A 52,094-nucleotide genomic window follows, 5' to 3' on the forward strand; every position below is an offset into this window, starting at 1 on the left:
TGAAGGCGCAGGGAAACAGCAAAATGCCGGACCAGCCGATAAAGACAAAGCGATCGCGCTTGAGCCAGTCGTCGAGAATGTCAAACCATCCTCGCTGGGCTGGCGCGCGTCCCATTGCTATGGTCATACGCGGATCTCCGTAATTATTTGACAACAAGGTATATACACGGAAGATGATGGCTCTAGCTCTAAACCGACAAGCCGCTAACCGACTAAACGTCAAGCCAACGACGGGCCGATTATGAGTAGTGTTTACTATTCTTTACCGTAGTTATCATTATAGGGGGTATTTTTAGGGAGGTTAGCCCTAAAACCCAGATCATCTTTAGGTTTCAGCGATTTTATTGAGCATTTTTACTCATACCAAGCGACGAATATGCCTAGACAGTTTAGCCCAACTAATCGATTGGGCCGGTTTTCCCAAAGCTGCTAGCAGGTGACATGCCCTACATGTAATAGCCACCCAGGGGGTGCGATCGCGACCGCTTACACTCTATATATATAAGAGCGTGCTTTGCCAAAGCCGCCAGTTCCTCAACCTTACTGGGTAATATTCGACTATGTTCACGATTGAGTTGACCTTAAAGCACACGGCCATGCCCCTCTCGGTGCAGAAAAAAGAGCAGAGCGACGCAGAGGCCACCTATAACTCCGTTGTAGAGGCAATACGCAGCGGCAGCAGTCAACTCGTTGATCTCACCTGTGACCAGCAACCCAACAAGCGCGTCAGCGTTTTAGGTAGTGAACTGGCAGCAGTGCAAATCTTTGAGAAGAGTGGTACTGCTACAGCTTCGGGGCGTCCGCCAGGGTTCTTTGCCCTCAGCAGCGATCAGTAGGTGATGTGATGAGGAGTCAAGATTAGTGCCTGGCGACGCGGCTGCGTTTAACGATTCTGGGGCTATTCAAGTCAGCAACTTGCGGTTTGAATGGCCTTCTGGGCAAACGGTTTTAGAGGACTGCTCGTTGACAGTGCAGTCGGGTGAGTTTTGCATGCTGCTGGGCAACAACGGCAGTGGTAAGTCGACCTTGTTGAAGATTTTAGGGGGTTTACTAAAGCCTCAGCGCGGCAAATGGTCTATTGAACGACCCGTGGGGTTCGTCTTTCAGAATCCCGACCATCAGCTGGTGATGCCCACGGTGGGCGCCGATGTGGCTTTTGGTCTAGTAGATGAACACCTACCCCTAGCGGACATTCGCAACCGGGTCGATGATGCCCTAGCAGCCATTAACCTGCTGGGGCTGAAGCGCCGCCCTATCTACGCCCTCAGCGGTGGACAAAAGCAGCGGGTAGCAATTGCCGGGGCGATCGCCCGCCACTGCAATGTGCTGCTGCTGGATGAGCCAACGGCCCTACTTGACCCCGATAGCCAGATTGACCTAGTCAAACGGGTGAGAGATTTAGTCAAGCTGAGAGGGCTAACCGCGCTATGGGTGACCCATCGTTTGGTGGAGCTGGACTACTGCGATCGCGCTTTTTTGCTGGAGTCAGGTAAAGTTCTAGATGAAGGCGACCCCCATCGCCTTAAGCATCGATTACAAAGTCAGCCCTAGCCCTGGCTCTGCTAACAGCTAGACCACGGTAGCGGCAACAATTGGGTTGGCCACCAGAAACATTGATAGAATGGGGGCCAGACGTTAATTTGTTGAGGTTGTTTATGGCTAAGCGCTCCCCTTTTGACAGTACTCAGGTTATGCGCAGAACTGAAGATTTGATTCGAGCCGCCTCAAACCGATATCGAATTACCGTGCAAGTCGCCAATCGAGCCCAGCGCCGACGGTTCGAAGATTTTGAAAACTACGAAGACCCGAAGATGAAGCCTGTGCTGCGAGCCATCATCGAAATGTCTGATGAGCTCACTCAGCCTGAGATTATCGGCGAGTAATCCATAGGTAACCCAGTCCCAATCCCAACCCTATTGAAGGGGCACTCTGTCTATGGGTGAGAGATTAACTAAAGAAGGTCATGGATGGCGGCTAGGTTGGGACGCCACCGCCCCCCATTATCAAGGGTTATTGGCTGGCAAAGCTTGGGCCATTGAGCTCACGCAAGTAGAATTTCTCACGTTTCGCCGATTAGTGGTGGAGATTAGTGAGACTATGGATGCGATCGCAGCAGACCTGATGGATACAGAACGCATTACCTGCGAGGCCGAGGCTGACTGTCTTTGGTTAGAAGCAGAAGGGTTTCCTGATGCTTACAGTCTGCGATTTATACTCACAACCGGCCGCTGCTGCCAAGGTGAGTGGGATGCCGACGCCACTCAGAAGATAATTCAGGCCATTAGCCACGAAACGGGCTTTTAGCGACCTCTACAGCAAAACCGAGGTTTTTGGAGGGTTTATATAGCTGCATGTATGGAGTATGCTAGGCTGGTTAAGCAAAGTTCAAATGAACGGGGCGTAGCGCAGCTTGGTAGCGCACCACTTTGGGGTAGTGGGGGTCGTGGGTTCAAATCCCGCCGCTCCGATAGACTGAAACCTCGCCATTTGGCGGGGTTTTGGCGTTTCTGGGTACAGGCCCTGATACCCAAATGGGTACAGGAGCTTGCCAGAATTCAACGAAAGAATTAGGCTTTTGGCTATTCGATGGGTACAAATTGGGTACTTAAATCATGGCCAGCACTCCTAAAGGTGACGTTTCAATCGAGAACGTTGATGGCTGGATTCGACTTCGTTGGCGGTACAAAGGCCAGCGAAAGACAATGAGCCTGGGTCTACGCCATGACCCAGTGGGCGATAATACCCTCGGTTTCTCTGCCCTATCCACCTATGTTGAACTACGTGCGATCGCGCCTGCTGCCCTACCTGCGCCATCAGGTTCTCCCTTCTAAACCCGCCCAGCTGCTGATTCAAACCTGGCTCAAGTGGGATCGCGACAACTGCCCTGGCATGGCAGCGGCCCTGTCGTACTATGCCTTGTTCTCGCTGTTTCCGCTGTTGTTGGTGGTGCTTAGCGTGGTCGGTGTGCTGGTTGGCCCCGACAGCGATGCCTTTGCAGCGCTTCAAGGTGTGATTGTGCGCTATCTACCGGCCGAGGTGCACGACTTGATCAAAGAAACGCTGATTGCCCTGAACCAAAACAGCGTCGGGGCAGGTCTGGTGGGGTTTGGCATTCTGCTATTTGCAGCCAGCACCATCTTTGCCATTCTCAAACGATCGGTAAATAAAATCTGGGAGTCGCCCAGCCAGGTGAGCGAAGCGGGGTCGCCGGTCAAAATGGCCACCTTTTTTATTATCAATAAACTATCGGCGTTTTTGCTGGTGCTAGGTACCGCGTTGCTGCTGTTGGTATCGCTGGTCTCGAATATTGTAATTAGGGTGATTCTGGCGCTAGTCGAGACCTTTCAGGAAACCTTCGCATTTTTGAACATTGATCAGGAGGTGCTCAGTCGAGGGCTACAGGCGGGCTGGTCAGTGTTGGCTCTGGGTCTGGCGATCGCCGGATTGTTTAGAATTTTGCCCACGGTCAAACTTTCCTGGCGCGACATCTGGCCGGGGGCCTTGCTCACCACCCTACTGCTAGCGGGGTTACAATGGCTGGTCAGCAACAGCGTGATCACGCTGGGCAGCCGCTTTGTCTCCTACGGGGTGATCGGCAGCGTGATGATTTTGATGCTGTGGATTTTTCTGGCCTGCCAGATTTTCTTTGCGGGCTGCGAGTTTTCGTTTGTGTATGCCCATCTGTTTGGCACCAAGCGGCGGGCAGCACGATTTGGGCAATGAGGTATGGTAGCCTCGCACAGGGGTAGGCTACTTTAGCCCTGATGGACTAGCGCCAGTGGCATCAATGGTTGAGAGACAGGCGGTGCATACATTTTGGACCCAGGGGGAGTCAGCGTTCAATGGCAAAGCTTAGAGTACTTGCGGTGAGTCTGATGGTGGGGATGCTGTCGGCCTGTGCCCTGCAGACCCCGGCCACGAGCCCTGCCCCGGTACAGTCTGCGGTTCAGCGGTTCAGCGATCGCCCCGGCATCACCGTTCTGTCGGCTACCCCAGATAACCCGGTGCAGGGGCAGACGGTTTATGTGCCGGTTTATTCCGAGATTTTTGACTCTGAGGCCGGTCGGGGCTTTCAGCTCACGGTTACCCTCAGCCTGCGCAACACCGATCGCGACCGGCCCATCGTGATTGACAGGCTAGACTACTACAACTCGGGGGGCGATCGCGTCCAGAGCTACCTCGATCAGCCCATTCAGCTGGGGCCCCTGGCCTCCACCGAAATTGTCGTCGATCGCACCAACGTGACCGGGGGGGCCGGAGCCAACTTCATTGTCGAGTGGCGGGCCGCCACCGCCGTCAGCGACCCGGTGATCAAAGCGGTGATGATCAGCACCACATCCCAGCAGGGCGTGTCTTTTGTGAGCCCAGGGCATGTGATCGACGAGCTACCTTCACCATGAGCTTCAGTGTTGTTATCACCCTGATCGGTGTGCTGCTGCTGGCGGGGGTCTTGGCCAGTAAGGTGGCGGCAAAATTTGGTTTGCCGGCCCTGGTGCTGTTTCTGGTGGTGGGCATGCTGGCGGGTTCTGAAGGACCCGGCGGCATCTACTTCAACAACCCTGAGCTGACCGGCGCCGTCGGCGACAGCGCGCTGATTTTGATTTTGTTTGCGGGGGGCCTCGATACCGAGTGGCGGCGGGTACGCCCGGTGCTCGGTATTGGCCTCACCCTATCTACCCTGGGGGTAGCGCTAACGGCGCTCTTGGTGGGCACCTTTGCCTGGCTCATGCTGGGCACCTTTGCCAATTTTGACCTGGGCACCAAGGGCATAACCTGGATTGAGGGCCTACTGGTGGGCACCATTGTGTCGTCCACCGATGCGGCGGCGGTATTCTCGATTCTGCGCTCGAGTGGCCTCAAGCTGCGGGGGGAGCTTCAGCCGCTACTGGAGTTTGAGTCGGGCAGCAACGATCCGATGGCCGTGTTACTCACCACCAACGTGGTGCAGATCTTGACCACAGACCATTTTTCGGTGGCGGCCCTGATGGGGTCGCTGGTACAACAGCTTTTAGTCGGCGGATTGGTGGGCTACGGGGCCGGGCGGGCAATGGTGTGGGTGGTCAACCACATTCGCTTGAAGGTACCCAGTCTCTACCCCATTACCACCTTTGCCCTGCTGCTGATTACCTATGGCCTGACCGACCGGTTGGGGGGCAACGGCTTTTTAGCGGTTTACCTCGCGGGTATGGTGGTGGGCAATCTACCCATCGTCCAGCGAGAGCTAATCCTGAGCTTCCACGATGGTCTCAACTGGCTGATGTCGATCGCGATGTTTTTGGTGCTGGGGCTGCTGGTGTTTCCGTCGCAGCTGCCGAGTATTGCGGCGGTAGGGCTGGCGATCGCGCTATTTCTGATGTTCGTTGCCCGCCCGATCAGCGTGTTTATCTGCCTGGCACCGTTTGCCATGCCCTGGGCCGAAAAGAGTTTTCTGGCCTGGGTGGGGTTGCGGGGGGCGGTGCCCATCGTGCTGGCGACGGTGCCCCTATCGGCGGGCATTGACGGCGGGCAGCAGATCTTTAACGTCGTGTTTTTTACGGTGCTGGTGTCGGTGCTGGTGCAGGGGCTATCGCTGGCCTGGACGGCAACGCGGTTAGGGCTGACGGAAACTGGGGCCTAGGAGACTGCCTAGGTTTGCTGCAGCCAGGGAAGGCTTTTCCTAAGGGCAAACCGCTGCTCCAGCAGCGTTAGCGACTGTAATGTGATTTGAAGGTCAACCAGGTCTTGCGGTGCTATTCCTCCAGGGTGAAATCACGTACTAGGTAGAGGGGCAGGTCGGGCTGGCTGAGAATGTCTATATAGGTCTGATTGAGATAGGGACGGTAGCCCTCGACCTCGGCCAGATAGGTTTTGAAGAAAGCGACGCCCGTGGCTTTGACATACTGCTGGGCCGCCGCTGGATCGGGGCCAATGGCCTGGGGAGGCACCGGCAGAGCCTCTGTATCGGCTTGGGGGTCAAAAATAGTCGAAAAGTGGGTGCCGTTTTCCATCAGCATCAGATAGCGCTCGGGCGCTTCGAGCCAGGTGACCGGTCGAATTTGCTCTGCCAGCGCGGGCGTTACGGAATCGGCGCTGCCGGAGACGACCATGGTCGGGACGGTAATATTCGCCATGCCCGCCGGACCAAACACGGCGCTATCGAGAGGGTTGATGGCGATCGCAGCTTTGACCCGGCTATCTTGCAGCGTCGGCAGCGGCTGGGGCAGCGTCAGCACCGAGCACTGCAGCAGCATCGACAGATTGAGCTGGCTAGAAATCTGCGGCGGACAGTTTTGCTCTAGAGACGCCGGGTCGACGGTGGCTCCGGCTAGGGCCAGGGTGGTATACCCGCCGAGGGATTGCCCCAATACGCCAACGCGATCTAGGTTGATCCGGCTGCCGAGGGCCGGATCTTGGGCGACGGTTTCTAACTGGTCTAGCAGTGTCTGAATCGACGTGGCCCGGCGAATCATCTCGTCGGGCTCAATCGCTTCATCGGTTTGGTCCGTTAGCAGCGCCTCAATCTGGGCCGAGCTGCTGCCCGGGTGCTCTACCACCGCCACCGCCAGGCCGTGGGAGGCTAGATGCTCAGCTAGGTAGGCAAAGGTGGTGCGATCGCCCCCCAACCCGTGGGAGATCACCACCAAGGGCGCATTCTGCCCCGCTGGCAAATAGAGGTCGGTGGGCAGCGTGAGCTGGTTGAGTACCTGCTTTTGCCAGCGGAAAGACCCTAGCTCGGCGGGGTCATCCACAATAGAGACGGCGCCGCTGTCTGGCTCTGCACCAGCAATAGCCTGCTGACGCACCTGAGCCACGGCCTGCTGGGTCTGATTAATTTCGCCCAGTACGGCTCTGGCCACCACCGAGAGTCGTTGCACATCGACCTGCGCTCCCTCGGTGGGAAAATGTTGGAGAATATTGAGCAAATTGAAGCCACCATCGCTGTCTGCAGCCGCCAAGATCAACGCGGCTCGTATGGCGCGATCGCCATTGATCCGACCCGCCGTTTGCACCACTTCGCCCAAACTCTCTAGGATGGCTTCTCCCTGGGGCGTGTAGAGAAACTGGGACACCGTGACCACATCGACATCGGCGCTGAGGGTGAGCCCGTCGCGAAACTGCTGTAGCTGCTGGGGGCTAAGGTAGCGGCCCAAATCTTTTAGCTCGTTGTTGAGCTTGCCTGTGCGGGCGTAGGTTTCCAGGTCTTCGACGGCGATCGACCGCCCCAGGGGGCCAAAGTTAATTAAAATCCGCTCGGTGGCCAAACCCGGTAGCCCCAGCCAAAGCGATGGCAGTAGAGCAGTCCCAACCAAAATGGCCAGGTATTGCAATCGACGGCTGGTCCAAGATTTAATTGTCATCGCGACACCTGAGGCTGACTTACACAGTATGGAGCTTGGCGGGCACGGGAGTCTGCTAGGGGCTGTGATCAATTGACGGTTGATGGCCTGAGCATCAGCGGCTACAGCCCTAGCCTGTTTTTGGGGTCAGCGTAGCAACGCTGATGGAATTAGGATTGGGGCCAGAATTGATGACACGCCCTAGGAGACCGAAGGCTATTGGGCGCTTTCTACCAGTTCAGGCTGCTTCGAAAGGCGGCCGTCTTCCATATAAACAATGCGATCGGCAATGTCGAGAATGCGGTTGTCGTGGGTGACCAGCAGAATGGTACAGCCCTGCTGCTTGGCCAGGTCGTGCATGATGTCGACCACATCGCGGCCCGACTTTTTGTCGAGGGCGGCGGTAGGCTCATCGGCCAGCACAATTTTGGGGCGGCTGACCAGGGCGCGGGCGATCGCCACCCGCTGTTTCTGCCCCCCGGATAGATCGGCCGGATAGTAATTCACCCGATCTTCTAACCCGACCTGGGTCAACATTGCGTTGGCCATGCGATGGCGCTCCGGCTTAGATAAATTGCCATGCACCTCTAGGCCCATCTGCACGTTTTCTAGGGCGGTGAGGCTGCCGTGGAGGTTATGGGCCTGAAAAATATAACCATTGTTGCGCCGAGCGTTGACCAAGTCGTTTTCGCTAGCGCCGGTAATCTCATGGCCGACAACCTTTAGGCTGCCGGTCTGGGCCGATCGCAGGCCGCCAATCAGGGTTAGCAGGGTAGTTTTGCCCGAGCCCGACGGGCCGGTCATGATCACAATCTCCCCGGCAGAAATCTCCAAATTGATATCGAACAGCACCTGCTTTTTGAGGTTGCCTGAACCGAAGTGGTGGTCGAGTTGATGAACCACGATGGAAGGGGAGTGAACCATAGATCAATCGGTTAGAAAGTGGGGGTTAGAAAATGGATAGATGGCGATCGCATCTGTCAGACCGCGCGTTGTGAAGCGAAGCCAATCACTGGCTTTGGTGTTGCCCCAGCCCTAGGCATGGGAGACAAAATACTGCTCTAGCGTCGTCCGCAAAAATTTCAGTTGAAATAGGTTCGCTCTCAGACCCAGGTACGCATCAGGCCGAACCAGATAGGCCGCCACGTCACCTGAGCTGAATTGGGCAAACGGTCTTGCACCACAGCGGAGGAAATGCGCCTGGGATTGCGGTGTGACCAGGTGAACTTTCAGGCAAAATGCCTGCTCTAGCTCATCGGTGAGGGCAGCAATCTCAGCCATTGCAGGGTTTGCGCAAAATAGAAACAAATGATGATAGGCATAGTCGAGGAGCCCATAGCTGGTGAGCGCTTTGCCGGCTTGGTCAAAGGTGAGGTAGGGCCAGCGCTCACCAGGTGCAGGCGCATCTTTGGGCAAATTCTCGGTTTGCCCTTGAATAAAGTAGCCGTCCTCATAGCGAATGCCGGTCTGGGCGACGATCGGAAAGAAGCGCTGCTTCACCCCCGGCAGGTGGGTTATGAGAATAACTAAGGGCGCAAACAGATGGGCTCGGAAGAAACTGGCCCACGGCGTTTGTTCGCTCACCGCTTGAAAGATCCGATCGGTGGTGCTCAGCAGCCTTTGGGCTACTGGATGCCGTTCAGCATGATAAGAGTCGAGGACTGATGCCGGTAGCTCTCCCTTAAGTACGGCCGCCAGCTTCCAGGCTAGGTTATGGGCATCTTGAAGGCCGGTATTCATGCCCTGACCGCCCACTGGGGTATGTACATGGGCTGCATCACCAACGAAAAAGACTCGCCCGACCTTAAACTGCTCCACGCTGCGACTGTGGATACGGTAAGGCGTAAACCAAGCCGGATCGGTGACCTCTAAGCCGACAGGGAAATTTTCCTGGAGTAAGACCTTAAAGTCCTCAACGGTTGGGTCTTCCTGTGCCGAATTCGACGGCAGGGTGCTGATGATCCGAAAGCGATCGCGGGGAGGCAGTGGAAAAAGGGCAATATCGCCGCTGGCATTAAAGTTAAGGGCAATGGTTTCGTTTTGAAAGCCCTGCTCAACGGTGGCGTCCATCACCATGAATCGCTGCTCAACGGTGTTTCCGGTAAAGGCCACCCCGAGGTGCTTACGCACGGTGCTGCTGGCACCATCCGCAGCAATCAGGTAGCTGAACTGCACGACCTCTATGGTTCCATCAGACTGACCTAACGTCGCTTGAAAACCCGCTTCTGTGGGCTCGACCTTCAATAGTTCACAGTTCCACTCAAGCTGATGCCCTCGACTCTGTAGGTGCTGATAGAGCAGCTTTTCCGTATTGCTCTGCTCAAGCATGAGGCCATAGCTATAGCGGGTTTGATCGTGTCCAGCGCTGTAAATATCGATATCGAAGTTGCCGATGGTCGTATAAAGCGTTCCGCCGCGAACCTGACGCCCCTGGGCTAAAAAAGCCTCGACAATACCGATCTGCTCAAAAAGTTCGAGGGAACGGGGCTGAATTACCAGCGCCCTGGAATTTTCTGAGAAGGTCTCTTTTTTATCAATAATGCGAAATGTGATGCCGTGGGCAGCCAGCAAAACAGCCGCCATGAGTCCAGAAGGTCCGCCGCCTACAATTAAGACATCGGTAGTCGTAGTCATCGGGTTCTCCTTGTACAGGTCAGAACAGCAGGGCATTCATAGAGGTTGACAAGCTCGCCCCCGTTTTGAAGCTAGAAAATATCAGCCGGGTCAGCGGCCTGGAGGCGGCGGGTGGCGATCGCCCCCGAGGCTCCACACATGACAAAGGTCAACGCCAGCACCGTAATGGCTCGGCTGGCAGGCATAGCTAGCGGTAGAGCGGTGGCTGCCGCCGTCAGCTGATAGGCCCCCAGGGCAATCACCAAACCGGGCACAAACCCCAGCACTGAGAGAATGATGGCCTCTTCTACCACAATGCCGAGCAGGTAACTATTGCGATAGCCCATGGCCCTGAAGGTGGCGTACTCGCCCAGGTGGCTATTCACATCGGTAGACAATACCTGATAGACAATCACCACACCGACGATGAACCCCATGACCGAACCCAGGCCAAACACAAAGCCAACCGGTGACTCGGACTGAATGTCGTTGAGTTCAAACTCGACATAGCCCTGCTTGGTCAACACCTGCACATCGTCGGGCAGGCGCGCCGCCAAATCGATTCTGGCCTGCTCAGGGTCGGTTCCCGGCTCCAGATTAATGAGCCCCATAGTGACAGCTCCGGCCTCTTGCCTGGGAAATAGCCGTAAAAAACTCTGATCGCTGGTAATCAACGCGCCATCATCGGCAAACGATGCGCCCACAGTGAATAGGCCGGTCACGGTCACGGTGCGCCGGCCTATTTCTGTGGTCACAGTTTCCCCGGCCTTGATCTGGTCGATCATTTCCTGGTAGGTGCCCCGAGAGGCCTGATCAAATAAAACGGTATTGGGCAAGCGAATAGCGTCTAACTGCTGGTTAACTTCAGGTAGGTCAAGGGCAGGGCGATTGGGATTTTGGCCAATGACCAGCATGGAGGTCTTTTGGCGGGTTTCGGGGTTGCGCCACTGTACAGACCCCAGGTAGAGCGGTTCGGCAGAGGCGACACCGGGAATATCTTGGGCCTGCCAGAGCCGTCGCCGGGGAAAGGTGCGCAGCTGGTTGAAGTTTTTTGCCTGGGTGCTCAGGATAACCAGGTCAGCCTGAATGGCGCGGGAATACTGAGTGTTGCTTTTATAGAGGGCATCGGCAAACCCCAGCTGCATGAAGATCAAGATGTCGGCAAAGGTGATACCAGCGATCGCGGTTAGCAGGCGCATGGGGTCATGCTTGAGCTGCTTCAGACCAAGGGGGGTGCGATCGCCCAGATTTTTGAACGTTTTGATCAGGCCAAGCATGGGAGTAGCTCCTGAACTGGTTTTAGATTGGCGATTTTGATTTTTTTTGGGTGGGTGGGTGAGTGAGTTTTAGCAGGCTTGGGGATCAGTTCCACCGGCGGAGGACGTATCTGCAAGAGAAACGCTGAACCTGACCAGAGAGATTACTCAAGTTGAATGGTGGCCGTCACCTGGAGGTCGGTGAGTCCGGCCACGGTTTTACTGGTCGCATCGTCCAGAGCAATGAATACTTCAATCACCTTGGCGTCGATATTGGCGGCGGGGTCTTCGTTGATCACCTGCTGTTGCTGCACTTGGAGGCCAATGCGTTCGACGGTGCCCGTCAGGGTTTGGGCAAACACTGTGGAGGCAATCTCGACCGACTGCCCCAAGGCGATCGCGCCGATGTCGTCTTGGTAGACTTCGGCGACCACCTGCATCTGCTGGGTTTGGCCCAGGGTGGCAATGCCCTCGTCGCCGATTTTTTCGCCAGGGCGAGTGTGAATCTTGAGAATTTGTCCGGCCTGGGGCGATCGCACGGTTGCCTGGGCGAGATTGGCCTCGGCTTCGGCCACGGCGGCGATCGCCGCCTCGACCTCAGCCTCTGACGCCGCCACATCCACGGGCCGCACCTCGGCAATTTGATCGAGTCTGGCCCGGGCCTGATCGATCTGCTGGCGGCTGGTGGTCTGAATCCGCCCCAGGGAGGCCTGGGCTTCCTGGAGCTGCCGTTGGGCGGTGGTGTAGGTAAGCTCACGGGCATCACGCTCCGAGGCCGATACGCCACCGCGCTGATAGAGCGATTCGTAGCGCTCGTACTCGACGCGGGCATTTTCAACTTCGGCCTCCAGACGTGCAACCGTCGCCTGTTGGCTACTCACATCCCCGACTTGGGCCGCTTCTAAGCGCGCGATTTCAGCTTGCTGGGCGGCGATTTCTCCCGATTGAGCCCCCGCGTTGACCCGGGCCAGCTGGGTGCGAGCAATCTGCACCTGCTGTTCGGCCTGCTGGAGGGCGGCTTGGAGGCGATCGCGGTTATCCAAAATTGCAATGATTTGACCGGCCTCAACGCGATCGCCCTCCTGCACCAAGAGCTGCTCTACCCGGTTCTCTTGGGTAGCCGTCGGCGCGATCAGGTTGATCGCCTCGCCCTGGGGCTCCAGCCGTCCCAGGGCGGTCACCGTCGAAACTGCTGGGTCTACCGCCTCAACCTGAGCCTCCTGGATCACGGGAGCCTGCCAGATCTGCCAAACGGCAAACCTGGCTAGCCCCAAAACCACTAAGCCCACCAACATTAGCCATCGACCCGACAATTTGGCTAATGCCACCCGATGATTTGTAATACCTGATGCCATTGGCTACCTCCAGGGAAATTGAAGCACCTCACCTGCAATCATACTAAACCGTCCAGTATTGTCAACTAAACGGTTTAGTAAAGAAAGAATGCACAGAGTCGGATCCCTTGTTATGCTGACAGTTAGCCATTTCAGGACTCCTACCGTGAACGCTTCAAATCGGCCCAAGTCCTTTGCTCTATCCCCTGGCGATATGACACAAAAAGCTGGGGTGATCTTGGCGGGTGCCCTGGAGGTATTCACCACCTATGGCTATACCGCAGCCAGCATGGATCGCATTGCCGCCGGGGCAGGGGTGTCTAAATCAACTCTGTACAGCTACTTTCACGACAAAGAAAGGTTGTTCGTTTCACTGATCCAGTGGCTCACCCAAAACACCAACCAGATCATCTTCGGCCTGCGCACAGATCTTGACCCAGAAACGCCGCCAGATCAGGTTCTTCGCCAAATGGCCAATGCGGTGCTAGCAGAATTTTCTGCCAATCAATCGCTCTTGACGCTGATGCGATTGATGATTGGTGAGTCTGAGCGCTTTCCAGACTTGGCTAAAACCTTCGTTCGCACTGTGCAAAAGCCCCTGCTAGATCATCTCGCGCTCTATTTTGCCTCTCAGCCTCAGTTCAAGTCGCTTGATCCTGCTGTCTCAGCTCGGATCTTTGCTGGCTCATTAGTGCACTATTTGATCATTCAAAATATCCTCCACGGCCGCGATATTGTCCCCCTTGACCCAGACCGCATGATTGATGGGCTCATCTATACGATCATGGCGGCTGGCCAGTCATCACTCGAGGCATAATCGCTAAAGCAATGGCCTACTCTATCTACCAGCCCTCTAAGTGCCTATGGTGACCATCCACCCCTCTGTAGACTTTCGCTCCGACACCGTGACCTGGCCCACCCCAGCCATGGTTGAAGCCATGGCCACCGCCGAGCTCGGGGATGATGTCTATGGTGAAGACCCCACCGTCAATGAGCTAGAAGCCCTGGCCGCTCAAATCTTGGGCAAAGAGGCGGGTCTGTTTGTCACCAGTGGCACCCAGGGCAACCTGATTGCCGCCCTTACCCACGCCCAGCGTGGCGATGAGGCCATTTTGGGGGAAGACGCCCACACCTTTTGCTGGGAGGCTGGCGGCATCGCGGTACTGGGCGGCATTACCCCGCGACCGCTGCCCACCGATAGTCGGGGCCGCATGGCCATCGATCACATCAAAGCGGCGATTCGCGGCAACAACCCCCACCTGCCCCACAGCCGCCTGATTTTGCTGGAGAACAGTTCTGGCGGTAATCATGGGGCCGCGATTGAGCCTGAGTACTTTGCCGCGATCGCCGCGCTGGCCCAGGCTCACGATCTACGTGTCCACCTCGATGGGGCCCGACTGTTTAACGCCACCACTGCCCTGGGGGTTGATCCGACTGCGATCACCACCCATGTCGATTCGGTCAGCGTGTGCCTCAGCAAGGGGTTGTGCGCCCCGGTCGGCTCGGTGCTGGTGGGCAGTGCCGAGTTCATTCATCAGGCCCGTCGCCATCGCAAGCTGCTCGGCGGCGGCATGCGCCAGGCCGGGGTATTGGCGGCGGCGGGCATCATTGCACTTAAGACCATGAGCCAGCGATTGCAGGCCGACCATGCCCATGCCCAGACCTTGGCCCAGGGGTTAGCGACTATTCCAGGCATTGAGATCGACCCTGCGGTGGTTGAAACCAACATGGTATTTTTCAATCTGGCTGTGGGACTACCTGTTTCTCCAGAATTGCTGATTAAAACCCTGAAAGTTGAACATGGTCTATATATTGGCGGCTACGGCGATCGCACCCTCCGGGCCGTCACCCACTACTGGATCGACCAATCCCAGTGCGATCGCCTGGTCGACGCCATTCGCACTATCCTCGCAGGGTGAAAGGAAATGGGGCATGACAGTCTTCTCCCCTTGCTCACCTCCCCCACTCGCCTCATCTTCTCTCTCTACCCATTGCGCTGCACCCCAGACCTGGCTACACTTAGCCCAGCAATCTAACCTCCACATTTCCTATCTCTATGGAATGGCATGTAACCGATGCCGAGAGCCTACGCGTAATTGATTCCGAAATTAGCGATCACAGCTTTTCGCCTTCGGAGTACGAAATTGTGCGTCGGGTCATCTATGCCACCGCCGACTTCGAGTTTAAAGACCATATCTATTTTTCTGACCAAGCCCTACAGTCGGGGGCGGCGGCTCTGGCGGCTCGCACCACCATTATTGTAGATATGCCTATGGTGCAGGTGGGCATTACGCCAGTCATTCAAAACACCTTTGCTAACCCGGTCTACTGCAGCATGGATGCCCTGACTCGGCCCCAGAAGGGCAAAAGCCAGGCGGCCTGGGGGATAGAAACCCTGGCCCAACGCTACCCCGAAGGCATCTTTGTGATCGGCTCTTCTGAAACGGCGCTGGCTACCTTGGTAGATCTGATCGACGCCGATAAGGTGCGGCCGGCGCTGGTAGTGGCGACTCCGGCTGGCTTCATCGACACGGCGATGATTAAAGAGCGGCTGCAAGATACCCTGGTGCCCCACGTACGCATCAATGGCCGCAAGGGTAGCGCTGTAGTGGCGGCGGCCATTGTCAATGGTCTGGTCGATTTATCGTGGCAGGCCTACGGTAAAGAGAAGCCCTAACAGTCGCGATTTTCAATCGCTCCGTCGGGCATGGTGGTGTTGCAGAACCTCACCATGCTGCGGTTTACGCCGCGCAGATTGGCCCCCTTGAGGTTGGCTCCGCTGAGATTGGCGGCGCCCAGGGTCACGCTGAGCATAATTGCTCCGCTCAGGTTGGCGTCAGTGAGGTCGGCGTCTTCCAGGTTGGCCTGGGTCATCTCGACATTGCTCAGGTCGGCCCCGGTGAGATTAGCCCGGATCAGATACGCGCCATTCATTTGGGCATCGGTCAGGGTGGCTCCGCTCAGGTTGATGTTGGTCATATCGGAGAGTACCAGATTGGCTCCACTCAGGTCGGCCCCGGTCAAGTCGGCCCCGGTGAGTACCGCAATCTTGAGGTTGGCGCTGTGCAGGTCGGCATGGTTGAGATAGGCGTCGTTGAGAATGCACACGGGGCACTCATTGGTATCGAGCAGTTTTTGCACATCGTCGGGAATCGCAGCAGCAGCGGGAGCAAGGCCCAGGTTCCACATCAGCAGGGCGATCACCAGCATAGCCAAGAGACGTTTCATAGTCTGCAAAGATCCTGTCTTGAGAAGGTTAGTCTTGGCTATTCTCCCATTCAATGGGGTAGGCCGAATAGTGAAACCCAGCCGACTAGAGCCAGTCTGGCTGGGGCAATTGGTGCCGCCAAAATAGCTCCGGTTGGGGGTGCCGACGACAGGGTGGCCAGTAGCGTAGCGACTCTGCCGTGGCGGTGGCGACGGGCAGCGGCAGATCTTGAGCCAGACACAGGTAGGCGATCGCCCGGCTAAATTTATCGTCGTGGCCGCTAGACCCGGCTACCCCGTGGGCCAGTTCATGGGCCACCAGGGCGGGCCAATCGGCCGGCAAGATTCGGCTGGGGTCAACCATCAAAATAGTTGGTGTGACCCGATGATTGCAGAAACCATCGATGCCGATTGTAGGATCTAGCGGGGCCGCCAAAATCTCTACCCTGGGTCGTTGGCTGGTCTCAAAGCAGGCGAGCAGGTCATTGAGGATGGCATCTAGCCGCTGGTTAAGCCGATGAATGTGCTGCCCTAGGTCAGTTAAGAGCGCCCCTGGGGGGTCGGCAACATGGGTGAGGGTAATCCAACTGGGCTGCACGGCCAGGTCGCGCAGCACACCAAGATACTGGATGGCTCGCCGATTTAGATCGGTCTCCGGCGACGGGGCAATCTGCCAATGTTTAGCCTGGTGGAGAGCATTCTGAGAATATGAAAAGGCGAAGTCAACGCGATCGCAGTCCATAGGCCAGCCCTTGCACTAGGCAAAATCTTCCCACAGGATCTCGACAATTGGTGAGCGACGAACACTTTATTGCGATCGTTTTCGATAGGGTAAATGAGTCAGTAAGCGCGTGGTGAAGACGTTTTGGGTACTCAGACTGTGATTATTTGGTCAGTCTAAACACCCCAGATCGGGGCAGATTATGACCTCAGTAAGCCTTTCCTTGTAGCCCTGTTAGTCGCTGATGCACAGATTTTCATTCAGTAAACCGATGAAAGCTATATATTTAATAAAGAACATTTAACAAAGCACAGAACTCTATCTCAAGATTCATGGTTGCCACTCCCAGTCTCAGCTCCATTAGCCAGCGTCCCTGCACCGGGGATGCCGAAGCGCTGAGGAAAATTTTTACTGGTCTAGATGCAACCAGCTGCCCTCATACCTATAACTTTCACATGCATACGGCTTGCTCCGATGGCAAGCTTGTGCCCTCAGCCCTGATGGAGCAGGTCGTTGATATTGGCCTACAGGCCTTTGCCATTACCGACCACCACACCGTTAAGGGCTATCGTCAGGCCAAGGCCTGGCTTGAAGATTGGCAATGGCGCAACCCCACATCCCTCCGCCGTCGGGGCAAGGGCGGTAGTGCCGCCCCGCGTCTCTTTACCGGGGTAGAAGTTACCGCCATTTTGGCTGACACCGAGGTGCACCTTTTAGGCTACGGTTTCTCCCCTAGCCACGATGCGATGGAGCCCTATCTGAGAGGCTATGCGCCTCGAGGCGAGGACAAACTGGCGACGGCTGTGATTCCGGCGATTCAGGCGGCTGGCGGCATCGCCGTGCTAGCCCACCCGGCCCGCTACCGGGTCTCGGCCAATACCCTCATTCCCGCGGCGGCAGCCCTCGGCATTGACGGTGTCGAAACCTACTACGCCTACGCCAATCCCGAAGACTGGGCTCCTTGCCCCCGTCACACGCCTACAGTAGAGCAGCTGGCTCGAGACCACAGATTGCTGACCACCTGCGGTACCGACACCCATGGTGCCAGCTTGCTGCGACGGCTATAGTCCTTAAATCAGCCCTGACTCTCGCTCCGCTGGGTGCCTTTCCCATTGCGCCCCCACCCTAGCGTGGGGTTGAGCCTTGCCCAGGATATTGACTGGCTACCACATCAAGCTGTTGGCGGCGGCAACCATGCTGGTTGACCACATTGGTGCGGTGTTCTTTCCTGGCGCGATGGGCTTTCGTATCATTGGGCGCATGAGCTTTCCGCTATTTGTCTGGCTGCTGGTGCAGGGAGAAGCGCACACTCGCGATGTCTGGCGCTACGGTCTCAGACTGGCGGTATTGGGGGTGGTATCTCAGCCGTTCTATCAACTCACCTTCGGCATTGCACAGCTCAACATCTTGTTTCAGCTGCTGTTGGGCCTGGTGTGTTTGCGGCTAGCCCGCAATTTTTCGAGGCTTCAGGTGCCAATTTGGCTATGCGGGGGGCTGCTGTCTCACTTGCTAGACCTGAGCTATGGCAGCTACGGCGTAGGTCTGATTGTGTTGATTCGCTATATTCACCGCAGCCTGCCCCTGGGGCTGGCCTGGGGAGGGTTTCACCTGATCTGGACGAGGTTGGCGGGGTTGTTTCAGCTGCCTGCGATCGCAGTACCACTGCTATTTTGGCTCACCAATGGCCAGCGAGGCCCCCAGGCCCGCTGGTTCTACGGCTTTTATCCTGGGCATCTGGCGTTATTGTGGCTGGCTCAGCACCTGATCGTGCCTTGAGTATCTCGCTAAACCAAATCCAAGTCCAGCAGTGGAGTTTCGCCAGTGGCAAAACTCTAGATCCCGAGCTGGACTTGGTATAAGAGGGAAAAAAGCTATAATCCACATTACTCCGACCGGAAAACCGGAGATTAAAGCTGTAGCAAAACCTGAGCGACTTTGATCCTTTTTTTATCGGTCGCAACTACGCTGGTAAAACCATTGTGAATGCCGGGGTGGCCCCGAGTCGGGTGACGTCTGCGGCATCGCTGTTTAACCCTTCTGCTGCTCTAGCGCCATGGTTGCCTTTGCCTCTAGCTCTAACGATCATTTTTACTATTTTGCCTACGGCTCTTGCATGTGCCCGGTTGACCTCAAGCGATCGCTGGGCGAAAATACCCACGCCTACGTGGTTGGCCCCGCTACCCTGGCGGGCTATCGGCTGGGATTCTTTCGGCGATCGCGACTGCGCAACTGCGGCGTGCTCGACGTGGTGGCTGACCCCGGTTCCACCGTGCAGGGAGTGCTCTACCATTTGCCCTGGCGGCTCAGCCCCGCCCTGGACCTGCGTGAAGAGGGCTACTGCCACGAAACGGTGGCCGTCACCTGCAATGGTCAGACCTACGACAATACCCGCACTTATTCGGTAATCAGCAAAACCCACCAAGAAATTGCCCCCAATGAGTGGTACTCCAGCGTGGTCATGCGCGGCGCGGCCACCTGCGGCCTACCCGAACAATACTGTTGGGAGCTATTTCACCATATTCACTCGTTGCAGCGACGGCAGGCCGATGGGTCGCCGCTGCGGCGCACTGCCTAGCGCCGGGTCAGAGCATTCCCTATAATAGGGGCTACTTCTGACCTTCACCCCAGCCAACCCCGTGACCCAGACGCCCCTCTCGCCTCGCTCCACTGTCAACGTTCCTCGCCCCGATACCCTGGGCCGCTTTGGTCAGTTTGGCGGCAAGTACGTGCCCGAAACCCTGATGCCTGCTCTATTTGAGCTAGAGAAGGCATTTTATCAGTATCGCGACGAGGCCGACTTTAAGGCCGAACTCGACGGGCTGCTCAAAGATTATGTGGGCCGAGCTACCCCACTTTATTTTGCGGAGCGGCTGACCGCCCACTACCGTCGCCCCGATGGCAATGGCCCCGACATTTACCTCAAGCGCGAGGATCTCAACCACACTGGCGCGCACAAAATCAACAATGCCCTGGGGCAGGTGCTGCTGGCCAAGCGCATGGGCAAACAGCGCATCATCGCCGAAACCGGGGCCGGGCAGCATGGGGTGGCCACGGCTACGGTATGTGCCCGCTTTGGTTTACAGTGCGTCATCTACATGGGTGTGCAAGATATGGAGCGCCAGTCGCTCAATGTGTTTCGCATGCGGCTGATGGGGGCTGAGGTGCGAGGGGTGACGGCGGGCACCGGTACCCTCAAAGACGCCACCTCCGAGGCGATTCGCGACTGGGTCACCAACGTAGAAAACACCCACTACATTCTCGGTTCAGTGGCGGGGCCGCACCCCTACCCGATGATGGTGCGCGACTTCCATGCTGTGATTGGGGTCGAAACCCGGGCCCAGTGTGCCGAGAAATTTAGTGGTCTGCCCGATATTTTGATGGCCTGCGTCGGCGGCGGCTCCAACGCCATGGGTTTGTTCCACGAGTTTGTCAATGAGCCGACGGTGCGGATGATCGGCATTGAGGCCGCGGGCAGTGGCGTAGCTAGCGGCAAGCATGCGGCAACGCTCACCGCCGGGCGCGTTGGCGTACTCCACGGCGCGATGAGCTACCTGCTCCAAGATACCGACGGTCAGGTGATTGAGGCCCACTCCATTAGTGCCGGGTTAGACTACCCCGGCGTTGGCCCCGAGCACAGCTTTTTGAAGGATGCAGGCCGGGCCGAGTACTACAGCGTTACCGACCAGGAGGCGCTGGATGCCTTTCAGCGGGTGTCGCGCCTGGAGGGTATTATCCCCGCCCTGGAGACGGCCCATGCCTTTGCTTACCTAGAGACCCTGTGTCCTCAGCTCACGGGCAACCCCCGGCTGGTGATCAATTCCTCAGGCCGGGGCGATAAAGATGTGAATACCGTGGCTAAGGCACTGGGGGGACTGGAGTAGTATGGCCGACGGTTTTGAAATTTGCGATCGCGACCTCACCCCCGAGCTGCTAGCCCGCTATCAACAGGCCAGCGCGATCGCCTGCGACACCGAGACCATGGGCCTGCTGCCCCAGCGCGATCGCCTGTGCCTAGTACAGTTGGGCGACCCCGATGGCCATGTGGCCGTAGTTCGCGTTGAGCTGGGGCAAACCGACGCCCCCTTGCTGAAAACGCTGCTTGAAGCGCCAGATAGTCTCAAGCTGTTTCACTTTGCCCGCTTTGACCTCGCGACGTTGAAACATAACTTGGGCATTGCCGTGGCCCCGGTGTTCTGCACCAAAATTGCCAGTAAACTCATCCGCACCTACAGCCCCCGCCACGGGCTTAAGGAGTTGGTCAGAGAGCTAGAGGGCATCGAGCTCGACAAAACAGCCCAAAGCTCCGACTGGGGCAATGCCATGCAGCTCTCCGAAGAACAGCTCCGCTACGCCGCTAACGACGTGCGCTACCTGCACAGTATTCACCACACCCTCACCGCCATGCTAAAACGGGAGGGTCGCTTGGGTTTAGCGCAGGATTGTTTTAGCTGTTTGCCCACCTTCGTTGCCCTCGACCTGCTCCAGTATGCTGGGGTGTTTGAGCACTAGGCCTGAGCACCCGACCCCACCGTTGTGACAAGTGATTGAAGGAGAACGACCATGAGCGTTGACAGCAAAGACTTTCAAGACGAGCTGCAAAAGGCGATCGACTATGCCCACCAGATCACGGCTGAAAAGGGCGCCACTTCTCCCGAAGCGGCCGCGGCTTGGGATGTTGTCGAAGAAATGCGCGCCGAGGTCTCACACCAGCACCAAAAGCCCAAAAAAACTGGCTTTGACCAATACCTAGAAGATAACCCCGACGCTCCCGAAGGGTTAATGTACGACACTTAAGAAACATCTGGCGATCGCCCTAAAACAGCGCTCACTGGCAAAGCTCGGTGTTAAACTAGTTAAGGTCAGTTTTCGGTAGATTTCGCTTGTTTCATTTCATTTTGATTTTCGATACAGCTTTGTCTCCGTTTACTCGCACATTTGTACAGTAAGGAGACAATTCTATGTCACTCTATGTTGGTAACTTGTCCTACGATGTCACCCGCGAAGATCTAGAACGGGTGTTTGCTGAATACGGCGACGTGAAGCGGGTCAGCCTGCCCACCGATCGCGAAACCGGGCGCCCTCGCGGCTTTGCCTTTGTGGATATGGCCGCTGATACCCAAGAAGACACCATCATCAAATCCCTTGACGGGGCCGAGTGGATGGGTCGTGAAATGCGGGTCAATAAGGCTCGTCCCCGCGACGATTCTCGTAGCGGTGGCGGCAACGGTGGCAACTACCGTCGCACGGGCTTCTAGCATCGGCAGCACTCTGCCTTTCATTCATATCGAGATGGAGTCAGGGTGGGCCAGCGTTAGCGACCTAACGTTCTGAGGTTAATTGGCCGGACTGGATATCAGCCATCGGTTTAGGAGCCGGGTAGGTTTAACCGCCTACCCGTTTTTGTCTATTAGCCATCGCTCCAGAGGGCTATCCAAGCTGTTGTAACCGATTTGGCGCTGGCTATATAGCGTTGTGCAAGTGAAACAAGTACACTCTGTTCCCTGTCACCTACTCCCTGTTCCCTTTGGACTGTACTTAAGCAACATGAATAATACCAAATCCTGGTTACATACCCCCGATTGCTAGGGGCATAGCATGCTATGCCCCTACGGGGTTCCTAATTGTGAATCGGGGTTTTCCAAATCGGATTTCGTATAAGGCTATATAACCTAGCCCTGCCAGCTCTCAACGGCAGCGGTTCTAGGCTACGACAGTTGGCGTCAACGATGGTGGGGTCGCTCAACCAGACGTCTTCCCAGGGCGCTACCACCCAGGATTCCAGTCATCCCAGTCGGAGTTCAAGATCGAGGTTTGCTCAAACATAATTGGCGTGCCCCTGGCCTCAATCTCCTGCTGCAATGTTTCCAGCAGCGGTTCGCGGTTGGGTAAATCATCTACCAGTTCGTAGGGCATCACCCCAGTTCTTAGAGCAAAGTCAAGGGTCTGGGCGGCCCCTGACCCCACAGCCCATTCAAAAGCATGCACCCGATAGGAGGCGGCCACAATGTAGCTGCCCGCAATACTTTTGCCGCTGACAATTAGATTGTCGATATTTTGAGGAATCAGCGATCGCAGCGGGATCTGCCCCGGATAGGATGGCCCGTGAGCCTGTCGTACCCCCGAACGCTCGACATTGCCGGGGGCCTCCACCGGGGACTTGGCCATGCAGGGATGAAAGTCGATGGTGTATTGAGAAATGCCGATCGAGTCGGGGAAGATGCGAGCGCGCTGACGGGCAGGAATATCCGTGGCGGCGGTTTCCTCCAGCAGGGCCGCGGTCGCCCCCAGCCCCGCCAGTTCGCGGCGCAGGCGCAGATAGTTTTCGGAGTCTAAGGCCTGCTGGTAGTAGGGGTCAGCCGCAAAATCTTTCCAGGAAATATCAACTTCATTGACCACAAACCCGCTTCTGTACCCCGACAAGGGTCGCCCAATAATGCGCCGACTTTCGCGAATGTAGGGATATTTTGATAGGCCGTGGCCCGTCCCCATGGGCGAGTCGAGTCCTTGTAGGTAGCGATGGTGGGGGTCTGGCGCTTTAAGCCTGTCGTCCATAACGGCATTGGTATCCCCCAAGACCAGCCAGTAGAAATAGCCCAGGGCGATTTCTTCCCCCTTGCGCAGGGCTTCGGTGCGCAGGCCCCCCATCCAGCCGTCAGGAGCAAATTGACCGGTTGCTTCGAGCTGCTGGCGGGTGAGAATAAAGTTGTCGCGGCTAGTGCCGGGGCCATAGTCGTTGCCACGACCCCAGTTTTGCATTGAGATATCGCCCGGTGACATCCAGGGTTCGTCGGAGTGACCCCGCCGTTCGGTATCGGGGTTGGCGCTCCAGATGCGGCGGTAGGTAAAGACAAAGTTGAAATACTCCTCTGGAGTGTTGAGATAGTCTCGTTGATTCCAGCTGTAGAACGGTTCGTAGGTTTTGTAAAACTCAGGCACCTCGTAGGTTTGCGCTTCCTCCGTATGCTCCATGGCGAAGGTGTAGGTAAAGGCCTGGGTGCAGTAGGGGTCGCGGGTGGCCACCGGAGACGAGGGGTTGAGGTAGGTCCGAGGGTCAAGCCCCAGCTGGTAGGGCACATCGGCCAGGGCAATGATTTCACCCGTTTCGGTGGCTTCGACCACGTACCAATCGACCGGCGCGCTTTCGGCGTCTCCCTCATCTCGCTGGGCCACCGGCACGAACCGAATCACGGTTTTAGTCAGCCGACTGGAGTCGTTATAGGTGTAGGCGTCTGCGATAATTTTCGAGAGGCGATCGGTATTGAGGGGTGCGGTGCCCGGTGCGGGGCTGTGCTGAATCGCCACTAAACTATCGATCTGATTGCCTGCGTCATTCAGGCTCAAGTCTTTAACCACGGTGTTGGGAAACCACTTCAACTGGCCGCCGCCCTCCCGTTCGGCATCGGCCAGCATATCCACCAGAATCTCGTTGATGTCGTTGGGCATAAAACAGGACAGGCTAACCCAGCATTGGCCCGGGTTGAGTTCGCCATAGCGGGCTTGGATGCGATCGCGCAGTTCCAAATACCCCCGAGCGTAAAACAGCTGCGATCGCTGTTTGGGATATTCATCCAACGCGCTGGTGCCCTGGGATGAAATCTGCCCACCCACCCAGTCGGTGATATCGGTCATACAAACGGTACGACCGGCCAGTAGGCTCTCGTAGGCCGTCGCCGTACCCGCCAGGCCGCCGCCCACGATCATAATTTCGCAATCGACGACCCCATCAATGGTAGGGATACTCTGGGCGATCGCGGCAGGCTGCTCCTGCGCCATCGTACGGCTTACCGACAGCGGGGATAGACTCGTGAGTACCACCGCAGTCAGCACAGGCAGTGTTACCAGGGAGCAAAAGCGGCTCATTCAACCTCTCCTCAATGGGGGATTTACCTTTGGCAAAAGACATGATCAATTATCTCTGACGCCGTGCAGCGCAAAGACCGGATTCGGTTGAGGCGACAGGCTATCGCTTTGTAAGACGATGTCGGTGATCTCAACTTGCCGACCGCCAGGCTGGTCATAATTTTCGGGTAGGGTGAGGACGCCACAGGTGTAGGTCTCTCCCTCGACTTCGCCTGGCTATAGAGGCAGTCTACGAGCACTCGATTAGAAAAATTAAAAAGATTCTCGTGCTTCTACTACCGGAGAGCGGTCAACCTGGGGCTGGGGCCTACCGTTGGCGTCGAGATAGCCCAGTTCCTTAAGAAACCCATAGAGCGCAGTCGGGAAGTCGGGGTAGGCCTCAGATATTTCACCCTCATCGCTGTAGGTTTGCAAGCCCCAGTCGTCGGTGCGATCGTAGTGGGCCAGCATATATTGCCAGGCCTCCCGGTACTCCCCCAGGCGAACTTTCTGGGCTACGTAGCCCGCTAGCACGCCATTGTTGTCGCCGCGGCCAGCAAACTCTGGGTCTTCTATTGTGAAGCGCATGCCAGAGGCGATGTCTTGCAAATAGTTGGTGAACTCGGACGTCGTGTCGCGGTACTCGCCATTTTCGTAGGTGAGAATGACGCTGGGCGGGTACGACCCAGCATAGGAGCTAAAGCTATAGAAAAAGGCATTGTCGAGGGTGACAAACTCCATCAGCCCGTCACCGTTGAGGTCTTTGAACTCACCGCCGCCGCCGTCGAGATAGCCAAAGTAGATGGGGTTAAACTGCTGGTCTTGCCAGGTGTAGGTTGTTGTCGCCAGGCAGCAGTGGGCTCCGCCGGTAAAGGTTTCGACCACAACCTCGGGCATGCCGTTGCCATCGAGATCGACTAGCTCAATGCCTGCAAACATGGCAGCCGTGTCGGTGGCCAAGAGCTTGAGGTCGTCGTTGTAGTAAAGCTCTAGGGTGAGGTTGTTACCGCCATCGTCAGCCTGGTAGTCGAGGGGGGCATAGCTGGCGACAACCCGAATCGGTCCCTGCTCAATCGTCTGGTCAGTAAATGCCTCGGTATCGACATCAATGTCAAGCCGCGAGGTTTCGGCTAGGGCAGGCAGCCCCAAAGCTAAGACACCAACGACCAGAAGACTATTTAAAATACGTTTCATGACCTGTGTTATTACTCAGTAAATCTATTAACTGGAGTTGTCTAACCTGCCCCGGCTGATTTTGCGGTTACCAGCGTCGCCAGTGGCGTTTGCCCACCACAAAAATGCCCAACAGCACACCCACAACCAGCGGGTAAGACAGGGTTAAGACTCCTGTTGGAATCGGTAAAAACCCCTTAGCAAACAGCACCAACGCCAGACAGGGCACTAGGGCCCAGAGCACTCCGGTGTCGAGGTAAACAGTGGTAAACCAGCGTTCTAAGATGGTTAGCGCCAGTGCTCCAACGGCGAACCCAGCGGCAATGGGTAGGGCCATAAACAGCAGTTGCACTAGGGGCAACAGGCCACTACCCACGTTGGCTATCAGCAGCGCTAAGCCCTGGGTTAAGAGTAGGTCGGCGGCGGTGGCGATCGCCACCGCCAACAGCGCCACCTGAAGCAAAATTGCCCAAGGTAGCGACTTGAGCCGCCAAAAAGGATTCCGCATTGCCCTAGGTCGTAGCGTTATGCCTATTATTACGCCGAAAGTGGAATGTGGTAAGGCATTGGGGCCAGTTTGAGGCTGAGCCTACGCTGTCACACCCCTCACAAGCAACGGTAATTGCTCCGATCAGTAAATCTTTGCGGTGTCATTGCCTTAGATATGGGATAACAGTAGAGGCGGGAGCAGGCAGTGGTCTGTTCCTGGTTCGTTCTACTGGTTGGGTTACCCCATGGAAAAGCTGCTGCGTGGCCTGCGTGACTTTCAGGAAAACTACATTCCCGACCGCCAGGAACTGATCAAGCAGCTGGCCAAGGGGCAAAGCCCTCGGGTACTCTTTATCGGCTGCTCTGACTCGCGGGTTGACCCTACCATCATCACTCAGTCCGAGATTGGCGACCTGTTTGTCATTCGCAATGCGGGCAATATCATTCCCCCCTACGAGGCCACCAACGGCGGCGAAGGGGCCACCATTGAGTACGCCATGGAGGCGCTGGATATTGGCCAGGTGATTGTCTGCGGCCATACCCAGTGCGGGGCCATGAAAGGGCTGTTGCAGCTGGGTGAGCTAGAAGACAAAATGCCCCTGGTCTACCACTGGCTACACCACACCGAGGCCACCCGCAAGCTGGTCGAGGACCACTACAGCCAGCTCGAGAAGAAAGATAAGCTCGACCTGCTGGTCGCTCAGAACGTGCTCACCCAGATCGATAACCTGCAAACCTACCCCTCCGTGCGATCGAAGCTGCATGCGGGCACCGTTGACATTCACGGCTGGATCTACCAGCTCGAAACCGCTCAGCTGTTGGCCTATGACGACGAGTCTAAGTCGTTCGTGCCGCCCCACAGCAAAATTCACGCCGACGGGGGAGCCTCTAAGGTGCTCAAGCCCGGTGGACTATCCCAAGCGTTGAACGATAGAGCGCAGTCTGGTGCTGGGGCTCCATCGGTGGCCTTACCAGGGTTTTCTAAAAAGTTTTCTGAGCCGATGCAGCCCCACTGGCCGGGGGCCAGCCGCCTTAGCCCGGAGCAGGCGGCGCGCATTTACCGGGGCGCTGGGGTATAGGGCCATCCTATCGATCAAAATTAGCAATCCGCCGCGCTGCCCCAATGCTTTGCTCGCCGGGGCCAAAGGTGACCTCCAGGGCCTGCTGATCGGCAAAGGCCTGGGAAGCTTCGCGGTAGACAGTGCGGGTGGTGGGCAACGTGCGGCGCTGGCCGTCATAGTCGAAAGTGATGGCGTACTCGACATCTCTGAGTAGGGCGGGGTCGGTGCGCTGCTCAATGGGTTCGCGCTTGCGGGCCTCTAGCTCGTCGGCGGTAGGGCGAGGGGGCAACGGGGGCCAGTAGAGCCCGTTGTCGTCGGGGCCGGTGGCGGCACCTTCAGGGCGAATGCCATTGCGGTTGACCAGCGAGTTTGAGTCAAAGGTTTCCATGTGGATGGTCTGGCGGCGGTCAAAGCTGCGGGCATACTCCGCCCGCCAGGTTTGGGTAACGGTGGCGGTCGCTTCGTAGGTGCCAGTGGTAACGGTATTGCCCGTGGCGGGGTAGTTGTCGCACCCGGCGATCAGGCTCAGGCCCAGGGCCAGAGTACTAGCCTGAAACCAGCGGGGTATCGCAAGCTGAGGAGTCAACGGAGGCATAGCGGCAGTCAAGTTGATCTAAGAATTACCTATCTATGACGCTACCAGCGCTGGATGACGAAGGGCTATGGCAGGCGGCGGGGGCAAAAGTGGCACAAGGTACGGCTAAGCTGGGGCGGTGCCGATTTATGGAGACGTTATCTAATGGAGACATTTATGGAGATGAGATTATAGAACCTGCTGACAACGTTAACCTGGGGTTATCTTAGCGGTGACGCCCGACGGCCTAGCATGGGGTAGGTAGCTAATGGTACTAAACCTAAAATTACGTTGTGTGTCGATCTCGATGCATCTCTTATGCATCCATAGACCGCCGCCAAACGTATCTACTAGACCGGGTAATTAAGGCTGCTGCTGCATTTTTCTCAGCAGCTTGTCAGCTATCCGCCGTGCGTTTTTCAGTCTGGCCCATGACCCAAACATCGCTTTCGCTTCAGCAAACCTTTCAAAGCCTAGAGCCCTTTGACCAGCTCCCCGACTCAGCCCGGCAGCTGCTGCTGCAAACGGCTCAGCCCCTGCGGTATCGGGTGGGTCAGCCGCTGCTGCGGCGAGAAATCCTGACCCAGCAGGTGGTGGTGATTTTAGAGGGTCAGGCTCGGCTGCTGGGCTACGACCCCCGCACCCAGCAGCCCGTGACGCTGGGGCGGTTTGGCCGGGGCGCAATGCTGGGGGTCATTAGCCTGATCCGGGGGGTGCCCTGCGAAACCGTGATTGCCTCGGTTGAAGTCCTGGCCCTGACGCTGCCGTCGTACACATTTTTGAATTTACTCAATGAGTATCCCGAGTTTGGGCGGGCGGTGCGCGATCGCGTCTATGCGATCGAAGCCTTTGACCTGGTGGCCGAACACGTCAAGGCCCACGCCCTCGACTTTGGCGATCTCAAGGCCAAGGCCCAAACAGTCTGTGACGAATCGGCGATCGTCACGCTGCCCAGCGGCCCTAGCCCCCTCGAACACTTGAACCCCGATCTCACCTGGGTGCTCAGTGGTGGCACTGTGCTTAATGTCCCCATTGGCTCAACGCTGGCGCTCGACCGGCCCGTCGAGGTGCTCAGCCCCCAGGGGGCGCGGGTACTGGGCATGACCCCAGCGGTGCTGGCCGAAGCTCTGCCCGAGCCAGTTTCAGAACCTGAGGCGGTGGCGCGTCCGGTCGAGGTACTGGATGTCAATAACATTCCCTACGCTACCGAGGCCAACCTAGCCCCACGCCCACCAGAGTCCGCCAATTCAAAGCGGGCTCCCATGCCCAGCTATCCCTTTGCCCGGGGGCGCGGTGAGGTGGATGGGGCACTGGCCTGCTTCGACATGCTCAGCCAGCACTTTTCTATGCCCTTTCGCAGGGATGTGATTCGCCGCATCTTGGCCAACCAGCATGAGCGCATGGGCCAGCTATCGCTGCCCATCTGCGGCTCGGTGAGCGAAATGATGGGCCTCAAGACCCAGCTCGTGCGCGTGCCCGTGGGAGCCTTTAGTCGCCTTAATATGCCCTGCCTGATTCGCTGGCAAGAAAGCTTTGCGGTGGCCTACGAAACCAGTGAAAGTACCTATATTTTAGGCGATCCTGAGGTAGGCCTGATTCGCCGTACCCCCGAGAGCTTTGCCGAGGCCTGGGGCGACAGCGGTGAAGTTCTTTTGTTGGAGCCCACTCGCGAAACCCCTCAGCAGAAGTTTGGCCTGCAATGGTTTTGGCCCTCGATTCAAAAGTATCGCTGGGTACTGATTGAAGTCTTCATTGCCTCATTTTTTGTGCAGCTGTTTGGTCTGGCCAACCCGCTGATGGTGCAGATCATCATTGACCGGGTGATTGTGCAAAACAGCGTCGATACGCTGCAAGTGCTGGGCATTTTTTTGGTGATCGTGGCCATTTTTGAGGCCGTGCTCACCAGTTTGCGCACCTACCTGTTTGTCGATACCACCAACCGCATCGACATGGCCCTGGGGTCAGAGATTATTGACCACCTGTTTCGCCTGCCCCTGCGCTACTTCGACAAACGCCCCGTGGGCGAACTCTCCAGCCGCATCAATGAGCTGGAGAACATTCGCCAGTTTCTCACCGGCACGGCACTAACGGTAGTACTCGACGCGGTGTTTTCGGTGGTGTACATCGTAGTGATGTTCATCTACAGCTGGCTACTGACCCTGGTGGCCCTGGCTACGATTCCGCTGTTTGTGTTGGTGACCATGCTGGCCGCCCCAATTGTGCGCAAGCAGCTGCGGATCAAGGCCGAACGCAATGCCTCTACCCAGTCGCTGCTGGTCGAGTCGCTGTCGGGCATTCAAACCGTAAAGGCGCAGAATATCGAACTGCGCACCCGCTGGCAGTGGCAGGAGCGCTACGCCCAGTACGTCAGCGCCGGGTTTAACACCGTGCTGACTTCCACCACCGCCAACTCGGCCAGCAACTTTTTGAATAAACTCTCGGCCCTGCTGGTGCTTTGGGTGGGGGCCTACCTGGTGCTGCAAGGGCAGCTCACCCTGGGCCAGTTAATTGCCTTTCGGATTATTTCAGGCTACGTGACCGCGCCAATTTTGCGCCTGGCCCAGCTATGGCAAAACTTTCAGGAAACGGCGCTGTCGCTGGAGCGGCTGTCAGACATCATCGACCACCCCCAGGAGACCGATGCCGATGAGGCCAACCAGATCCCCATGCCGGAGATTACCGGACAGGTCACCTTCGAGAATGTCGCCTTTCGCTTCGCCCCCTCGGGGCCGCTGCAACTGGCCAACGTCAACCTAGAATTCCCGGCCGGCATTTTTATCGGCGTGGTCGGCCAGAGTGGTTCGGGCAAGAGCACCCTGATGAAGATGCTGCCGCGTCTCTACGAGCTGGAGTCGGGCCGCATTTTGATCGATCACTACGACATTAGTAAGGTCGATCTGCATTCCCTGCGGCGGCAGATCGGCATCGTGCCCCAGGATAGTCTGTTGTTTGAGGGCACGATTCAGGAGAATATTTCGCTCACTAACCCCGACGCCGAGGCCAGCGTCATTATCGAGGCCGCTAAAACCGCCTGCTGCCACGACTTTATTATGGATTTGCCCCTGGGCTACAACACCCGCGTGGGCGAGCGCGGCTCGACCCTCTCGGGAGGGCAGCGGCAACGGATTGCGATCGCCCGCACGATTCTGCAAAATCCGCGTCTGTTGATTCTGGACGAGGCTACCAGCGCCCTCGACTACGACACCGAGCACCAGGTATCGATGAATCTCAAAGCCTGGGCCGAGGGTCGCACAGTATTCTTCATTACCCACCGGCTCAACACCATTCAGCAGGCCGACCAGATCTTGGTGATGGAACAGGGTTCGGCCGTAGAGTTGGGTACCCACGCCGAGCTGATGGAACTTCAGGGGCGCTATTTCACCCTTTACCAGCAACAACTCAGCGGCGTTTAGGGAGGCAATTTATGCAATGTATTCGGTTCCTTCTACGGCCTAACCCAGCCTACCGTTTTCCTCATCTCCCTCACTATCCTCATCCCCTCACCGACTCATCCCATGGTTCCCATCAACGGCACATCCCCCCATTCCAGCTCTGAGCAAAATGGCGATGCGGTGCTGGCTAACCAGCCCTCGCGCCAGCAGGCTCAGTTCGACAAGCCGGTAATTTTGCGCCAGTCGCCCCGATGGTCACGGGCGGTAGTGTGGACGTTATTGGGGGTGACTACGTTCACCATCGGCTGGGCCTGCCTGGCCAAGTTTGAGGAGGCGATACCGGCCCAGGGCAAGCTAGAGCCCAAGGGTATGGTGCAGCCGGTGCAGGCTCCCGTAGGCGGTGTGGTAGAGCAGGTGTTGGTGGTCGAGGGACAAACTGTGGAGGCTGGTGACCCGCTGCTGCGGTTTGATCCCGAAACCACCCAGGCTCAGCTCAACTCTCAGCAGGCTATTCGCACCAAACTACAGCAAGAAAACGCCTATTACCAAGCGCAGCTGGCCGATCAAACCGAGATCGCCGCCCCTGTGGATATTGACCCTGGGTTAATTCAGTTGACCAGTAATCGGGCGGCTCTGGTGGCCGAAAACGCCCTCTATCGAGCACAGTTAGCGGGGGATACAACCGGCTCTAGCCTGCCTGCGGCCCAGCGCGATCGCCTGCGGGCCGCTACCGCCGAACTCGACTCACGGCTCAGCATCGCTAATCTAGAGGTCGATCAACTGCGCCGCCAGCTAACTCAAACTCAGGCCCAGCTGACCAATGCCCGCGATGCCCTGCGGGTCAATCGAGATATTCTGAATCGCATTAAACCACTGTTTGAAGCCGGGGGCATTGGCGAAATTCAGTACCTCCAGCAGGAGCAGGAGGTCAACAATCGCCAGACCGAGGTCAACCGTCTGATCGAAGAAGAACAGCGGCTCGACCTCCAAATTGCCCAGGCCCAAGAGCAGTTTCGCAATACCTCCATTGCCTCCCAGGATGAGCTACAGCAGCGCATTGCCACCAATGACAACCAGATTGCGACTATCGATAGCCAGCTCACCAAAACCATGCTCGAAAACGACAAACGTCTAGAGGAGCTAGACAGCCAGATTGCGCAACTCCAGCAAACTCTGTCGTACCAAGAGCTACGTGCTCCGGTAGGTGGCACGGTGTTTAACCTGAAGGCTAACCAAGCAGGCTATGTAGCCAACTCCACCGAGCCGATTTTGGAGATTGTGCCCACCGATGCGCTCGTAGCGCGGGTGTTTATCACCAATCGCGATATTGGCTTTGTGCGCGAAGGCATGGCTGTGGATGTGCGTATTGACTCGTTTCCCTACAGTGAGTTTGGCGATGTCAAAGGCATCCTCACCCAGATTGGCTCCGATGCGCTGCCCCCCGACCAGATCGACCCCAACTATCGGTTTCCAGCTGAGATCACCCTCGATGACCAGGCGATCGCCATCGAAGGGCAGCCGGTGCAGCTCCAGTCAGGCATGTCACTCAGTGCCAATATCAAAACTCGACCCCGCCGCGTCATCAGCATTTTCTCTGATCTGTTTACTCGCAAAATTGACACCCTCAAAACGGGCGGCTAGAAACACCATACCGGTTTTGAATAGGGGGTGATTGAATTCGGATTTGCTCTAAAAATAGATTTTCATCGTTGGGGTGCCGCGCCAGCGGCATGGACGTTTGGTATCAGACCAGGAGATCCATAGAAAAGCGTGGCAATTCACGCCGATTTAATAGAATCTAATCTATAATTGTGCTGAGTTCCATTGGAAAAAAGGGAGGTTACCCGTTGATTCATGCCACGCTACACCAACTCAAGGTGTTTGAAGCAACCGCCCGCCACGGCAGTTTTACCCGCGCCGCCGAAGAACTCTACCTCACTCAACCCACTGTATCAATTCAGGTCAAACAACTCACCAAGTCGGTAGGGTTACCCCTGTTTGAACAGATCGGTAAGCGCCTCTACCTGACCCAAGCCGGGCAAAAGCTGCTCGAGACCTGTCAGGAAATTTTTGACGGCCTCGACCAGTTTGAGATGGCTGTATCTGACCTCAAAGGGCTAAAACAGGGCCAGCTGCGTTTGGCTGTCATCACCACCGCTAAGTACTTTGTACCTCGGCTGCTAGGGCCATTTTGTCAACGCTTTCCCGGCATTGATATTTCGCTGAAGGTCACCAACCACCAGCAGATTCAAGAGCGCATGGCCAGCAACGACGATGACCTTTACATCATTAGCACCCCGCCTGAACAGCCCGACCTGAAGATCTATCCGTTTCTCGAAAACCCGCTGGTGGTACTGGCCCCCCAAGATCACCCGCTGGTGGGCAAGCCTCGATCGCCGATTCAGGCCCTCAATGGCGAGCAGTTTATTATGCGCGAGCCTGGGTCTGGCACTCGCCACGCGGTGCAAAAGCTGTTTGCCGAGCACGATGTAGATGTCAAGGTGCGGCTAGAACTGGGCAGCAACGAGGCGATCAAGCAGGCGATCGCTGGCGGTCTGGGCATCTCGGTGCTGTCGCTGCACACCATCATCTCTGAAGGCACCAGCGGCGAGTTTGCCATTCTCGATGTCGATCACTTCCCCATCGATCGCCGCTGGTATGTGGCTAGCCTGGCGGGCAAGCAACTATCGGTGGTGGCTCAGACCTTCTTAAATTATCTGCTTGAAGAAAGCCACTCTTTAGTGGAGAGTTTGCTGCCGGGCATTAATCGCGCTTCGGCTACAATCGCCCCGACGCCCAAACCAAAAGGCAAAGCAGCACTCACCCAGGTCTAGATGGTGATAGATGCCCTCGATCGGCGGGCAATTGGGGTTGAGGGTAGCTTCAGGCTCTCACCATGCAAGTAGGCGAAATCATTACCAACTTAGAACCTTATCGGGCTAGCTGATCCAGGCTGGAACGCCAATGCCTAGAAGGCAAATAGAACGCGAAGATATGCCGTGACTAGCCTGCTTTTGTGCTCAGGCAAATGCAGAGTCACCCATAGTGGGGGGAACATCCTGCCAGCGACCGTTGCCGACAGCCCGGATTGCTTCCTTGAGGCTGACATCGCCAGTGTAAAGGGCACGGCCGACGATCACGCCGGTTACGCCCCGTGCTTCCAGCGCTAGCAGGCTGAGCAAGTCGCGCAGAGCCCCGACCCCGCCTGAGGCAATGACCGGTATCGGCACGGCCTCAGCCATGGCTCGCATCGCCGGTATGTTGGGTCCCTGCAAGGTGCCATCGCGCTGGATATCGGTATAGATCACCGCCGCTGCTCCCCGCTGGGCCATCTGTTGAGCCAGGGCGATCGCATCGACTGCCGAGGTCTCGAGCCAGCCCCGAGTAGCCACTTTGCCATCGCGGGCATCAATGCCAACTAGGATCTGTCCCGGAAATTCACCACTGAGGTCGCTGACCAGATCGGGGTTATCCACCGCTGCGGTGCCGAGAATGGCGTAGCGCACGCCCAGGGCAAAAAGGTCGGTTACCCGGGCGCGATCGCGCAGCCCGCCCCCCACCTCCACCGGCACCTCCACCGCCCGCACGATCGCCTCAATGGCTTGCCAATTCTCGGGTTTACCCGACTTGGCCCCATCGAGATCCACCAGGTGTAACCGAGTCGCCCCCTGATCGACCCACTGACGCGCCACCGCCACCGGGTTGTCGTTAAACACCTCAGTCTGGGCGTAGTCGCCCTGATACAGCCGTACACAACGACCCTCAATCAAATCAATAGCGGGGATGACTTCCATGGGTAGAACCCTGCATGTCTGAGCCTATCCATTCTATCGGGCTATCCCCTATTCACCGGTCACAAATTCCCGTAGACTCCTAAATGCGCATCACTACCGAGAGCCATGCTAGATCTGACTGGGAAAACCGCCCTGGTAACGGGCATTGCCAACAACCGATCGATCGCCTGGGGCATTGCCCAGCAGCTACACCAGGCCGGAGCCAACCTGGGCATCACCTATCTGCCCGACGAAAAAGGCAAGATGGAGAGCAAGGTCAAAGACCTCGTAGCCCCCCTCAACCCCAGTCTATTTTTACCCTGCAACGTGCAAGATGAGGCCCAGGTTCAGGATGTGTTCAGCACCATTCAAGACCAGTGGGGCAAGCTCGATATTCTCATCCACTGCCTGGCCTTTGCTAAGCGAGACGATCTGACGGGCGATTTCAGTGCCACCTCTAAAGACGGGTTTCAGCTGGCGCTGGATGTCAGCGCCTACTCCTTGGTGACCCTGGCTCGGGGTGCCAAACCCTTGATGACCGACGGCGGCAGCATTGTCACCCTGACCTACTTAGGGGGGGTACAGGTGATTCCCAACTACAACGTCATGGGCATTGCCAAGGCCGCCCTCGAAATGAATGTGCGCTATCTGGCCTCAGAGCTTGGCCCCAACAACATTCGCGTCAACGGCATTTCCGCTGGCCCCATTCGCACCCTGGCCTCCTCGGCGGTCGGCGGCATTCTCGACATGATTCACCACGTCGAAGATACCGCTCCCCTGCGCCGCACCGTCACCCAAACCGAAGTCGGCAACACCGCTGCTTTCTTGTGCAGCGACCTCTCGACGGGCATTACTGGCCAAATCATCTACGTTGACTCGGGCTACTGCATCATGGGCATGTAGATTATCCGCCGATTACCATCCCGCTAGCGCAGCAACGGAATGGCAATCGGCAGAGCTATCAGCCTCAAGGCTTAAGCCAGCACCCCATTCAAAAAAATGTCGGTGAGGCACTCGGCCAAGTCTTTCATCGATTGGGGTGAGGCGGCTTCGTCACCGAGGGTGTCTTGGCTAAAGCCCGCCACGGTAAACATGCCCAAAAACACGCGCGCTACCATGCGCGCATTCATCGGGCGATAGACCCCCCGATCCATTGCCGTTTGGAAGAAAGCCTCGGCAACATCGATCATTTTGCCGATCACTTCGGTTTGAATCTGCTCCCGCAGCTCAGGGTGAAACTGGGCCTCCATAAAGCAGACCCGCATCAGGGCCGAGTTTTTTTGCAGGTTGAGCATCCGCCGCTGCATCACCTGACCAATGGCCTTATAGCTGGCCATCTCGCTCAACTCGGTCAGCAGATCGGTGAGAATCTCGACCCAGCCCTGGCTGGCCACCGCTACCAAGATGGCTTTCTTATTCTCAAAATGGCGAAACAACGTGCCCTCGGCAACTCCCGCCGCCTGGGCCAGGTCGCGGGTGGTTGTACCGCCGTAGCCCCGTTGGGCAAACAGTTTTAGGGCCGCTTTTAGGATTTTCGTTTCTGTATCGGCTGCTGCTGGAGCAGTCTTGAAAAATGGCACCATCGCAAAAATCCCAAAAAGATAGGCACAAATCGACTCTTGTGGCCCATTGTGCCTTCATTGCCCTAGAGGCCGGGGCCGGGTTTACATAACCTCATAAAAACTGAGATAACTACTCCTACATACTAAATCCTGTTTGGTTACCCCCGATTCCTCCAGGGCGAATGCCATATGCTGCGAGCATGGCTACGCCAACGCCCCTACAGGTTGGCCTTTATGGAATCGGGGATATGCGGTTCGGATTTGGTATAAGGCAGTCAAGTAAGGAATTTTTTTGCCACAAAAATACCCAATATTTGGGATTTATCTCAGGGCGTAGGCGCTGTACCCCTAGCTAGGGGTATTTTCTGGCCCGAAAACTTCCTCAGTTATCGATGGGCCGTTAGGAGTCAGCCTCGGCATTGGCATTAGTCTGCTTCACAATCTCGTCGCTGATTTTGCGCTGTAAGTCGGTGTCGTCAGCCGACTGATCCAAAATGTTGTTGAAGGTATCCACCGACAGTCCGACCGCGTCAATGGCCTTTTCCATGTCGCCTTCGGTGCTCTGGCGGATGGCGATAATCCGCTCGACGGAGGCATCAAACTGCTTGGTCTCTTTTTTGGAGATTTTGGCCCGAGCGGCTATCTTAGCTATATCTTTGGGGCCTTCGGCGCTGTTATCGATCTGGGTTTCGGCGATCGCATTAAACCGCTCGATGGTCAGCCCTTCAGCTTCGATGGCCTTCGCCATCTCTTGTTCGGCCTGCATACGCAGCATTTGCACCTCCTGGTAGGCCTTGGCAAAGGTGCTGATGTCATCGTCAGTAAACGTTGCCTGGGCCGAGTCAGCGGTAGGGGTTTGAGCCAGCACTGGTGCGGGGTTAGCCCAGGCTACACCGGGAGTCAACCAGACCAAAACCATCAGTAGAGCGGCAACACAATATCTCACCATCAGAATCTCCTAATTTCACAGTCGGTAGCTACGGTAGCTCGGCCAGCGCTCCCAGCCTAGCCCTTTGTTAACACATCGGCATGGTGGCGCAGGTGGTCGGCCATAAAGGAGGCCATAAAAAAGTAACTGTGATCGTACCCCGGCTGCATGCGTAGATTTACAGGCTGCCCGACTTTTTCACAGGCGGCGGCAAAGACCTCGGGCAATAGCTGGTGTTGGTCTAAGAAGGGGTCGGCGGTACCCTGGTCAATCAAAATTAGCCGATCGGGTTGGGGATAAGCCTGTACCAACTCGGTGGCGTCGTAGGCTTGCCAGCTGTCGGTATTCGTGCCCAAGTAGCCCGAGAAGGCCTTTTGCCCCCAGGGGCATTGGGATGGGGCGGCAATGGGCGCAAAGGCTGAAATGGACTTAAACCGATCTGGATTGCGCAACCCGCAGACCAGGGCCCCGTGCCCTCCCATGGAGTGGCCAAAGATACCCATGCGATCGCGGTGCACCGCAAACTCCTGGGCGATCAGTGTGGGCAGCTCGTCTACCACGTAGCTATACATATGGTAGTGACTGCTCCAGGGGGATGCTGTGGCATCGACATAGAACCCGGCCCCGGTGCCAAAGTCCCAGGCGGCGGCATCGTCGGGCACCTGATCTCCCCGGGGGCTGGTGTCAGGGGCGACCAGCATCAGCCCGTGGTCAGCGGCATAGCGCTGAGCCCCGGCCTTGCTGGTAAAATTGTCTTCGGTGCAGGTTAGCCCCGAGAGATAAAACAGCACCGGCACCGGGCCGGCCTCGGCCTGGGGCGGTACAAACACCGCCAACCGCATATCGCAGTGGCAGGTCTGCGACGGATGGCTGTAATACCTTACTGTGCCACCACAGCAGGCGTGCTGTTTGTGCAGAGTCAGAGAAGTCATCGCATGAGGGCCAGTAGGGCTAAATCAAGGCTGGGCGATCGCAGCGCCTAGGCTGCCTCCCTATTCCCAGACCTGGGAATATAGGGAGCTTAAAAGGTCACCACACTGCGAATGCTCTCACCGCTATGCATGAGGTCAAAAGCGGTGTTGATCTGCGCTAGGGGCATAACGTGGGTGATCAGATCGTCAATGTTGATCTTGCCATCCATATACCAATCGACAATTTTAGGCACATCGGTGCGACCCCTGGCCCCGCCAAAGGCGGTTCCCTTCCACTGTCGCCCCGTCACCAACTGAAAGGGTCGCGTGCTAATTTCTTGCCCAGCGGCGGCCACCCCGACGATGACGCTTACCCCCCAACCCTTGTGGCAGCATTCGAGGGCTTGGCGCATCAGATTGACATTGCCCACGCATTCAAAGCTGTAGTCGGCCCCCCCGCCGGTCAGGTCTACCAGGTAGGGCACCAGGTCACCCTCAACCTCCTGGGGGTTGACGAAGTGGGTCATGCCAAACTTTTCGGCCAGCGCTTGCTTGCTGGGATTGATATCAACGCCGATGATTTTGTTCGCCCCCACCAGGCGGCAGCCCTGAATCACGTTGAGGCCAATGCCCCCGAGGCCGAAGATGACGACATTGGCCCCTGGCTCAACCTTGGCGGTGTTGATCACCGCGCCCAGGCCAGTGGTGACGCCGCAGCCGATGTAGCAGACCTTCTCAAAGGGGGCATCGGGGCGAATTTTAGCCAGGGCGATCTCGGGCACCACGGTGTAGTTAGAGAAGGTGGAGGTGCCCATGTAGTGAAACAGCGGTTCACCACGGAGAGAAAAGCGGCTGCTACCGTCGGGCATCAGGCCGCGCCCCTGGGTGAGGCGAATGGCCTGACACAGATTGGTCTTGAAACTCAGACAATATTCGCACTGGCGGCACTCGGGCACATACAGCGGAATCACGTGATCGCCGGGCTGGAGGCTGGTCACCCCAGGGCCGATCTCGGCCACTACCCCAGCGCCTTCGTGGCCCAGCACCGCCGGGAACAGCCCTTCGGGATCTTTGCCAGAGAGGGTATAGGCATCGGTGTGGCAGATACCGGTGGCTTTGATCTCGACTAACACCTCGCCCTCGCGGGGGCCTTCTAGCTGAACGGTCTCAACCGCGAGGGGTTGGCCTGGATCCAGGGCAACGGCAGCATTTACATCCACGAATGATGTCTCCTTGAGGCAGCTAAGGTCGGCAAATTTGGCTGAGTTGCGGTTAGCAGCGCCTGCTGGGCTAGGTCGCTAACGGCAGCAGAAACGGCCCACCTTGATGGGGCGATCGCAACATCTCTGTCAGCTTACCGACTTTGCTGCATTTAGGCCATGGCACGATGCTTACTCGGCAGAATTTGCCTGCGGTTGCGCCATCGTCAAGCCCCTGCGCCCATTGGCTGAAAGCATTAGTGTCATGGGTTCACAGGGCCACATTCCTGGGCAAATTAGGGTTATCTGGCTCTGCATTTTTACCATGACCCCATATTCCCAACGGCTAACCAGGCCGACTGACGGGCAGACCCCATCGGCAGGGTTTACGCTGATTGAAGGTTTGATTGTAGTTGTTATCATCGGCCTGCTGGCGGCGATCGCAGCCCCCTCTTTCTTAGGATTTTGGCAGCAGCGCAAAATCAACGCCACCCAAGACAGGGTGTATCTGGCCATGCGCGCGACCCAAGCCGAGGCGATGCAGCAGCACCAAGAGCGCCGCTTTAGCCTGCGAGAACGCGATGGCTACATCGAGTGGGCTAGCCATCCTGAAACCACTCTGGCGAGTCAGGTGACAACCTGGCAACCCCTAGTCGATGGAGTTGTCTTGGCCGATATCGACAACACCCTGCTGGCATCCGGCGGCATTTATTACGTTAGGTTTGATATGCACGGTAACGTCAAAGCCCGGCTGGGCACCGTCACCGTGGCCATGGCAGGAGGAAAAACGACCCACCGTTGTGTAGTGGTTTCGACTATGATCGGTGCCCTCCGCAAAGGCAAAGGCCATACCACGGCCAACAGCGGCAATCGCTTTTGTTACTAACCCCCAAGCCTGTTTGCTCACCTCATTTGTTAGGGCGCAGGAGGCTTCGCCCTGATAGGTTGCTGAGATTAAATTGAGAACCTCGCCTGCCAATATAGAGGCTAGGCCACTAACTTGCGGCAAAACGGAGTTTAATGGTTAGCACCGCAAGCGGTTGAGGAGCGTAGCCATGGCAGAGCGAAATGAAGGCTGGTATATCGTACAGGAGGAGCCCGGCACCTGCGCCGTGCTCTCTGCTGAAAACGTCAGCCGAGAGCAGCTGCAAGATAAACGCCCCATCTGGGGCCCCTATGCGTCTCAAGAGGAGGCCATTGCCCGTCGCGTGGGCCTAATTCGCAGCGGTAAGTGTACCCCCGCCTAGGCGGCTTCTCGCCCCCGGAGGTGGTCGTAGCTCTGCAAAAACCAGCCATAGGTTTGCTCAATGCCCGACTTGAGGTCAGTTTGAGCCTGCCACCCCGCCGCGTTCAGCCGTGAGACATCCAACAGCTTGCGAGGCGTGCCATCGGGCTTTGTCGGATCAAACACCAGTTCGCCCTCGTAGCCCACGACGGCTTTCATCGTCAGGGCGAGTTCTTTGATCGATACTTCTTGGCCAGTGCCGATGTTGACAAACTCCACATCAGAGTAGGTGTTCATTAAAAACACCAGGGCGTCGGCGAGGTCATCGACGTACAAAAACTCCCGTAGGGGGGTGCCGGTGCCCCACACGGTGACAGTGGGGTCGCCGTTAACCTTGGCCTCATGAAACTTGCGCATCAGCGCGGGCAGCACATGGGAGTTGGCCAGGTCAAAGTTGTCGTTGAGGCCATACAGGTTGGTGGGCATCGCTGAGATGAAGTTGACCCCGTATTGACGGCAGTAGTTTTCGCAGAGCTTGAGGCCGGCAATTTTAGCGATCGCGTAGGGCTCGTTGGTGGACTCTAACAAGCCCGTTAGCAGATACTCTTCTTTCATGGGCTGGGGGCAGAGCTTGGGGTAAATACACGATGACCCCAAGAACAGCAGCTTCTTGACCCCGTGACGATAGGCACTGTGGATAATATTGGCCTCAATCATCAAGTTGTCGTAAAGAAACTCGGCCCGATAGGTGTTGTTGGCCTGGATGCCCCCTACTTTAGCCGCCGAGAGAAAGACGTAGTCAGGCTTTTCGGTGGCGAAAAAGTGCTCGACTGCCGCCTGATTCCGCAGGTCTAGATCTGCGCTAGAGCGCAATAGCAAATTTTCATAGCCCTGGGCTTTGAGCGTTCTGACCAGAGCGCTGCCGACCAGGCCCCGCGAGCCTGCTACGTAGATCTTAGATTGAGTATCCATAAAAATTAGGGTTTAGATAGCAAGGATTAAAGCGCCAATGCTATTGAGTCTGGCATTCACAACAGCCCCATGACAACCATTCGGCCATGGGGTTTAGCGGTAGTTCACAATAGGGCTTGAGCCCGACTCAAGTTTCTCATTCTTCTGCACCATGACCCCATCGCCTTTGCTCAACCCGCGTTGGCAGTTTTGGATCGATCGCGGCGGCACCTTCTTCAGCCTTTGGGTACTAGGAGCAGGTGCTGGAAGTCAATGAGCGGATGAGCGCCCAGGGCGAGGTCTTACGGTCTCTCGATGCTGAAGAAGAGGGCCAGAGTCAGCGGGGCCTATCCGAGGCCGACCTGCTACCGCCACAGTGGGCCGCTAGCGGTGACCGATGCGCTATATGGAACTGGGCGATCGCATTCAAATCACGACCCCCGGCGGCGGCGGCTTTGGGCCAGTACCCTAGGGCTAGTTGAAGGCACCCGAGGAAGGCATCCTAGACCGCCATTCTCGCAGATTGAGCTGGGCCTGGGCATAGGCCTCGGTTTGAGCCGGTACCGCCTCGGCGATCTCAATGGCGCGGTTGAGGTTGACCGCAGATTCGGTTTCAGCTAAGCGCAGAATATCCCAGCTCCAGCGGGTCAGAGCCTGGGTCGCCTCGGCCCGCTGGGCACTGCTCTCGGGCACTTGCTGGGCCAAGCGCACGGCTTCAGCCAGGGCACTCACGGTGCCGACTTGGGCCGTCTGGTAGGCGGCCTGGAGCTGCTGCTGACCCTGGAGTTGACTGCGCCAGCCCTGAATACTGGTCTGGGCCTCACCGGATAGGGCGCGCCCTGACCCAATGCGCGAGGCCACGGCCACCGCCTCACCCAGGCGACCCTGGGCGGCGAGTTGACGAGCCTGAGCCAACACCGGGCCGTCTTCAGCCCGCTGCAGGCTGTCGCGCCACTGTTTGATATCTTGCTGGGCTTCATCGTAGAGGGCCCTGCCCGACGCGATCTGCCGGGCCGTGGCGATCGCCCCCGCTAGATCGCCCACCTGGGCCTGCTGCTGGGCCTGATTGAGCAGGGGGCGGTCTTCGGTGGTTTCGATGGTGTCCTGCCAACGGCCAATCTGGGCTGCGGTGTCTTCCCAGGCGGGGTTAGACCGGGAGATCTGCTGAGCTTCAATAATCGCCGCCTGGAGATCGGGAATACTACCCGGCAGGGCCACCTGGCGCGCCCATTCCAGCTGCGATCGCCCCTGGATCTCGGCCTGCCAGCGCCGCATCAGCGCCTGGGCCTTGCCATAGAGAGGACGATCGGCCCCAATGCTCTGGAGCCGCACGACGCCGCCCTCTAGCCCGGTAACACCCCCCTGCCAAGAGAGCTGACTGGCATCGATCAGCGTGCGCATGTCGGCAATCTCATTGCCCATGGACAGGGACGCCGGAATCGCATCTAGCATCTGCCTCGCAGCCACGACATCGCGCCGATCTAATTCTGTTTCGGCCATGGCCAGTAGATCGCGGCCAAACTCCTGGATGACTTTCTGGGCTTCGCCATAAACCGGGCTCTGACTGTCAATGCCCCGGGCCAGAGCGATGGCCTCTTCCATCGCGGTCAGGGTGCGCTTGCGGGCCAGCTCCTTGGCTCGCCCCAGCTGGTTTAGGTCTTCGCGGGCGGCGGTAATGCTGGCGGTCAATTCGTCATACTTAACGGTCTCCCAGTGGGTGTTGCCCACGGAGAGCAGCTGAATCGCTTTGGCAAAGGCATCCTGAAAAGCCAGCGCCGTCAGGTCAGCCGTCGCCGCTGCATAGATGGTTTCGGCCTCTTGCCAAATCTGGTTCCACTCATTGACGCGATCGCTCACTGCCTCGGCAGCAGCGGTATGGTCTGGAATGCGGCGGACAATGGCGATCGCCTCGGTGATATCACCCGCCTGAAAGGTGGTTTCGGCCAGGTCAAGAATGCGCTCTGACCACTCCTCAATTCGCAGATCAATGTCACCCCGCAGCGGATGGTCAGGGGGTAGGGAGTCGAGCAGGGCGATCGCTTCGAGATAGCCCTCTAGGGTGTCCTGATCGGCATAGGCCTCGGCGCACTGAACCCGAGTGGTCGCCGCCGCCGTGGGCCAAAAAATAGCCCGACAGTTGGGCAGGTTGGGAATGCGAAAGAGACTGATGGCCGATATCGCCCCCACTCCGGTCACCGCCGCCAGGATGGCCAATGACCAGATCGGCCAATGTTGCGCCAGCCGCTGAATGATGGCCCCACGACGGGGGCGATCGGCGGCAGTGCCCTCAAGCGGGCTATCCTGGCCCCGCAGGTCGGCCAGGGGGTCGTAGCGGGGGGCGATCGCTGGGTCAGAGGAGTTCTCGTCTAGGGCCGAGGTTGGAACTCCCCCCAGCTGCCTAGAGAGATTGGGGTTGGAGGCCTGCGGCACTGGCCTGGGAAGCGGTGTCCCAGAAAAATTCCCAGCCCTGGGGGCAGGAGGAAACGGTCGCTCAGAGGTGTTCCGATCTGGAGCCATGCCTACTTCCTAAGACTGGTGGCTAAGAGGTTGATGCCCCTTCTAACCCCGCCATGCCCAAGACTGACACGATTGGGATAGGCGGTGACCGCTCAAGGGGATACCATTACAGCTGAGCCCTTCGAAGTCAGCATTAGTATAGCGATGTCCTGGGGAGACGCAAGAGATCTAGCGCCGACAACACAACTGCGATCACCTACTCACCCACCTGATCTTTATACTCGTCGGCCGTCAGAGCGTCGTCAAGCTCGTCTAGATCGGTGGCCTTAACTTTAATCAGCCAACCGTCACCGTAGGGGTCATCGCCAATCTGCTCGGGCGCTTCAATCAGGGCCTCGTTGCGCTCTAGCACTTCACCGGTAACCGGCGACTTGAGTTCTTCCACGGCCTTGACCGACTCAACCGTGCCAAACTTTTCACTCTTTTCGAGGCTGTCACCGATCTCAGGCAGCTCCAGGAAAACAATATCGCCGAGCTGATCGATGGCAAAGGCGGTAATGCCAATGGTGACAATGCCCTCGTCTTCGTCGGTACGGGCATATTCGTGACTGTCGAGATACTTCAGAGTTTCGGGATATTCAAATGCCATGGCATAACCTCACATCGGCCAGAGAGAATGATAGTACGGTCTAGTCGACACCGCCGGTAGAATCCAGTGCCAGTGTGCCACGAGTCAACCGATTTGGTGCAGAGAAAGTCAGGTAAGACCAGGAAATGTCTAAAGAAGTGGACAAATTAGACGGCAGCACCAGGAAATGAAAGGGCCCTAGGGGAACAGGCAAGGCCTCCTCGATCAGCCCCAAGGCTTAGCTGGCTCGATAGAAGGGGCGTTTGACTACGGTGGCCGGGCGCGGTTCCCCACGCACCTCAACCTCTAGAGTCTGGCCTATTTTGGCCGCCGCTGGCGGCACGTAGGCCAGGGCAATGGGAAGATTGAGCGTCGGGGCCAGGGTTCCGCTGGTGACGGTGCCCACTGCGTCTCCTTGATACAGCACCGGGTAACCGTGGCGGGCAATATGACGGCCCGCCATCGTCAGCCCCACCAATCGCCGCTGCATGCCGTCGGCTTTTTGGGCTTCTAGCACCGCACGACCGATAAAATCGCCTTTTTCTGGCAGGTGTACCAGCCACCCTAGCCCGGCCTCCAAGGGGCTGGTAGTGTCGTCAATATCTTGGCCGTAGAGCGCCATAGCGGCCTCTAGACGCAGGGTATCGCGCGCCCCCAAACCACAGGGAACCGCCCCAGCAGCCGTCAGGGCCTGCCACAGCCCCTCGGCCATAGCCGGGGCCACCATAATTTCAAACCCGTCTTCGCCGGTATAGCCGGTGCGGGCGAGCCAACCGGGCTGACCGAGCACCTGGGTATCTTGGTGGGCAAAGCGGCCCAGGGTGCTCAAATCAAGGGCTACGTGAGGCTGGAGTAGGGCGGCGGCGGCAGGCCCCTGAAGGGAGATCAGAGCGCGATCGCGCGATTCATCCACCAGATCTATACCACTGCCTGCCAGATGCTCCACCAGCCAGATTTTGTCTTTGTCAGTGGTGGCGGCGTTGACAATCAACGCCACCGTCTCAACCGCTGCCCCCAGCGGCGATTTAAGGTACACAATCAGATCGTCAATGATGCCGCCCTGGGGGTTTAGCAGCACCGTATACTGCGCCAAGCCCGGCGCTAGTCGCTCCAGGTTAGAGGGCACCAACCGCTGTAGTGCCGCTATCACCCCCGGCCCGGTGAGCGTGAACTTGCCCATGTGTGAAATATCAAATAGCCCCGCCCGCTCGCGCACCGCCTGATGTTCCTGCTTGATGCCGCCAAACTGCACCGGCATAGACCAGCCGGCAAACTCAGTCATGCGGGCAGATTGGTCTAGGCAAGCAGAATATAGCGGGGTTTGTAACGAAGCCATAGGTGGGAGTTTTAGAATTACAACATCAGAGTGTACTGAGATAGTTTATCCATAGGAAAAACCAAATTAGGCTGGTCGCCTTGAGTTCCCAGCAGACTAGCGCTAGCCTGATTGCCCTTGTGCAGCCGTCTAGGCAGAGAGGGTGAGGCACCAGAGGCTTAACCAGCACATTACTGCCGCTATGGTGTGCTGGCCAGCTGACAGTCAGATGTCTCTAATGGCCTTTAATTTTTGATAAAACCACCCAAGTCTGGTCGATAGCGAGCTACAAAACTACCCTGGGCATCGTAGATGGCGACCTGACGGTCAACCTGGTGACTGGTGGTGATAATTTGCTCGATCAGTTGTTTAACGTTGGGGCTGAGCTGGTTGGTAAACGCAAAGGTGCCGTCAGCCGCTGGGGGCGTAATCGACTGACGCAGGGGTTCAGCCAGCTGGCTGGAGAGAATCACCTGGATTTGACTGGGGTCTTCGCGCACGGTGCAGGGGGTCGCTGAGGATTGACAAATCTGGGCCAGGGAGGTGGTTAAGACTTGCAGAGCCACAGCAGAGCGCAGGCGGTTTTCGGCATTGTTGAGGGCAGGTTGGTAGGTTTCGAGCAACACGGCCCCTTCCTCCGTCAGGATAGTGTCTGCGGGAATTTGTTGAGCACTGGCTACCGCCTGCCGCCACTGGGTCGCCGCTAGAGTCCACTGATTTTTGGCTTCGTAGGCGGCGGCGGCCCGAGCCGCCTGCACGGCCTGATGGTAGTTGTGGGCGCCGGCTTCTTCTAGGGTCGCTCGGTTGGTTACCCGGCTGAGTTGCTGCCGGTAGTCTTGAATCTGGGCCTGGGCTTCGCTGTAGACCATAGTGCCCTGGGGAATGAGCGATAGTCCATTGATGGCGGCCTGCCATTCTTTGCTGGCCAGTTGCCAGCCAGCTAGGGAGTTGGCGGTTTCCATGCGCTGCTGAGCCAGGGTGCCAGTTTGCAGAGCGGTATTAAAATTGGCCTCGGCCTCCTCTTCGGCGACAATCCGGCGGCCAATGGCGCTGTAGTTGGCGCGGTACTCTCGCAGCTTTTGTTGACTGTAGTCGAAGGCAGTGCTGTCGGCGGAGACCGTCTCTAGGCGGCCCATGGCCTGCTGCCACAGCAGGTGTATGTTAACCCAGCGCTCCACTGGGTGGGGCGGGTTTTGGCTCAGGTTGGCGGCTTCGCGCGCTAGCGTCTGAGCCTGAATGACGGCATCGAGGGAGGCGATGCTGCCCCGGTATCGCTGTAGATCGACTTGAACCGCATCATAGTGAGACGACCAGACGGGCACGGGCTCTAGCAGGTCAATCGCTGCTTGCAGATCGGTCTGAGCCATCGCTAGGTCGTCGCCAGTGGGGAGACCTGCCAGGGTGCCCTGAGCCCCATCGTAAAACTCGGTAGCCTGATCGATGCGATCGCAGCTCCCCAACACACAGGGTCGCGAGAGGGCATAGGCAAAAGCCCCACTGCCCACCAAAATCAGCCCCGCTACGCCATAGCTCCAGTAATCACGCAGCGATCGCAGCCCAGTCCCTACCCAGGCTTGCCCACGACTGATCCAGCCAGGGCCGTCAGGGGGTTGCACCACTGCATCGGGGCGGGCCAGGGCGGCATCGCTAAACGGCGTCACCGGGCTAGATGCTTCAGCCGAGGGGGTTTCTGCCGAGAGGTTTTCTGGGCCATAGCCCAGGTCATCCTCTGGGAGCCCAGATTCATCTACAACCCCGGGCTGAGCATCGGACTCTGGGCTTTTGGGGTCGGCCTGGTCTAGTGAGTCGGGCTGGTCTAGCTCGGTCACGGTAGCGGCGTCATCGAGTTCTGGGGCAAACAGGACTCGGGCGGCATCCTCAGGCTGCCAGGTAAAGGTGTGCATGGCGTAGGGCTGGGCCGCCGCCTTGAGCTTGAGGTAAATCCGTACAGAAATTGACTGGGCCATGGCCCAGTCGGCCTCGGGTAGCCCCGCCATCACCACCACATGGCGAAAAGCGGCCTCCAGCTCTTGCAGCAGCCCCTTGGGGTCATCCACCTCTGGATCAGAATGCTGGCCTAACAGCAGCAGCCTCCCCAGCCGCTCTGAACAGTCTAGGGTCGTGAGGCCAGGATGGAGGGGATGGGCACCGAGGTAATGGGTAAAAGCCTGGTGAAGGGGCTCAAGCCCCGTGTGCGTTGGCGGTAGTAGTGAGGTCATAGGGTAACCATGGATATCGCCCCAAGCAGTCACGCTCCAAAGCTTGAACGACACAAGCATAAACTCTGTTAGTGAGTATGCTAGTGCAAGGTTGATGTTCTGGGACAATCTTTTGCAGTGCTGATCCTAATTGTGGAAGATGAGGCCGAAATAGCCCGTTTAATCCGGCTTTACCTGGAGAAAGAGGGCTTTACCTGCGAGACCTGCGAAGACGGTGAAACGGCGCTGCGCTACCAGCAGACGCTCCAACCCGATCTGATCATTCTCGATGTGATGCTGCCTCAGCTCGATGGGCTAGAGGTGTGCACCCGCATTCGCCAGGGGCCGGGGGCTAAGGATCCCTATATTCTGATGCTCACGGCTCGAGGGGAAGAAATTGATCGCATTATTGGCCTGTCTACCGGGGCCGATGACTATCTGGTGAAGCCCTTCAGCCCCCGCGAGCTGGTCGCTCGCGTGCGCGCGCTGCTGCGCCGCAGCCTGCGCCACAGCCAAGAAGCCTCTACCCAGACCTACCGCACGGCTCATTTCACCGTTGATCTCGACCAGCGCATCGCCCATCGGCAGGCAACTGGCAATGAGGCCGAACTGCTCGATCTCACCCCCCTAGAATTTGACCTGCTGGCCACCTTTATGAGCTACCCAGGCCGCGTCTGGAGCCGCCATCACCTGATCGAAAAGCTCTGGGGAGAAGATTTCTTTGGCGATGAGCGGGTCGTCGATACCCACATTGCCCGCCTGCGCAAAAAAGTTGAACCCGATTCGTCGCAGCCCACCTTTGTTAAAACCGTGACCGGGGTAGGGTATCGGTTTGAAGATGAGTCGGTGTAACAATCTCCATGCCCCTCTGGCAACTCGACCAAATTCGCATTGTTCTGGTTGAACCGGCTGGCCCCCTAAACGTGGGGGCCACCGCCCGAGTCATGAAAAATATGGGGCTGCGTCAGTTGGTGCTGGTTAACCCTCAGTGTGATCTGGCCTCTGCCGAGGCCCAACGCATGGCGGTACATGGCGGTGATGTGTTGGCCGCCGCCACCATTGCCCCCACGCTACCCGAGGCCCTAGCCGGGTGTGAACGCGCGATCGCCACCACTGGCCGCCTACACCCCCAAGCCCAGCCCCTAGACCGACCAGAAGTGGCCCTGCCCTGGCTGCTGCCGCCCACCCCCGAGCACACATTTGCCGCTGCGCTGGTATTTGGCCCCGAAGATCGCGGGCTGAGTAACGATGAGCTAGTTTATACCCAGCGCTGGATCCGGATTCCGGCCACCGATGATTATCCCTCGCTCAATCTGGCCCAGGCCGTAGCCGTATGTGGCTACCTACTCCACCGCTTTGCCCTGGCTGAAGCAGGGGCCGAAGTGGGGGCAGCCTTGGCAACGCCGCTGGCTGCCACCCACTCCAAGCGGGAGCTAGCCCACAGCGCCCCTCTAGATCAAATAGAGATGTTTTATGGGGATTTGGAAGTCCTTTTGCTCAAGATCGGTTATCTTTACCCCCATACCGCCCCCAGTCGCATGGCAAAATTGCGGCAATTGTTGCATCGTGCCGAACCAGATAGCCAGGAGTTGGCTATGCTTAGGGGCATTCTGCGGCAGATCAACTGGGCGGTAGAGAGCCTCCATCAAGACTAGCTAATCGGGAGTCTGGGGCTGGCTGGCAGCGTCACATAGGGCATGAGCAAAGCACATGGCACAGTACGACGATTCTCACAATCCTTTTTCGGCGACGGGTCGATCTGAGGACAGTTTATCCTGGCGGGAATCTGCCCCTGCTCCCCAGGGCAGCGGCGGACAAACGGGTCTACATCTGCCTGGCGAGACTGAAGTAGACACCTGGCGGAGCGAAGGTGGCCAGCGACCATCGCCTGAGTCTCGCCGTCGCAACCAATGGCGACAGTTTCAGCAGCTCACCTCCGACTTTGGCACCCCGGCCCCGGAGCCTGAACCAGCACCTCGACCAGCGGCCCGCAACGCTGCCTTGCCTACCTTTAAGCGTGGCCCAGTACCCACTTCGTCTCGCCCCGAGGCCACGCATCCTGACTCCATCGGCACCACCAGTACGCCTCCCCTGCGACTAGCGGCTCCTGGGCCCAGAGCTCCTGGACTAAGGGCCTCTGGGCCAGCACCCCTCCAAATGCACCCCCACAGCATGCCCGCCAATGCTCTCAACGTCTCGGCTGGGGCGGCGGCGGGTCAGCCCCATGCCGGCGGGTCGCCCAATGTGACTCCACTACGTCGCCAGCCTCGTCGCCCCCAAAGGCCCTCCTCGTCTTCTCCGGTCGCTCCCTCCGCCCCGCTCCCGGGACTTGAAGAAACGACCCCGCCACGGCGATCGCGGCTATCCACCGCCCAACGACGCATCGCTAACCCGCCGCTACCGTTGCTCTACTTAATTCGGCTGGTGATTTTCGGGGTGGGGGTAGCGGCGATCGCCGGCACCCTGCTGTCGGTTCTGAGCCCTAGCAATGTAGCCTCTACTCGCGATGGCGAGACACCAACGCCCCAAACCGCTGCTGCCCCTGCGGGAGGGGCGCTGGTGCAGGGTACTGCGGCCGATACTGTGACCGATCTGCGACTCACCAGTGAAAGCAGCCGCCTGGTGGGCGAGCTAGAGCAACTCGCTACCCTCACTCCTGGCTTGACCTCCACTGCGTTTGCGGTAGATCTCGACTCAGGCCAGTATGTTGACCTGGGTGGGGCCGAGCCAGTGGCCGCAGCTAGCACCATTAAAATGCCGATTTTGGTGGCCTTTTTGCAGCAGGTTGATGCGGGCAACGTCACCCTTAACCAGGCCATTGCCCTCCGGGAGGATGCCATCGCTGGCGGTTCAGGTACCCTTGGCACCGAAGCCGTAGGTACCGAATACACCGCCCTGGAGATAGCGACCCGCATGATAGTCTCCAGCGACAACACCGCTACCAATCTGATGATTGGTGCCCTGGGCGGGGTTGAGGCCCTCAATCAGACCTTTGCCACCTGGGGATTAGAGCACACCGTGTTGCGCAACCCGCTGCCCGACTTAGAGGGTACCAATACCACCAGTGCCAAGGATCTGGCGCTGATTTTGGCCCTGGTTGACCAAGGGGGGCTGCTAACGCCGCGATCGCGCGATCGCCTGTTTAGCATCATGCAGCGCACCGAAAACGACAGCCTGATTCCGTCGGGTATCAACGATCGCTCGCTAACGGCCCACAAAACCGGCGACATTGGCTCTCTGCTGGGCGACGTTGCCCTCGTCGATGTCCCCAACGGTAAGCGCTACGTCTTGGCCCTGCTGGTGCAGCGCCCCAGCAATGACGGGCGGGCCAGTGAACTGATTCGCCGCATGACCGAAACTATCCACACTGAAATGGCTCAACCGGTAGCCCCCGTGGGCAACCCCAATGCGGCTCAGCCCAGCCCCACCGACTCAGCTGACAGCCCCTATAACGTTGAAGACCCCGATGCAGTAGAGCCCGTAGACATGAACCTGCCGGATCGCGCCCCAGCGCGGGATGAGATTCCACCCGGGTAGGCAATGGTCGGTAACAGATAGCACGGTTACTCAGTTGACCTCAATTTAAGAACCGCTCGTGGCGAATCACCTGCTCGTTGCTGAGCTGGTTGTAGCTGCCGCTGCTGATCTGGTAAACCGCCAGGGTTTCATTGTTGATGTGGTATTGGTAGTTGCCGTTGATGGCGATATAGGTGCCCTCGCGCTGGCTCACGTCAGCGGTGGTCAGGGTATCGTTGTTGGACTTATTGATGCCGATATAGCTCAGCCCCTTAGGGGTCTGGCACAGGTGAATGACAAACGATTTAGTCTCAAAGTAGGCCTCGGGGCGATCGCTCTCGCCGCAGGGGCCAGTAGAGATGTCGGGTTGGGTGCCTGGGGCTAGGGCGGCGGCCTGGCCGCTGGTATCTACAAAATCGCCCCGCACCCAGCCCTCGGCCCCCGACTCCGCAAATT

General features: G+C 57.7%; 50 protein-coding genes, 1 tRNA gene and 2 pseudogenes. 30 read left to right on the forward strand and 23 right to left on the reverse strand.

From position 1 onward, the window contains the following. Nucleotides 1-127 (reverse strand): annotated as a pseudogene (locus IQ254_RS08785) (photosystem II D2 protein (photosystem q(a) protein)); the annotation flags it as partial. Between the two features lie 433 nt (nt 128-560). On the opposite strand from IQ254_RS08785, the gene IQ254_RS08790 reads away from it, so the two are divergent. The 8 genes from IQ254_RS08790 to IQ254_RS08825 all read left to right on the forward strand — a co-directional run bounded on the left by IQ254_RS08790 (nt 561) and on the right by IQ254_RS08825 (nt 5,617). Further along, a complete protein-coding gene (locus tag IQ254_RS08790) occupies nt 561-836 on the forward strand; it encodes a hypothetical protein (RefSeq protein WP_193965801.1) in 276 nt (91 codons plus the stop codon). A gap of 25 nt (nt 837-861) precedes the next feature. Continuing rightward, nucleotides 862-1,551, forward strand: a complete 690-nt coding sequence (locus IQ254_RS08795; protein ID WP_193965802.1) for an energy-coupling factor ABC transporter ATP-binding protein — start codon at nt 862-864, stop codon at nt 1,549-1,551. A gap of 104 nt (nt 1,552-1,655) precedes the next feature. After that, nucleotides 1,656-1,883 (forward strand): DNA-directed RNA polymerase subunit omega, encoded by a 228-nt coding sequence (locus tag IQ254_RS08800; protein ID WP_073610122.1) that lies wholly within the window; start codon nt 1,656-1,658, stop codon nt 1,881-1,883. A 52-nt stretch (nt 1,884-1,935) separates the two neighbouring features. Then, nucleotides 1,936-2,304, forward strand: a complete 369-nt coding sequence (locus IQ254_RS08805) for a DUF1818 family protein (protein WP_193965803.1) — start codon at nt 1,936-1,938, stop codon at nt 2,302-2,304. A gap of 90 nt (nt 2,305-2,394) precedes the next feature. Then, a tRNA-Pro gene (locus tag IQ254_RS08810) sits at nt 2,395-2,468 on the forward strand. Between the two features lie 301 nt (nt 2,469-2,769). Next, nucleotides 2,770-3,723 carry a YihY/virulence factor BrkB family protein gene (locus IQ254_RS08815; RefSeq protein WP_193965846.1) on the forward strand — a complete coding sequence of 318 codons (954 nt, stop codon included), beginning with the start codon at nt 2,770-2,772 and terminating at the stop codon, nt 3,721-3,723. Between the two features lie 119 nt (nt 3,724-3,842). Beyond that, entirely contained in the window at nt 3,843-4,400 is a 558-nt protein-coding gene (locus IQ254_RS08820; protein ID WP_193965804.1) for a DUF3124 domain-containing protein, read from the forward strand. Further along, complete coding sequence (locus IQ254_RS08825; protein WP_193965805.1) at nt 4,397-5,617, forward strand: potassium/proton antiporter; 1,221 nt, start codon at nt 4,397-4,399, stop codon at nt 5,615-5,617. Before IQ254_RS08820 ends, IQ254_RS08825 begins: the two co-directional genes overlap by 4 nt. A gap of 112 nt (nt 5,618-5,729) precedes the next feature. Here IQ254_RS08825 and IQ254_RS08830 read toward each other — a convergent pair whose 3' ends face one another. From IQ254_RS08830 to IQ254_RS08850, 5 genes are all read right to left on the reverse strand, one after another. Next, entirely contained in the window at nt 5,730-7,337 is a 1,608-nt protein-coding gene (locus tag IQ254_RS08830) for an alpha/beta hydrolase (protein ID WP_193965806.1), read from the reverse strand. A 195-nt stretch (nt 7,338-7,532) separates the two neighbouring features. Next, nucleotides 7,533-8,240: a DevA family ABC transporter ATP-binding protein gene (locus IQ254_RS08835; RefSeq protein WP_193965807.1), complete on the reverse strand. Its 708-nt coding sequence runs from the start codon at nt 8,238-8,240 to the stop codon at nt 7,533-7,535. Between the two features lie 111 nt (nt 8,241-8,351). Next, a complete protein-coding gene (locus IQ254_RS08840; RefSeq protein WP_193965808.1) occupies nt 8,352-9,950 on the reverse strand; it encodes an FAD-dependent monooxygenase in 1,599 nt (532 codons plus the stop codon). A 71-nt stretch (nt 9,951-10,021) separates the two neighbouring features. After that, on the reverse strand, nt 10,022-11,206 hold the full coding sequence (devC, locus tag IQ254_RS08845) for an ABC transporter permease DevC (protein WP_193965809.1): 1,185 nt from the start codon (nt 11,204-11,206) through the stop codon (nt 10,022-10,024). Between the two features lie 143 nt (nt 11,207-11,349). After that, nucleotides 11,350-12,540, reverse strand: coding sequence for an HlyD family efflux transporter periplasmic adaptor subunit (locus tag IQ254_RS08850; protein WP_193965810.1), 1,191 nt, complete (start codon nt 12,538-12,540; stop codon nt 11,350-11,352). Nucleotides 12,541-12,685: 145 nt separating this feature from the next. Between IQ254_RS08850 and IQ254_RS08855 the strand changes: the two genes are divergently transcribed. From IQ254_RS08855 to IQ254_RS08865, 3 genes are all read left to right on the forward strand, one after another. After that, on the forward strand, nt 12,686-13,336 hold the full coding sequence (locus IQ254_RS08855; protein ID WP_313887407.1) for a TetR/AcrR family transcriptional regulator: 651 nt from the start codon (nt 12,686-12,688) through the stop codon (nt 13,334-13,336). A 46-nt stretch (nt 13,337-13,382) separates the two neighbouring features. Next, on the forward strand, nt 13,383-14,438 hold the full coding sequence (gene ltaE, locus IQ254_RS08860) for a low-specificity L-threonine aldolase (protein ID WP_193965812.1): 1,056 nt from the start codon (nt 13,383-13,385) through the stop codon (nt 14,436-14,438). A gap of 137 nt (nt 14,439-14,575) precedes the next feature. After that, on the forward strand, nt 14,576-15,196 hold the full coding sequence (locus tag IQ254_RS08865) for a precorrin-8X methylmutase (RefSeq protein ID WP_193965813.1): 621 nt from the start codon (nt 14,576-14,578) through the stop codon (nt 15,194-15,196). Here the strand turns inward: IQ254_RS08865 and IQ254_RS08870 are convergent. After that, nucleotides 15,193-15,747, reverse strand: a complete 555-nt coding sequence (locus IQ254_RS08870) for a pentapeptide repeat-containing protein (RefSeq protein ID WP_193965814.1) — start codon at nt 15,745-15,747, stop codon at nt 15,193-15,195. The genes IQ254_RS08865 and IQ254_RS08870 overlap by 4 nt on opposite strands. A gap of 85 nt (nt 15,748-15,832) precedes the next feature. Further along, a complete protein-coding gene (locus IQ254_RS08875) occupies nt 15,833-16,468 on the reverse strand; it encodes a hypothetical protein (RefSeq protein WP_193965815.1) in 636 nt (211 codons plus the stop codon). Between the two features lie 311 nt (nt 16,469-16,779). Between IQ254_RS08875 and IQ254_RS08880 the strand changes: the two genes are divergently transcribed. The 7 genes from IQ254_RS08880 (at nt 16,780) to IQ254_RS08910 (ending at nt 21,702) form a co-directional block, all read left to right on the forward strand. Next, on the forward strand, nt 16,780-17,514 hold the full coding sequence (locus IQ254_RS08880; RefSeq protein WP_193965816.1) for a PHP domain-containing protein: 735 nt from the start codon (nt 16,780-16,782) through the stop codon (nt 17,512-17,514). Nucleotides 17,515-17,590: 76 nt separating this feature from the next. After that, on the forward strand, nt 17,591-18,223 hold the full coding sequence (locus tag IQ254_RS08885; RefSeq protein WP_228040395.1) for a TraX family protein: 633 nt from the start codon (nt 17,591-17,593) through the stop codon (nt 18,221-18,223). A gap of 277 nt (nt 18,224-18,500) precedes the next feature. Then, the gene (locus IQ254_RS08890; RefSeq protein ID WP_193965817.1) at nt 18,501-19,022 is read left to right on the forward strand and encodes a gamma-glutamylcyclotransferase; all 522 of its coding nucleotides are present in this window, start codon (nt 18,501-18,503) and stop codon (nt 19,020-19,022) included. 61 nt (nt 19,023-19,083) lie between these two features. Beyond that, nucleotides 19,084-20,328, forward strand: a complete 1,245-nt coding sequence (gene trpB, locus IQ254_RS08895) for a tryptophan synthase subunit beta (RefSeq protein WP_193965818.1) — start codon at nt 19,084-19,086, stop codon at nt 20,326-20,328. A gap of 1 nt (nt 20,329) precedes the next feature. Beyond that, on the forward strand, nt 20,330-20,956 hold the full coding sequence (locus IQ254_RS08900; RefSeq protein WP_193965819.1) for a ribonuclease D: 627 nt from the start codon (nt 20,330-20,332) through the stop codon (nt 20,954-20,956). A gap of 51 nt (nt 20,957-21,007) precedes the next feature. Then, nucleotides 21,008-21,241 carry a Calvin cycle protein CP12 gene (locus IQ254_RS08905; RefSeq protein WP_193965820.1) on the forward strand — a complete coding sequence of 78 codons (234 nt, stop codon included), beginning with the start codon at nt 21,008-21,010 and terminating at the stop codon, nt 21,239-21,241. A 164-nt stretch (nt 21,242-21,405) separates the two neighbouring features. After that, nucleotides 21,406-21,702, forward strand: coding sequence for an RNA-binding protein (locus IQ254_RS08910; RefSeq protein WP_193965821.1), 297 nt, complete (start codon nt 21,406-21,408; stop codon nt 21,700-21,702). Nucleotides 21,703-22,210: 508 nt separating this feature from the next. Here IQ254_RS08910 and IQ254_RS08915 read toward each other — a convergent pair. The 3 genes from IQ254_RS08915 to IQ254_RS08925 form a co-directional block, all read right to left on the reverse strand. Next, nucleotides 22,211-24,307, reverse strand: coding sequence for an FAD-dependent oxidoreductase (locus IQ254_RS08915; RefSeq protein ID WP_193965822.1), 2,097 nt, complete (start codon nt 24,305-24,307; stop codon nt 22,211-22,213). Between the two features lie 252 nt (nt 24,308-24,559). Next, entirely contained in the window at nt 24,560-25,480 is a 921-nt protein-coding gene (locus IQ254_RS08920) for a hypothetical protein (RefSeq protein ID WP_193965823.1), read from the reverse strand. Between the two features lie 67 nt (nt 25,481-25,547). Continuing rightward, nucleotides 25,548-25,967 carry a peptide chain release factor 1 gene (locus IQ254_RS08925; protein WP_193965824.1) on the reverse strand — a complete coding sequence of 140 codons (420 nt, stop codon included), beginning with the start codon at nt 25,965-25,967 and terminating at the stop codon, nt 25,548-25,550. A 226-nt stretch (nt 25,968-26,193) separates the two neighbouring features. On the opposite strand from IQ254_RS08925, the gene IQ254_RS08930 reads away from it, so the two are divergent. After that, nucleotides 26,194-27,027 carry a carbonic anhydrase gene (locus IQ254_RS08930; protein ID WP_193965825.1) on the forward strand — a complete coding sequence of 278 codons (834 nt, stop codon included), beginning with the start codon at nt 26,194-26,196 and terminating at the stop codon, nt 27,025-27,027. 7 nt (nt 27,028-27,034) lie between these two features. Here IQ254_RS08930 and IQ254_RS08935 read toward each other — a convergent pair whose 3' ends face one another. Then, a complete protein-coding gene (locus tag IQ254_RS08935) occupies nt 27,035-27,604 on the reverse strand; it encodes a hypothetical protein (RefSeq protein ID WP_228040396.1) in 570 nt (189 codons plus the stop codon). Between the two features lie 35 nt (nt 27,605-27,639). Between IQ254_RS08935 and IQ254_RS08940 the strand changes: the two genes are divergently transcribed. From IQ254_RS08940 to IQ254_RS08955, 4 genes are all read left to right on the forward strand, one after another. Beyond that, nucleotides 27,640-27,813: a hypothetical protein gene (locus IQ254_RS08940; RefSeq protein ID WP_193965826.1), complete on the forward strand. Its 174-nt coding sequence runs from the start codon at nt 27,640-27,642 to the stop codon at nt 27,811-27,813. A 201-nt stretch (nt 27,814-28,014) separates the two neighbouring features. Then, nucleotides 28,015-30,996, forward strand: coding sequence for a type I secretion system permease/ATPase (locus IQ254_RS08945; protein ID WP_193965827.1), 2,982 nt, complete (start codon nt 28,015-28,017; stop codon nt 30,994-30,996). A gap of 102 nt (nt 30,997-31,098) precedes the next feature. Further along, a complete protein-coding gene (locus tag IQ254_RS08950) occupies nt 31,099-32,616 on the forward strand; it encodes an HlyD family efflux transporter periplasmic adaptor subunit (protein WP_193965828.1) in 1,518 nt (505 codons plus the stop codon). A 206-nt stretch (nt 32,617-32,822) separates the two neighbouring features. After that, nucleotides 32,823-33,809, forward strand: a complete 987-nt coding sequence (locus IQ254_RS08955; protein ID WP_193965829.1) for a LysR family transcriptional regulator — start codon at nt 32,823-32,825, stop codon at nt 33,807-33,809. 186 nt (nt 33,810-33,995) lie between these two features. Here the strand turns inward: IQ254_RS08955 and hisA are convergent, their stop codons facing one another. After that, nucleotides 33,996-34,769 carry a 1-(5-phosphoribosyl)-5-[(5-phosphoribosylamino)methylideneamino]imidazole-4-carboxamide isomerase gene (gene hisA / locus IQ254_RS08960; RefSeq protein ID WP_193965830.1) on the reverse strand — a complete coding sequence of 258 codons (774 nt, stop codon included), beginning with the start codon at nt 34,767-34,769 and terminating at the stop codon, nt 33,996-33,998. Nucleotides 34,770-34,874: 105 nt separating this feature from the next. On the opposite strand from hisA, the gene fabI reads away from it, so the two are divergent. After that, entirely contained in the window at nt 34,875-35,651 is a 777-nt protein-coding gene (fabI, locus tag IQ254_RS08965) for an enoyl-ACP reductase FabI (RefSeq protein WP_193965831.1), read from the forward strand. Between the two features lie 71 nt (nt 35,652-35,722). On the opposite strand, the gene IQ254_RS08970 is transcribed toward fabI, so the two are convergent. The 4 genes from IQ254_RS08970 to IQ254_RS08985 all read right to left on the reverse strand — a co-directional run bounded on the left by IQ254_RS08970 (nt 35,723) and on the right by IQ254_RS08985 (nt 39,369). Then, nucleotides 35,723-36,331 (reverse strand): TetR/AcrR family transcriptional regulator, encoded by a 609-nt coding sequence (locus IQ254_RS08970; protein WP_193965832.1) that lies wholly within the window; start codon nt 36,329-36,331, stop codon nt 35,723-35,725. Between the two features lie 379 nt (nt 36,332-36,710). After that, nucleotides 36,711-37,259, reverse strand: a complete 549-nt coding sequence (locus IQ254_RS08975; protein WP_193965833.1) for a DUF4168 domain-containing protein — start codon at nt 37,257-37,259, stop codon at nt 36,711-36,713. 56 nt (nt 37,260-37,315) lie between these two features. After that, complete coding sequence (gene fghA / locus IQ254_RS08980; RefSeq protein WP_278000310.1) at nt 37,316-38,170, reverse strand: S-formylglutathione hydrolase; 855 nt, start codon at nt 38,168-38,170, stop codon at nt 37,316-37,318. 89 nt (nt 38,171-38,259) lie between these two features. Beyond that, nucleotides 38,260-39,369 (reverse strand): S-(hydroxymethyl)glutathione dehydrogenase/class III alcohol dehydrogenase, encoded by a 1,110-nt coding sequence (locus IQ254_RS08985; protein WP_193965834.1) that lies wholly within the window; start codon nt 39,367-39,369, stop codon nt 38,260-38,262. A gap of 304 nt (nt 39,370-39,673) precedes the next feature. Between IQ254_RS08985 and IQ254_RS08990 the strand changes: the two genes are divergently transcribed. Further along, entirely contained in the window at nt 39,674-40,234 is a 561-nt protein-coding gene (locus tag IQ254_RS08990; RefSeq protein ID WP_193965835.1) for a Tfp pilus assembly protein FimT/FimU, read from the forward strand. 169 nt (nt 40,235-40,403) lie between these two features. After that, nucleotides 40,404-40,595, forward strand: coding sequence for a hypothetical protein (locus IQ254_RS08995; RefSeq protein WP_193965836.1), 192 nt, complete (start codon nt 40,404-40,406; stop codon nt 40,593-40,595). Here the strand turns inward: IQ254_RS08995 and IQ254_RS09000 are convergent. Next, a complete protein-coding gene (locus IQ254_RS09000) occupies nt 40,592-41,545 on the reverse strand; it encodes a GDP-L-fucose synthase (RefSeq protein ID WP_193965837.1) in 954 nt (317 codons plus the stop codon). The two genes, IQ254_RS08995 and IQ254_RS09000, sit on opposite strands and share 4 nt — an antisense overlap. 239 nt (nt 41,546-41,784) lie before the next feature. Here IQ254_RS09000 and IQ254_RS09005 point away from each other — a divergent pair, with 239 nt between their 5' ends. Next, the gene (locus IQ254_RS09005; protein WP_193965838.1) at nt 41,785-42,006 is read left to right on the forward strand and encodes a hypothetical protein; all 222 of its coding nucleotides are present in this window, start codon (nt 41,785-41,787) and stop codon (nt 42,004-42,006) included. On the opposite strand, the gene IQ254_RS09010 is transcribed toward IQ254_RS09005, so the two are convergent. From IQ254_RS09010 to IQ254_RS09025, 4 genes are all read right to left on the reverse strand, one after another. Further along, nucleotides 41,999-44,041, reverse strand: coding sequence for a chromosome segregation ATPase (locus IQ254_RS09010; RefSeq protein WP_193965839.1), 2,043 nt, complete (start codon nt 44,039-44,041; stop codon nt 41,999-42,001). The genes IQ254_RS09005 and IQ254_RS09010 overlap by 8 nt on opposite strands. Nucleotides 44,042-44,237: 196 nt before the next feature. After that, complete coding sequence (gene gcvH, locus IQ254_RS09015) at nt 44,238-44,630, reverse strand: glycine cleavage system protein GcvH (RefSeq protein ID WP_193965840.1); 393 nt, start codon at nt 44,628-44,630, stop codon at nt 44,238-44,240. A 217-nt stretch (nt 44,631-44,847) separates the two neighbouring features. Continuing rightward, the gene (gene gcvT / locus IQ254_RS09020) at nt 44,848-45,945 is read right to left on the reverse strand and encodes a glycine cleavage system aminomethyltransferase GcvT (RefSeq protein ID WP_193965841.1); all 1,098 of its coding nucleotides are present in this window, start codon (nt 45,943-45,945) and stop codon (nt 44,848-44,850) included. Between the two features lie 224 nt (nt 45,946-46,169). Beyond that, nucleotides 46,170-48,143 carry a hypothetical protein gene (locus IQ254_RS09025; RefSeq protein ID WP_193965842.1) on the reverse strand — a complete coding sequence of 658 codons (1,974 nt, stop codon included), beginning with the start codon at nt 48,141-48,143 and terminating at the stop codon, nt 46,170-46,172. Nucleotides 48,144-48,260: 117 nt separating this feature from the next. On the opposite strand from IQ254_RS09025, the gene IQ254_RS09030 reads away from it, so the two are divergent. Genes IQ254_RS09030 through IQ254_RS09040 form a run of 3 tightly spaced genes read left to right on the forward strand, consistent with a single transcriptional unit; the run spans nt 48,261 to nt 51,659 of the window. Further along, on the forward strand, nt 48,261-48,974 hold the full coding sequence (locus IQ254_RS09030; protein WP_193965843.1) for a response regulator transcription factor: 714 nt from the start codon (nt 48,261-48,263) through the stop codon (nt 48,972-48,974). An 8-nt stretch (nt 48,975-48,982) separates the two neighbouring features. Continuing rightward, nucleotides 48,983-49,777: an RNA methyltransferase gene (locus IQ254_RS09035; protein ID WP_193965844.1), complete on the forward strand. Its 795-nt coding sequence runs from the start codon at nt 48,983-48,985 to the stop codon at nt 49,775-49,777. Between the two features lie 55 nt (nt 49,778-49,832). Next, nucleotides 49,833-51,659 carry a serine hydrolase gene (locus IQ254_RS09040; RefSeq protein ID WP_193965845.1) on the forward strand — a complete coding sequence of 609 codons (1,827 nt, stop codon included), beginning with the start codon at nt 49,833-49,835 and terminating at the stop codon, nt 51,657-51,659. A 40-nt stretch (nt 51,660-51,699) separates the two neighbouring features. On the opposite strand, the pseudogene IQ254_RS09045 reads toward IQ254_RS09040, so the two are convergent. Continuing rightward, a pseudogene (locus tag IQ254_RS09045) lies at nt 51,700-52,094 on the reverse strand (hypothetical protein); the annotation flags it as partial.

The sequence above is a fragment of the Nodosilinea sp. LEGE 07088 genome, from assembly GCF_015207395.1.
Taxonomy (GTDB): domain Bacteria; phylum Cyanobacteriota; class Cyanobacteriia; order Phormidesmidales; family Phormidesmidaceae; genus Nodosilinea.

What these genes read in the sequence shown, in the direction of transcription:
- IQ254_RS08790 (WP_193965801.1), top strand. Translation starts at nt 561, where the DNA reads ATGTTCACGATTGAGTTGACCTTAAAGCACACGGCCATGCCCCTCTCG.
- IQ254_RS08800 (WP_073610122.1), top strand. Translation starts at nt 1,656, where the DNA reads ATGGCTAAGCGCTCCCCTTTTGACAGTACTCAGGTTATGCGCAGAACT.
- IQ254_RS08805 (WP_193965803.1), top strand. Translation starts at nt 1,936, where the DNA reads ATGGGTGAGAGATTAACTAAAGAAGGTCATGGATGGCGGCTAGGTTGG.
- IQ254_RS08815 (WP_193965846.1), top strand. Translation starts at nt 2,770, where the DNA reads ATGTTGAACTACGTGCGATCGCGCCTGCTGCCCTACCTGCGCCATCAG.
- IQ254_RS08820 (WP_193965804.1), top strand. Translation starts at nt 3,843, where the DNA reads ATGGCAAAGCTTAGAGTACTTGCGGTGAGTCTGATGGTGGGGATGCTG.
- IQ254_RS08825 (WP_193965805.1), top strand. Translation starts at nt 4,397, where the DNA reads ATGAGCTTCAGTGTTGTTATCACCCTGATCGGTGTGCTGCTGCTGGCG.
- IQ254_RS08830 (WP_193965806.1), bottom strand. Translation starts at nt 7,337, where the DNA reads ATGACAATTAAATCTTGGACCAGCCGTCGATTGCAATACCTGGCCATT.
- IQ254_RS08835 (WP_193965807.1), bottom strand. Translation starts at nt 8,240, where the DNA reads ATGGTTCACTCCCCTTCCATCGTGGTTCATCAACTCGACCACCACTTC.
- IQ254_RS08840 (WP_193965808.1), bottom strand. Translation starts at nt 9,950, where the DNA reads ATGACTACGACTACCGATGTCTTAATTGTAGGCGGCGGACCTTCTGGA.
- devC (WP_193965809.1), bottom strand. Translation starts at nt 11,206, where the DNA reads ATGCTTGGCCTGATCAAAACGTTCAAAAATCTGGGCGATCGCACCCCC.
- IQ254_RS08850 (WP_193965810.1), bottom strand. Translation starts at nt 12,540, where the DNA reads ATGGCATCAGGTATTACAAATCATCGGGTGGCATTAGCCAAATTGTCG.
- ltaE (WP_193965812.1), top strand. Translation starts at nt 13,383, where the DNA reads ATGGTGACCATCCACCCCTCTGTAGACTTTCGCTCCGACACCGTGACC.
- IQ254_RS08865 (WP_193965813.1), top strand. Translation starts at nt 14,576, where the DNA reads ATGGAATGGCATGTAACCGATGCCGAGAGCCTACGCGTAATTGATTCC.
- IQ254_RS08870 (WP_193965814.1), bottom strand. Translation starts at nt 15,747, where the DNA reads ATGAAACGTCTCTTGGCTATGCTGGTGATCGCCCTGCTGATGTGGAAC.
- IQ254_RS08875 (WP_193965815.1), bottom strand. Translation starts at nt 16,468, where the DNA reads ATGGACTGCGATCGCGTTGACTTCGCCTTTTCATATTCTCAGAATGCT.
- IQ254_RS08880 (WP_193965816.1), top strand. Translation starts at nt 16,780, where the DNA reads ATGGTTGCCACTCCCAGTCTCAGCTCCATTAGCCAGCGTCCCTGCACC.
- IQ254_RS08890 (WP_193965817.1), top strand. Translation starts at nt 18,501, where the DNA reads ATGGTTGCCTTTGCCTCTAGCTCTAACGATCATTTTTACTATTTTGCC.
- IQ254_RS08900 (WP_193965819.1), top strand. Translation starts at nt 20,330, where the DNA reads ATGGCCGACGGTTTTGAAATTTGCGATCGCGACCTCACCCCCGAGCTG.
- IQ254_RS08905 (WP_193965820.1), top strand. Translation starts at nt 21,008, where the DNA reads ATGAGCGTTGACAGCAAAGACTTTCAAGACGAGCTGCAAAAGGCGATC.
- IQ254_RS08910 (WP_193965821.1), top strand. Translation starts at nt 21,406, where the DNA reads ATGTCACTCTATGTTGGTAACTTGTCCTACGATGTCACCCGCGAAGAT.
- IQ254_RS08915 (WP_193965822.1), bottom strand. Translation starts at nt 24,307, where the DNA reads ATGAGCCGCTTTTGCTCCCTGGTAACACTGCCTGTGCTGACTGCGGTG.
- IQ254_RS08920 (WP_193965823.1), bottom strand. Translation starts at nt 25,480, where the DNA reads ATGAAACGTATTTTAAATAGTCTTCTGGTCGTTGGTGTCTTAGCTTTG.
- IQ254_RS08925 (WP_193965824.1), bottom strand. Translation starts at nt 25,967, where the DNA reads ATGCGGAATCCTTTTTGGCGGCTCAAGTCGCTACCTTGGGCAATTTTG.
- IQ254_RS08930 (WP_193965825.1), top strand. Translation starts at nt 26,194, where the DNA reads ATGGAAAAGCTGCTGCGTGGCCTGCGTGACTTTCAGGAAAACTACATT.
- IQ254_RS08935 (WP_228040396.1), bottom strand. Translation starts at nt 27,604, where the DNA reads ATGCCTCCGTTGACTCCTCAGCTTGCGATACCCCGCTGGTTTCAGGCT.
- IQ254_RS08940 (WP_193965826.1), top strand. Translation starts at nt 27,640, where the DNA reads ATGACGCTACCAGCGCTGGATGACGAAGGGCTATGGCAGGCGGCGGGG.
- IQ254_RS08945 (WP_193965827.1), top strand. Translation starts at nt 28,015, where the DNA reads ATGACCCAAACATCGCTTTCGCTTCAGCAAACCTTTCAAAGCCTAGAG.
- IQ254_RS08950 (WP_193965828.1), top strand. Translation starts at nt 31,099, where the DNA reads ATGGTTCCCATCAACGGCACATCCCCCCATTCCAGCTCTGAGCAAAAT.
- hisA (WP_193965830.1), bottom strand. Translation starts at nt 34,769, where the DNA reads ATGGAAGTCATCCCCGCTATTGATTTGATTGAGGGTCGTTGTGTACGG.
- fabI (WP_193965831.1), top strand. Translation starts at nt 34,875, where the DNA reads ATGCTAGATCTGACTGGGAAAACCGCCCTGGTAACGGGCATTGCCAAC.
- IQ254_RS08970 (WP_193965832.1), bottom strand. Translation starts at nt 36,331, where the DNA reads ATGGTGCCATTTTTCAAGACTGCTCCAGCAGCAGCCGATACAGAAACG.
- IQ254_RS08975 (WP_193965833.1), bottom strand. Translation starts at nt 37,259, where the DNA reads ATGGTGAGATATTGTGTTGCCGCTCTACTGATGGTTTTGGTCTGGTTG.
- fghA (WP_278000310.1), bottom strand. Translation starts at nt 38,170, where the DNA reads ATGACTTCTCTGACTCTGCACAAACAGCACGCCTGCTGTGGTGGCACA.
- IQ254_RS08990 (WP_193965835.1), top strand. Translation starts at nt 39,674, where the DNA reads ATGACCCCATATTCCCAACGGCTAACCAGGCCGACTGACGGGCAGACC.
- IQ254_RS08995 (WP_193965836.1), top strand. Translation starts at nt 40,404, where the DNA reads ATGGCAGAGCGAAATGAAGGCTGGTATATCGTACAGGAGGAGCCCGGC.
- IQ254_RS09000 (WP_193965837.1), bottom strand. Translation starts at nt 41,545, where the DNA reads ATGGATACTCAATCTAAGATCTACGTAGCAGGCTCGCGGGGCCTGGTC.
- IQ254_RS09010 (WP_193965839.1), bottom strand. Translation starts at nt 44,041, where the DNA reads ATGGCTCCAGATCGGAACACCTCTGAGCGACCGTTTCCTCCTGCCCCC.
- gcvH (WP_193965840.1), bottom strand. Translation starts at nt 44,630, where the DNA reads ATGGCATTTGAATATCCCGAAACTCTGAAGTATCTCGACAGTCACGAA.
- gcvT (WP_193965841.1), bottom strand. Translation starts at nt 45,945, where the DNA reads ATGGCTTCGTTACAAACCCCGCTATATTCTGCTTGCCTAGACCAATCT.
- IQ254_RS09025 (WP_193965842.1), bottom strand. Translation starts at nt 48,143, where the DNA reads ATGACCTCACTACTACCGCCAACGCACACGGGGCTTGAGCCCCTTCAC.
- IQ254_RS09035 (WP_193965844.1), top strand. Translation starts at nt 48,983, where the DNA reads ATGCCCCTCTGGCAACTCGACCAAATTCGCATTGTTCTGGTTGAACCG.
- IQ254_RS09040 (WP_193965845.1), top strand. Translation starts at nt 49,833, where the DNA reads ATGGCACAGTACGACGATTCTCACAATCCTTTTTCGGCGACGGGTCGA.